Below are 56,289 nucleotides of genomic sequence, written 5' to 3'. Positions count from 1 at the left end.
GGATCAGCGCGGCCAGCGCGTCCGGGGCGGCACCGCCGAACTGGCCGGAGTGGAGGTTGCCCGCGAGGGTGTCGATCCGCACCCGGACCAGGGTCATGCCACGCAGCGTGGTGGTCACCGTCGGCAGGCCGACGCGGAAGTTGCCCGCGTCGCCGATGACGATGGTGTCCGCCTCCAGCAGCTCCGGGTGCTCCTCGGCGTACCGCTCCAGGCCGCCCGTGCCCTGCTCCTCCGAGCCCTCGCAGATCACCTTGACGTTCACCGGGACGCCGCCGTTCGCCTTCAGGGCGCGCAGCGCGAGCAGGTGCATGATCACGCCGCCCTTGCAGTCGGCGGCCCCGCGGCCGTACCAGCGGCCGTCGCGCTCGGTCAGCTCGAACGGCGGGCTGGTCCAGCCGGCCTCGTCCAGCGGCGGCTGGACGTCGTAGTGCGCGTAGAGGAGAACCGTTTTCGCACCCTCCGGGCCCGGCAGGTAGCCGTAGACGGACTGCGTGCCGTCCGGGGTGTCCAGCAGGGCCACGTCGACGAAGCCCTCGGCGCGCAGCGCGTCGGCGATCCAGCTCGCGGCGGCCTCGCTCTCACTCTTCGGGAACTGGTCGAAGTCCGCCACCGACTTGAAGGCGACCAGCTCGGCCAGTTCCGCCTGCGCCTTGGGCAGCAGCGAGGCGACGGTCTGAGCGACCGGATTCGACGACATGGGCACGCTCCTCGTAGGTGCGACGTTGTACGGGGTGTACCCCCGATACTCCCACAGTGGCCTGCGACGACGGCCGCCGTAGGATGCGGGGGACACTACGGCAGCGGCTGGATCGGAGCGGTAGACCATCGTGAGCGGCGAGAACTCTTCGGCGGACGGCGTTCAGCGGGTGTGGGACGTCGTCGTGGTGGGCGCGGGACCCGCGGGGGCCTCGGCCGCCTACGCGGCGGCGGTCGCGGGACGGCGCGTGCTGGTGCTGGAGAAGGCCGAGCTGCCCCGCTACAAGACCTGCGGCGGTGGCATCATCGGCCCCTCGCGCGACGCGCTGCCGCCCGGCTTCGAACTGCCCTTCCGTGACCGGGTGCACGCGGTCACCTTCTCCAGCAACGGCCGCTTCACCCGCACCCGCCGCTCCAAGCAGATGCTGTTCGGGCTGATCAACCGGCCCGAGTTCGACCAGCAGCTGGTCGAACACGCGCAGAAGGCGGGCGCCGAGCTGCGTACGGGCGTCACGGTGCAGCGGGTCGAACAGCACGGCTCGGCCGTCCCCGACCGGCGTACGGTCGCCGTGATCCTGCAGGGCGGCGAGACGGTGCTGGCCCGTGCGGTCGTCGGCGCCGACGGCAGCGCCAGCCGCATAGGAGCCCACGTCGGTGTGAAGCTGGACCAGGTCGACCTCGGTCTGGAGGCGGAGATCCCGGTGCCGGAGCCGGTCGCGGAGGACTGGAAGGGCCGGGTCCTCATCGACTGGGGCCCGCTGCCGGGCAGTTACGGCTGGGTGTTCCCGAAGGGCGACGCCCTGACGGTCGGCGTGATCTCCGCGCGCGGTGAAGGTGCCGCCACCAAGCGGTACTTGGAAGACTTCATCGCGCGGCTCGGCCTCGCGGGCTTCGAGCCGAGCATCTCCTCCGGGCATCTGACCCGCTGCCGCGCCGACGACTCGCCGCTCTCCCGCGGCCGGGTGCTGGTCTGCGGGGACGCGGCGGGCCTGCTGGAGCCGTGGACCCGCGAGGGCATCTCCTTCGCGCTGCGCTCGGGCCGCCTCGCGGGTGAGTGGGCGGTCCGCATCGCCGAGGCGCACGACGCGGTCGACGCCCGGCGCCAGGCCCTGAACTACGCGTTCGCGATCAAGGCCGGGCTCGGCGTCGAGATGAGTGTCGGCAAGCGCCTGCTGACCGTGTTCGAGAAGCGTCCGGGCCTCTTCCACGCGGCCCTCACCGGCTTCCGTCCCGCATGGAAGGCGTTCCGGAACATCACGCAGGGCTCCACCTCGCTGGGCGAGCTCGTCCGCTCCCACCCGATCGCCCAGCGCGCCCTGACCACGCTGGACCGGGGGCAGACGGTCCCGGCCGAGGATCCGGCCGGCTCCTGACCTCCCGCGCCGGGTGGGCACTTGCGGAGGGCCGGGCCGGGGGGACTTGTGCAGGGCCGGGCCGGGGGGACTTGTGCAGGGCCGGGCTGGTTGGGGACTTGCGGAGGACTGGGCTGGGTGGGGGCCTGCGCAGGACCGGGCCGGTGGGGGGACGGTGCCGGTCCTGAACCGGTGCGGCTGCCCGGCGCAGGAACCGGTCAGCTCGTGACCGTGATGTGGAAGACCGGGTGGTCGGGGGCGATGCGGCGCAGGGCCTCGTCCGGGGAGTCGGGGCCCACCCCGTCGAAGAAGACACCGACCTCCGCCTTCCAGCGCTTGAGGTAGGCCCGAAGCAGCGGCACCTTGTCGTCGTCGGCGACCTCGGCGGCGGTGAAGACGTCCACGTTCTTGCCCAGCCGCAGTTCGCCGCCGCCGGCCGCCCGCATGTTGTGGGTCCACTGGACATGGCCGCGCGGCGCGAGCAGGTACTGCCGGCCGTCCACCGTCAGCAGGTTCACCGGGGTGGTGCGCCACTGTCCGCTCTTGCGCCCGCGCACCGCGAGGACCCGGGAACCCCAGATGCTGATGCCCCGCCGGCTCAGCCAGGCCACCGCCCGGTTGAAGACGTTGACGTTGAACCAGCCCGGCTTCTTGACGTGTGTCGACACGACGACCCCCGCGGTGGGGAGAGCGGTGCTCTCGCTTGGCTTCAGTATGGGGCAGCCTGCGGTAGCAACGGGATGGGCGTGGCGGCTCGGGACCGTGCTGGTGGGGGCCGTCGTACTTCCCCGGGAGTACGAGTGGTCACCTCGCTCGACGGACGTCCGCGCCGCCCCGCGGCGTCTACCGTGGCCTGCATGGAAGAAGCAGCGCGCCCCGGGGCAGTGGTGGCGGCACGGCCCGCCGTGGTGGAGCGCCCCGGACGATACGGAGCCGCACCGGGCGCGCCTGCCCTGGCGGTCCACCGCGCTGTTCACCGCGTTCGTGCTGATCGGCAGTGACTTCGCCGCGCAGAGCGAGCACCACCGCGTGCCCCTGAACGGCTACGCGCGCGTGCTGCTCGTCGTCGCCTCCGTCCTGCTGCTTTCTGGCGGCACCGGTACCCGGTGGCCGTGGCCTTCGGCACCGCGGCGGTGACCCTCGGCTACCTGGCCGCGGGCTACCCCTACGGGCCGGTCCTCCTGACCGTCGCCGTCAGCTGTTACAGCGCGGTCGTCGCCGGGCACCGGCGGGCCGCCTGGGCGTCCGTCGGCCTGCTGTGGGCCGGGCACGCCCTGGTCGCCCTCTGGCTCTACCGCCGGCTGCCGCCCTCGGGCGACCGGAGCGGGGGCCTCACCCAGGAGATCGTCATCGCCACCTGGGTGCTGGCCGTCGTCGCCCTGTCCGAACTGGCCCGGGTGCGGCGCGAACAGTGGGCCCGGGAGCGCCGACCGGGCGCAGGCGGCGCGGCGCCGCGCGGACGAGGAACGGCTGCGGATCGCCCGCGAGTTGCACGACGTCCTCGCGCACAGCATCTCCGTCATCAACGTCCAGGCCGGCATGGGTCTCGCGCTGCTCGACAGCGATCCCGAGCAGGCACGGGCCGCGCTCACCACCATCAAGGCCGCCGGCAAGGAGGCGCTCGGCGAGGTGCGCCAGGTCCTCGACACCCTGCGCGCCTCCGGAGACGCACCTCGCGCCCCGGCTCCCGGCCTGGACCGGCTGCCGGAACTCGTGGAGCAGGCGGCCGCGGCGGGACTGGCCGTGGAGATCGAGGGCGAGCCCCCACGGTATCGTGCAGGAAGCCCTGACCAACGTCGTACGGCACTCCGGATCGCGGTACGCGCGTTCGCCGACGACGGCGACGCGCTGCGGCTGCGCGTCGACGACGACGGTCCGGCCGCCGGCGCCGGCGCCGGGGGCAGCGGCAACGGGCTGGCCGGCATGCGGGAGAGGGCCGCCGCGCTCGGTGGCACCATTGAGGCGGGCCCGCGCCCCGACGGCGGCTTCCGGGTGCTCGCCGTACTGCCGTCGCACCCCGGGGAGGACCGGTGATCCGGGTACTGCTCGCCGACGACCAGTCGCTGGTGCGGGCCGGTTTCAGAGCGTTGCTCGACGCGCAGCCGGACATCGAGGTGGCCGGGGAGGCCGCCGACGGCGAGGGGGCGCTGCGCCTGGTACGCGAACTGCGGCCGGATGTCGTCCTGATGGACATCCGCATGCCCCTGCTGGACGGTCTCGCCGCCACCCGGCGCATCACCGGCGACGCGGATCCGGGGGACGTGAAGGTGGTCATGCTGACCACCTTCGAGCTGGACGAGTACGTCTTCGAGGCGATCCGCTCCGGCGCCTCCGGCTTCCTGGTGAAGGACACCGAACCGGACGAACTCCTGCGCGCGGTACGGGCGGTGGTCCAGGGTGACGCGCTGCTGTCGCCGGGCGTCACCCGCCGGCTGATCGCGGAGTTCGCGGCCCGCTCCAAGGAGCCCGCGGCGGCGGACGCCCTGGCCCGGCTCACCGAACGGGAGCGGGAGGTGATGGCGCTGGTCGGCATCGGCCTGTCCAACGAGGAGATCGCCCGCCGGCTGGTGGTCAGCCCGCTCACGGCCAAGACGCATGTGAGCCGCACGATGGTGAAGGGGGCGCGGGACCGCGCCCAACTCGTCGTGCTGGCCTATGAGTCCGGGTTGGTCAGGCCCGGCTGGCTGGGCTGAGCCGCCTGCCGGAAGCGGACCAGCACGCTGACCACCCGGGCCACGAACACGACCGGTGCGACCGCCATGCCGAGCCGCAGCAGGGTCTGGGACAGCAGGTGCGGCAGGTCGAAGAGCAGCGCGGGCCCGGCCACGGCCCCGAACAGCACCGCCGCCGCGAAGGCCGCGCTCACCAGGGCATAGCAGATCTCCACTGTCACCGCGTCCTGTTGGGCTCGGGTACGGCGTCCGCCGTATGCATACATTCCCACAGCCTCACAGACGTGCGCCCGGCGGAGCAACCAGCCCCGCCGGGCGCACGTTTCGGAAGCTTCCCCCTAGTCGCGGACCGGCACGCGGTCCGCTTCCGCCTCCTCCACGGTGGACCTGGCGATCACGAGGGACGGCTGGTTACGGCGGCTGCGCAGACCGGTGAGGGTGATCAGCAGGCCGGCCGCGGCGATGCCCGTCACGACCAGGAAGCCGGGCCGGTAGCTGTCCAGGACGGCCTGCGGGGTGGCGTGTGCAGGAGCGCCCGCGGTCACCACGGCCGTGACCACCGCCAGGAAGATCGCGCCGCCCACCTGCACCGAGGTGTTGAGCAGCCCGGAGACCATGCCCTGCTCGTGGTCCTCGACACCGTTGGTGGCCTGGATGTTGAGCGACGGGAAGACCAGCGCGCAGGCCGCGCCGATCAGCAGCATGGACGGCAGCACCACGGCCGCGTACACCGGGTCGAGGTCGACGCGCAGGAACAGCGCGTAGCCGAGGACCATGAAGGCGAAGCCGGCCGCGATCAGCCGTGGCGTGCCGAACCGGTCGACGATCGCGCCCACCTTCGTGGAGGACACCGCCACCAGTGCGCCCGCCGGCAGGAACGCGAGCGCGGTGTGCAGCGCCGACCAGCCGAGCAGGGACTGCATGTACAGGGTCGTCAGGAACTGGAAGCCCACGTACGAGCCGAAGAAGGCGACCGCGCCGAGCTGGGCGCGGACCTGGCTGCCCGAGCGCAGCACGCCCAGCCGGATCAGCGGGCTCGGCGAACGCCGCTCGACCAGGACGAAGGCGGTCAGCAGGAGCGCCACGGCGAGGAACGACAGCAGGGTGCGGGCCGAGGCCCAGCCGGCCTCGGGAGCCTGGACGACGGTGAAGACCAGCAGCAGCATCGACGCGGTGCCGAGGACGGCGCCCGGGATGTCGTACCCGTCGTGGCTCTCCTCACGGGCGCTGCGCGGCAGCAGCCGCAGGCCGGCGAGCAGCGCGAGGAGCGCGATCGGCGCGGGCAGCAGCATGGTGAGGCGCCAGCTGGTCTCGGTGAGCAGGCCCGAGAGCACCAGGCCCATCGAGAAGCCGGTGGCGGCGCATGTGGTGTAGATGGAGAGGGCGCGGTTGCGCAGCGGGCCCTCGGGGAAGGTGGTGGTGATGATCGACAGGCCGGCCGGTGCCGTGAAGGCCGCGCTGAGGCCCTTGATGAAGCGGCTGGCGATCAGCAGCGGACCGGAGTCCACCAGCCCGCCGAGCAGCGAGGCCAGCGCGAAGACACCGAGGGCGACGAGGAACACCTGCCGCCGGCCGAGCAGGTCGGCGGTCCGGCCGCCGAGGAGGAGCAGGCCGCCGTAGCCCAGGATGTAGCCGCTGACGATCCATTGCAGCGTCGACGTGGACAGATGCAGGTCGGAGCCGATGGAGGGCAGCGCGACGCCGACCATCGACACGTCCAGCGCGTCAAGGAACATCGCCGCGCAGAGCACCAGCAGGGTGCCCCACAGCCGGGGAGTCCAGCGCACCGCGGAGAACGGGGACGCGGGGGTGGTGAGCGGAGAGGTCATGCCGATGACACTACATGCGCATGCATCGAATGCAAACGCATTTAATTCCGATGCAATAATCCTGGTTCCTCTGCTACGGTGCGCTCATGGCGTCGAACGGAGCCGAGCAGGCGCTCGTGGAGCAGTGGCGGGACATCCTCGCGCTGCACGCGCACACCCAGTGCGAGCTGGACCGGGCACTCGGCGGACACGGCCTGTGCGCCAGCGACTTCGAGGTCCTCGACCTGCTGGCCGAGGGCAGGGCGGACGGCGGCTGCGCCTACCGTGTGCAGGAGATCTCCGAGCGTGTCCATCTCAGTCAGAGCGCCCTGTCCCGGCTGATCGGCCGCCTGGAGAAGGACGGCCTGGTCGAGCGCGCCATGTGCGCCGAGGACCGGCGCGGGGTGCGCGTGGCGCTCACGGCGAAGGGGCGCGCGCTGCACGGCGAGGTGCGGCCGGTGCAGCGCGCGGTGCTGGCCCGGATGCTGGGCGACGCCGACTGATCAGGCGTCAGATCCCGCCTTTCTCCCGCCACAGTGCGGCGAGCGACTGATCACCGGACACGGTCGGCACGGGCCCCCGGTTCCACAGGGCCAGGTACAACTCGTCGGCGGGGCCGGACAGTTCGGCCTCGGCTGCCCCGGCCTCCTCCCGCACGGTCGCCGGCGGCTCGTCCGTGAGCCGTACGGTCCACACCCCGTCCGCCCCCGCGCCCAGCGCCCGCACCCGCAGCACGCGTGGCTCCGGCGTGCGCACGCGGCTTTTGGACCGGGCGTGGAAACCGCGCAGCAACTCGTCGATGCCGTCCACCGCGAAGTCCGGCGCGATCGGGGACGCCGTACCGCCACGCGCGGTCTCGGCGTCGTAGCGGTGGATGGTCGTCTCGTGTGCCTGCCGACGCGTCCAGAAGGCCAGCGGTGAGGGATTGGGCGCCGGATGGAAGGTCCAGCACCGCACGTCTGCGGGCGCGGCGGCGAGGGTGTCGACCAGCAGGCGGTGGCTGTCCCGGTACCAGTCCACCAGCTCGGCGCCGTCGAAGTCCGGCGGGTCGCCGAGGGGCCGCGGCTCCGGGTGCCCGTCGGCGACGAACGCCGCGGCCCAGCGGTGCACCGCGCCGGTGTGCCGCAGCAGGTCGCGCACCTGCCACTCCGGGCAGGTCGGCACCTTGGCATCGGTCCCCGCCGCTGCGGCGGCCACCGCGAGCAGCCGGCCCTCCCGGTCCAGGATCTGAAGGAAGTCGGCAGTGTCCATGGAGGTGAGTGTGCCGGATGGAGCGCACTCGGGGAACGGCACTCCGTCTGTCCGTCCTGCGGTTTCCATGCTGACCGTCCGTCCTTCCGCTTCCGCGTCGGTCAGCTGTCCGTCGGCGTCTGCCTCACCGGTCCGACCGCCTCGCGTCACACGGGCGTCCTTCCGCTTCCGCGGCGCCCGTGCATCCCTCCGCTTCCGCGTCAACCGCCCATCGCCCGCCGTGTGGACACCCCGATGACCGCGGCGACGGCGGCCAGCGCCGCGACGCTGGTGAGTGCGGTCGGGAGGGAGAACCAGTCGGCCATGAACCCGATCGCGGGCGGTCCGAGGAGCATGCCGCTGTAGCCCAGTGTCGAGGCGACGGCCACGCCCGACGGACCGGTCAGCGCACCGGCCCGTTCGACGGCGACCGGGAAGAGGTTCGCGAGGCCGAGTCCGGTGACGGCGAAGCCGATCAGCGCCGCCCACACGGACGGTGCGAGCGAGCCGAGCAGCATGCCCACCGTCGCGACGGTGCCGCCGGCGATCACCGTACGGGGGCGGCCGAGACGCTCCAGCAAGGCCGTGCCGGTCGCCCGGCCCACGGTCATGGCCAGCGCGAAACACGCGTACCCGGTGGCCGCCGCGCCGGACGACGCCGCGAGGTCCTGCTGGAGGTGGAGCGCGCCCCAGTCGGCCATGGCGCCCTCGCCGTAGGCGGTGCACAGTGCGACCAGACCGAAGACGACGACCAGGCCCCGGCCACCGGTCCGCCGCGGCGCGGCACGGTCCGGTGCCGTCCCCGGTGAGGGAAGCCGGTGCGCCGGTGCCGGCGGCTCCGGCCGCAGCAGGGTGCGTCCGGCGACGGCCGTGACGAGCAGCCCGATCAGAGTGAGGCCGAGCAGATGCCGGGTGGGGGAGAGCGCACCGGCGACCAGTCCGCCGAGACCGGCGCCGATCATGCCGCCCAGGCTGAACGCGGCGTGGAACGTGGGCATGACCGGCCGCCGCAACGCGGCCACCAGGTCGACGGCGGCGCTGTTGAAGGCGACGTTGACGCCGCCGTACGCGGCGCCGAAGAGGAGGAGTACGGCGCCCAGGGCGGCTGCCGAGTGGGTCAGCGGGGGGAGGCTGACGCTGAGGGAGAGCAGGACGGCGCAGCCGACGGTGACCGGATGGTTGCCGTAGCGGCGGCAGAGCCGCCCGATGAGGGTCATGGTGACGACGGCGCCGGCGGAGACGCCGAGCAGGGCCAGCCCCAGGTCACCGGCGGAGGCGTCGGTCTGCTGCTTGATGGCGGGGATACGGACGACCCAGCCCGCGAAGATGAAGCCGTCGAGGGCGAAGAACGCGGTGAGGGCGACGCGGAGGCGGGTGAGGTCATGGCTGTCACCCGGCACCACACTGTGCGAACGGGTTTTGTTTAGTAGCGGCACAAACTCAGGTTAGGTGGGTGCGCGCGATGAGGCAAGGGGGGTGCGGGGCTGCCCCGGACGCCGCGCCGCGCTGCCCGGGTCCGCACCCGTCTGGAAGGGCCGATGTGGCCTTGAGCTGCGCCTACTTGTGCTTTGCCGTGACGGCGGCGGCGTCAACGCGGCGAGTCCGCAGGCCCGTCCGTGTACTCCCGCGGTCTCCGGGCCCGGCTCGCCGCCGGACACATGTCGGTTAATGCTTGCTCACAAGCTGGTTGCCGACCGGTGAGCGGTCCATGATGGCCCCATGACGTTGGCCTCGCGCGCGCTCGCGCAACTGGCGACCTGGCCCGACCTGAGGCAGGCGGTCCCGAGCTGCGGCCTGGGACAGGCGGTGAGTTCGGCCCAGGGCGAGATCGCCCACTTCCACTCGGACCGCGATGTCGATCTGCGGCTGACCGACCGGGCCGTCCGCCGGTTCGCCAAGGATTTCAGGGGCTCGGGGGCGATCAGGATCGTGCCCGGCTCGCAGTGGGTGACCCTGCGCCTCGACGCCGCGAGCGACGTCGACCTGCTGCTGACCCTGGTGAGCGTGGCGCTCCAGGCCCAGCAGTCCTGGCCCGACCCGGCCGACCGGCCGCTGTTCGGCTGCAACGACCAGCGGGGCGCGGGGTTCGTGAAAGCCGACCTCGGCGCGTTCTGAGGTCGCCGGCCGTCACACCGCCAGGACCCGGACGCCCGCTTCCTCGAAGCGCCGCACCGTCTCCTGCTCCACCGCCGTGTCCGTCACGAGCGTGTCCACCAGTTCCGTCCCGCAGATCCGGGCGAACGCCCGCTGGCCCAGCTTGCTGGAGTCCGCGGCGACCACCACCCGCTCGGCGCGCTCGCACAGCAGCCGGTTGATCGCGGCCTCAGCCTCGTCATGGGCCGCCGCTCCGTGCGTGACGTCGAAGGCGACGACACCCAGCACCGCCACGTCGAGCGTGATCTGCCCGAGCACCCCGTCGGCGAGCGGGCCGATGAGTTCGTACGACTGCGGACGCGCCACCCCGCCCGTCACCACGATCTTGAACTGGGGCCGTACGGCAAGCTCGTTGGCGATGTTGAGCGCATTGGTGACGATGGTCAGCGCGGGGGAGGCGCTGGACAGATCGCCGCGCACGGCCAGGGCGCGGGCCACCTCCGTGGTGGTCGTGCCGCCGGTCAGGCCCACCGCCTCGCCCGGCGCCAGCAGATCGGCCACGGCCTTGGCGATGCGCTGCTTCTCCGAGGCGCGGCGGGCCGTCTTGTAGCGGAGCGGGAGTTCGTACGACACCCCGTGCACCACCGCACCGCCCCGGGTACGCACCAGCATCTGCTGCTCGGCGAGCTGGTCGAAGTCCCGGCGGATCGTCGCCGCCGACACCTCAAGCTCGGCCGCCGCCTCCTCGACCTCCAGCCGGCCGCGTTCGACGAGCAGGTCCAGCAGCGCCTTCCAGCGGGCGTCCCGGGACATCCGCAGCCTCCGTTCTGACGTGTTCCCGGTGACCCTAGCGCACCTCGCTCTGCGGGCGAATGCTTGATTGTGCTCGAAAGCTCGCTATATCTTGCAGGAACAATCAGCAAGGGGGAGGGTATGGGCATGACGCATGTCGAGAACGAGCTGAACAGCCAGCCCGAGTGCTGGGTACGGGCGGCCGAGGCGGCGGGGCGGTACCGGGACGCGCTGCCGGGGCCGGGGGAGCGGATCGCGATCGTGGGGTGCGGGACCTCGTACTTCATGGCGCAGGCGGTGGCCGGCCTGCGGGAAGGTGCCGGCCAGGGCGAGACCGACGCGTTCGCGGCCTCCGAGTTCCCGTACGGGCGGTCGTACGACCGGGTGGTGGCCCTCACCCGCTCCGGCACCACCACCGAAGTGCTGGAACTGCTGAGCGAGTTGAAGGGCAGGACACGCACCACGGGCATCACCGGCGATCCCGACAGCCCGGTCGCGAGCGCCGCCGACGACCTCGTCGTGCTGGACTTCGCCGACGAACGCTCCGTCGTCCAGACCCGGTTCGCCACCACCGCCGTCACCCTCCTGCGCGCCCACCTCGGCCTGCACACCGACTCCGTCGTCGCCGACGCGCGCACGGCCCTCGCCACTCCTCTTCCCGAAGGACTGGTCGCCTGCACGCAGTTCACCTTCCTCGGGCGAGGCTGGACCGTCGGCCTCGCCCACGAGGCCGGGCTGAAGATGCGTGAGGCCTCGCTGTCCTGGACCGAGACGTACCCCGCGATGGAGTACCGGCACGGCCCGATCAGCATCACCACCGAGGGCACCGCCACCTGGATGCTCGGCGAGGCACCCGAGGGACTCGCCGAACAGGTCCGCGCCACCGGCGGGCTGTGGATCGACGGCGGACTCGACCCGCTCGCCGAACTCGTCCGCGTCCAACGGCTCGCGGTCGCCGTCGCCGCCGCCCGCGGCCTCGACCCCGACCAGCCGCGTCATCTCACCCGCTCGGTGATCCTCACCCCCTGAGCCCCGACCCGCGCCCCGGAAGGACACCTCACGTGCCCCTCGCGTCCACCGGCGAGCTGGTCACCGCCGCCGCCGAAAACCGATCCGCCGTCGCCGCGTTCAACATCATCACCCTGGAGCACGTCGAGGCCGTCATCGCCGGCGCCGAGTCGGCCGGTGCGCCCGTCGTCCTCCAGGTCAGCGAGAACGCCGTCAAGTTCCGCTACGGGCGGCTGCTGCCGCTGGCCCGGGCGGCCGTCGCCGCCGCCGAACGCGCCGCTGTCCCCGTGGCGTTGCACCTGGACCACGTACAGAGCGACCATCTGCTGCGCCAGGCGCCCGACGCCGGCTTCAGCTCGGTGATGTACGACGCGGCCCGGCTGCCGTACGCCGACAACCTCACCGCGACCCGGGCCGCCGCCGACTGGGCACACGCCCAAGGGCTGTGGATCGAGGCCGAGTTGGGCCAGGTCGGCGGCAAGGACGGCAGACCGCCGCTGGACGCCCACGCACCGGGCGCCCGCACCGACCCCTACCAGGCGCGCGACTTCGTGGCCTGCACCGGCGTCGACGCGCTCGCCGTCGCCATCGGCAGCGTGCACGCGATGACCACCCGCACCGCCACCCTCGACCACGGCCTGCTCAAACGGCTGTCCGCCGCGCTGTCCGTCCCGCTCGTCCTGCACGGCTCCTCCGGCGTACCGGACGACGGCCTGGTCGCGGCGGTCGCCGGCGGCATCGCCAAGGTCAACGTCGGCACGGCGCTGAACATCGCCATGACCGGCGCGATCCGGGATTTCCTCGCCGCCCATCCGGAGGCCGTGGATTCGCGCAAGTATCTCAGTGTGGGCCGGGATGCGATGGCTTCCGAGGTGCGGCGGATCATCGGGGTCCTCGGGTAGAGGTTCGTCTGCGGCTCAGCCCTTCTTGACAGCCCTCAGCACCACGAACTTCGGATCGCTGGCCACCAGTTCACAGCTGCCGAACAACCGCTTCAGCGTCACGTGGTATCCCAGATGCCGATTCCCGATCACCCACAGCTCACCCCCCGGCCGAAGCGAGCGCAGCGCTCCCGTGAACATGCGCCACGCCGTCGCGTCGCTCGTCGCCTGGTGGGAGTGGAACGGCGGGTTGTTCAGGACCAGGTCCACACTGCCCGGCGCCACCCCGGCCAGCCCGTCCCCGACCCGGAACTCCGCGTGCCCGGGCACGCCGTTCGCCTTGTACGTCGCCTCCGCCGAGGCCACCGCCTGGAACGACTCGTCCACGAACAGCACTTCGGCCCTCGGGTCCGCCAGCGCCATCGCCGTACCGACGACGCCGTTGCCGCACCCGAGGTCCACCACGCGGCCCGCTCCCGGTCCGGGCAGGTGCCGCAGGAAGAACCGGGTGCCGATGTCGAGCCGGTCGGCGCAGAACACGCCCGCGTGGTTGACGACCGTACGCCCGGAGACCACGCCGATCCCGTCCGGGAGCGCATAGCTGTACGGCCACGGGTTCTCGGGCCGGGCCGCCGCCGGGTACGGGGTGCAGAAGATCAGCCGGGCCTTCTGCCGGGCCAGTGAGGTCCGGGTCGGCCCGAGGATCCGCTCGAACAGCTGGAGCGTGGAGGTGTGGATCTCCTTCACCATGCCGGTGCCGACGACCACCGTGTCCGCGTGCACGGCGGGCGCCAGCCGCAGCAGTTGGTCCTCCAGCAGCGCCAGGCTCTTCGGCACCCGCACCAGCAGCACGTCCACCCGCTCCGGCGGCGGATCCTGGGTGGTGAGCAGCCGGACGGCACCGGGCTCGACACCGGCCCGCGCCAGGTTCGCCCGGGTCGCCTCCTGGCTCAGGAAGGAGTCGGTGATCTGCGTCGGCCGGTGCCCCGCGAGCGCCGTGACCAGCGCACCCCAGCGGTCCCCGAGCACCACGACCGAGCCCGTGAGCGGCACCCCCTCCTCGGCCAGGTGCCGCAGCAGGTACGCGTCGGAGGCGTCCCAGGCGCGCAGGCGGTCGCGGGGATCCTCGGGGAAGCGGGACAGCTCGATCTCGCCCCACGGTGTCGTCATACGGTCGCTCATCGTGCCTCCAGGCTAGCCGAGCCGCAGCTCAGGAGTGGTGGGGCGGCCCTGCGGCATGATGGAGCGCGTGGACGCGGAGCTGTTTTCCAGGGAGAGCGCGGAGGTCGCGCCGGGCGCCGTGCACGTCCCGGACTGGCTGGACGCAGGCCGGCAGCGCGAGCTGCTCGCCGCCTGCCGCGCATGGGCGCGGCCACCGGCCGGCCTGCGCACCGTCCGCACACCGGGCGGCGGCACGATGACCGCGCGGCAGGTCTGCCTGGGCCGGCACTGGTACCCGTACGCCTACGCCCGCACGGTCGTCGACGGCGACGGCGCCCCCGTGAAACCGTTCCCGGACTGGCTCGGTGAGCTGGGCCGGCGCGCCGCCGTCGCCGCGCTGGGCCCGCAGGAGCCGTACGTCTACGACATCGCGCTGATCAACTTCTACGACGGCGACGCCCGCATGGGCATGCACCGCGACAGCGACGAGAAGGCGGACGCGCCGGTGGTCTCCCTCAGCCTCGGCGACACCTGCGTCTTCCGCTTCGGCAACACCGGGACGCGCGCGAAGCCGTACACCGACGTGGAACTGCGCAGCGGTGACCTGTTCGTCTTCGGCGGGCCCTCCCGGCTCGCCTACCACGGGGTACCGCGCGTGCACCCGGGCACCGCCCCGGCCGGGCTGGGCCTTGCCGGACGGCTGAACATCACCCTGCGGGTGAGCGGCCTGTAGCCGGCGGCGCCGGCCACCCCGGGTGCGGATCATGGGAGACTCGCCCTCATGAGCGGCAAGGCGGATCCCCGGACAGCGGGGGAGAGGACCACCTCGAAAGCGCGGCTGGACCGGGGGCGTGGTGCACTCGGACCCGCGCTGGAACTGGTGCACACCGGGCGGGCACCGACCCGCGCCGTGCTCACCGCGGAACTCGGGGTCACCCGGGCGACGGCGGGGGCGGTGGCCGCCGAGCTGGAGGCGCTCGGGCTGATCCGGGTGGACGCCCGGCCGGGCGCCGCGGCCGGCTCCCAGGGCCGGCCCTCGCACCGGCTGGAGGTCGCCGAGGACGGCCCGGTGGCCCTCGCCGCGCAGGTCCACGCCGACGGCTTCCGGGCCGCGCTGGTCGGTCTCGGCGGGCGGATCGTGGCGACCGCGCCCGGCTGCGAGACCGTCGACGCAGACCCGGCGAAGGTGCTCGGTTCGGTCGTCGAGGCGGGCGCGGAACTGCTGCGCACCACCGGCCGCCGCTGCGTCGGCGCCGGACTCGCCGTGCCGTCCGCCGTGGCCGAACCGGACGGCCTCGCGCTCAACCCCCTGCACCTGGCCTGGGCCGTCGGCGCACCGGTCCGGCGGATCTTCGCGGAGTGCGTCCGCGCCGCGGGCATCACCGGCCCGGCCTTCGCGGGCAACGACGTCAACCTCGCCGCGCTCGCCGAACACCGGCACGGCGCCGGGCGGGGCGCCCGGGACCTGCTGTGCGTGGCCACCGGTCACCGGGGCGTGGGCGGCGCGCTGGTGCTGGACGGCCGCCTGCACACCGGCAGTTCGGGTCTGGCCCTGGAGGTCGGTCACCTCACCGTCAACCCGGAGGGCAGACCCTGCCACTGCGGCAGCCGCGGCTGTCTGGACGTCGAGGCCGACCCGCTGGCCCTGCTCGTCGAGGCCGGCCGCGAGCCGGGCCCCGAGGTGTCCCTGCTCCAGCAGGCCGACGACCTGCTGCGCACCCAGTACGCCGACCCGGCCGTCCGTACGGCTGCCGAGGCCCTGATCGACCGGCTGGGCCTGGGCCTGGCCGGCCTCGTCAACATCCTCAACCCCGACCGCATCATCCTCGGCGGCCTCCACCGCACCCTCCTGGACGCCGACCCCGGCCGGCTGCGTGCGGTCGTCGCCGACCGCAGCCTGTGGGGACAGAGCGGCGGCGTACCGATCCTGCCCTGCACGCTCGACCACAACAGCCTCGTCGGCGCGGCCGAACTGGCCTGGCAGCCGGTGCTCGACGACCCGCTCGGGGCGCTGCGGTGACCGCTTCGGCCGTGGAGATCCTGCCCGTCCGGCGCATCCGCCTGGTCGAGTCGGCCCTGCCGGAACTGTCGGACCGCCACCGCTCGGCGATGGACCACGCGTGGGAGGCGGCCGTACGCGCCACCCCGGCCCTGTTCGACGGCCCGGTGGCCGCGCTGACCGGGCTCGAACGGGACGGCGCCGACGGGCTGGTGCTGTCCTGGGCGCGGGCCACCTACCGGTACCGGGCGCTGCGCCAGGTGCCCGACGCTCCCGCGTACGCGTCCCTGTTCGTGTCCGTGGCACAGCCGGCCGACGACGGACGCCTGACGGTGGGCCGGATGGCGCGCTCCACCGCGGCTCCGGGCCGCTGGCAGCTGCCCGGCGGCACCGTGGAACCCCCTGACGGTGACAGCGAGTTGGACCTCACGACGCTGCGGGCGCACGCGGCCCGCGAACTGGCCGAGGAGACCGGCTCCGACACCCCGGCCGACGCTCTGAGGCCGTGGCTGACCACCCGCGGCGGTCGCGGCAGCGTCGGCGTCGTGTTCACCGCCCCGCCGCGCCCCGCGGAGGAGTTGTACGACCGGTACACGGAGCTGGTGAAGACGGAGACCGCCCAGGGCCGCGAGCCCGAGTTCGACCGGATCGAACTGCTCGGCTCGACCACCGATCTGGAGTCGCTCGACGGACCGCACGTCGACTATCTGCGGCCGGTACTCGGCGCCTACCCGCCCGCCTGAGCCGTCAGGCTCCACAGGCCGCCACCAGCGGACGGCGCAGATCCGCCCGACGGAGGCCCACGACGTGGCGTACACGGTCGACAACTGCTCCCGCACGGCCCGCCTCGGCGCCTTCCGCTGGGGCCCCGCTTCCAGGCCGCGTACGAGCACATCGCCCTGCATGGCCGCCAACTCCCCACCCCAAAGGGGCGCGGGGAACTGCGTGGCCGGCCATGGACGATCCGCAGCCGCCGAACGACAGAACCACGCGGGGCGCTCAGGCAAGGACGATCACCGCCAGTCGACCGCGAACGCCCGCCCAGGATGCTCGGCAAGCATCCGCTCCACCAGCTCCGCACCCAACTCCACCTCAAGCCGCGGCCGAGCCCTGCGCAGCAGATACGGCATGCCGGGCCCGCCATCGACGGAACGGCCGCCGGCCACCACGGTGTCGCCGCCGAGCAGCAGCCGGTCGCCGAAGCCGGCCTCCGCCAGGGCCCGTACCGCCTCCGGCATCCGCCAGTCGGTGGCGTGATGGGCGTGGGAAGGCCCGTCGAAGGCCAGCCAGCAGCCCGACGCGGCGGCCTGGCGCTGCACCACCGGGTCGGGGGAGCGGTTCAGATGGCCGAGGATCACCCGGTCACCGGGCACGCCTAACTCGCCGCACAGCAGATCGAGTACGTCCAGCGCACCGGTGCCCAGCTCCAGATGCACGGCGATGGGCGCGCCGGTGGCATGGTGCGCCTCGGCCGCCGCCGTCATGGTCCAGCGGGCGTGCGCGTCGAGCGCGTGGAAGCCGCCCGCCACCTTGATCAGACCGGCGCGCACCCCGGTCGTACCGATACCCTCGGTCAGCTCGGACACGAACAGCTCGGCGAGGCCGGAACCGCGCAGCCTGCCGAGCAACTCGGCGTCGTAGTGGGCGGCTTGGTGCAGTCCCGTGGCGCACACCAGCCGCACACCGGTGGTCCGGGACAGCTCCGCAAGCTCCGCCGTCCGCCGTCCCATCCCGTACGGCGTCCACTGGACCACGGCCGCTCCGCCCGCCGCCCGGAACGCGGCCAGTTCGCCTCGCGCCGCCGCCACATCGTCCAGCTCCTGTCCGGGCATCTGCCGGCTGCGCAGGAAGAGATGGTCGTGCGCGTCGCACACACCCAGCTCCTCGGGCGGGATGTCGCCGAGGACCGTGCGGACCTGGCTCACCACTGCCGCCCGCGCGGGAGCCGGTCCCGGCCGGGTGCGGACAGGTGCAGCACCTGGAAGAGGTCACCGTCAGCCTTCGGCGTGTCGTGCTCCCAGAGCGAGAAGTGCACCAGCTCCCAGGCCCGCGTGTCGACCGCGGACGCCGCCAGCACCGCGCCGTCCTCCGCCGCCAGCCGCCCGGTCTCGGCCGCCGCATCCGCCATGAAGGCCGCCAACTCCACGCCCTCCGGCACCGGCTGACGTCGGCGCACGGCGAACGAGGGTGCGGAACCGGTGGCGGAACCCTCCTCGAACGCCAGACCGGTCCACTGCCGTATCGCGGGCCGCCCGAAGTCGTCGACGGGCCCCTGGAAGGCCCCTCCCCACAGGAAGCCGTTCATGCCTTCCATCGTGTTCCAGAGATAGAACGGCCCGTACTGGTTCACCGGCGAGCCATGCACCCCGCGCTCGCGCAGCACATACGTCTTGATGCCGAGGCCGTCCCAGTCGTCCAGCAGATGGGCGACACGGGCGACGCGGGAGCGGATCACGCCCATGTCGTAGTCCGCGGGCAGGGTGAACTCGTACTGCATGGCATGCATGTCGGAACCTCTCAGTTTTCCTGTCCGGGACTGCGGGGCGCGAGCAGGGAGAGCAGGCCCCGGACGCCGGCGTCGAAGGCGGCGGGGGAGCCGGAGGCGCGGGCGAGGACATAGCCGCCCTGCACGGTCGCGAGGACGGCCGCGCCGATCTCCTCTCCGTCCAGCGAGGGTGCGAACTGCCCCTGCCGCTTGCCCTCTTCGACGATCTCGGCGATCCGCTCCCGGATCCACGCGATCGTCTCGTCCACCGGCGCGCGCAGCTCGTCGCTGGCGATGACGTCCGGGTCCATGGTCAGCCGGCCGATGGGGCAGCCGCGCAGCACGTCACGCTCGCGCAGCAGATACGCCTCGATCCGCTCGTACGGCGTGCCCGGCCCGCCGAGGACGCGCTCCGCCGTGGCGCGCAGTTCGTCGGCGGTGCGCCGGATCGCCGCCAGGGCGAGATCCGGCTTGCCCTTGAAGTGGTGGTACATGCTGCCCTGGCCGGCGCCCGCGCGCTCCAGGATCGCCTTGGGGCTCGTGCCCACGTACCCGCGCTCCCACAACAGCTCACGGGTGGACTCGATCAGTCGTTCCGGGGTGCTCATGAAACTAGTGTACATACTAGTAGTTACAGTTTGTCGGTCCGGAGGGAGCAGGCGCACCCCACCGTCGTACTCCCGCGGAGGTACGCACACTGCCGCCAACCGCGCGACGCCCCGGACCCTCTGCCGGAGGGAGTCTCGTGGCATCCCCGGAGACCGGGGAAGACCGAGCCGACAACGGAGATGACCCGAGATGCAGAACCTGGCCGACTGGGGCGGCGGACCCGGCCCGTGGATCCTGTTCTTCCCGCTGATCTGGGCGGCCGTCGTGATCGGCGCCGCCACGATCCTGCGGCGCACCGGCCTGCGCGGCCGCGGCGGCCCCTGGCGTCCGAGGGACGGGGGACGGCCCGCGGGCGACTCGCCGCTCGCGGTGCTCGGCCGCCGTTTCGCCTCCGGCGAGATCGACGAGGACGAGTACTGGCGCCGCCTGTCCGTCCTTGAGGAGCAGTTCGGCCGCGCGGGAAGGGGAGGCGCGGCATGACCACGACGACCGCACCGCAGGCCGCGGCCCGGGTGGTGGTCGCGGTCAAGGTGTACGGCGGCGGTGACACCGCCGTACGCGCCCTGGCAGGCGTCGACGTCTCCTTTCCCGCTGGACGCCTCACCGCGATCATGGGCCCATCGGGCTCCGGCAAGTCCACCCTCACGCGCTGCGCGGCCGGCCTCGACACGCTCACCTCCGGCGCCGCCTGGATCGGCGACACCGAGCTCGGCGGCTCGACGACCGCCGCCTGACGCTGCTGCGCCGCGACCGGGTCGGCTTCGTCCTCCAGGCGTTCACCCTGGAACCGACGCTGACCGTCGCCGGGAACATCACCCTGCCGCTGGACCTGGCCGGGCGGCGCGGCGACCGGGAGTGGACCGACGCGCTCGTCGACGTCATCGGGCTGCGCGACCGGCTGCACCCAACGGCCCGCGGAACTCTCCGGTGGCCGGCAGCAACGCGTGGCCGTCGCACGGGCCTTCACCGGGCTGACGTGGTCTTCGCCGACGAGCCGACCGGCACCCCCGACTCCCGCTCCGGCGAGGAGGTCCTCGGCCTCCTCGGCTCCGCCGTACGCGACATGGACCGTCCCGGCGTGGCCGCCGCCGCCCCGGACATCCAGGGCGCGGGCCAACTCGTCGCCTTCGACGGACAGCCCGTCGGACGCCGGGGACCGCCCACGCCGGCCGGCAACTGAACGGGCCTGTTGCGGGCCGTCGGCCAGGCCCGTGCCCAACTGCGGGCCATGGTCCGCTGGGAGTCGGTCCTGGTCGCCGCGTTCGGCACGGTCGGCGGGCTCGGCCTCGGCGCCTTCCTGGGCTGGGTGCTGGCGAAGGCCTCGGACGGCGCGAGCGACACCGCGTTCGCCTTCGCCCTACCGCCCGCGCGGCCGGCCGAGGTGGCCCTCGGCGGTCTCTCCGCCGGCGCCCTCGCCGGCTGCCTCCGGGCCCGGCGCGCGGCCCGGCTGGACGTGCCGCGGGCCATCGCGACGGAGTGACTGCGTCGCATCCGCCGAGGCGCCTGCTCGTCGGGTCGCTTGAGAGCGTGCGCGAGTGTGGGGCGTGCCTGGCTTTCTGGGGGCAGCGCCTGCTCGTCGGGTCGCTGGAGGCGGTGCGCGGGTGCGGGTCCGCCGCGGCTGGTCGCGCGGTTCCCGGCGCCTCTCGGGGAACTGCAGGGCCGCCGGCGACAGGCGCCTGACCGGCGGGAGGCTATGTCCCGGACAGGCCTGACGCGTGCGCCACCGCGGGAGCGGGAGCCGCGATGCCGACCGGAGTCACGGCGGCACCCTGCGCGACGGCGGCCAACGGTACCGCGGAGCGGACAGGGGTGGCCCTGGCCGTCGGCCGTGGCTCCGTCCTACGGCGCGGCGCACTCGCCGGATGCGGCCGCACGACCGTCGGCGCGGGCAGCGTGAACCAGACGACCTTGCCGTTCTCGCCGTCCGGCCGCGCCCCCCAGCTCTCGCTGACCGCCGCGACCATGGCCAGTCCCCGACCACACGTGGCCAGCGGGCCGGCGTCGGGCGGGTCCATGGCGTCGGCAGGAACCGGAAGCCGTGGATCGTTGTCGCGCACCGAGACGGTGAGCCGGTCCGGCGCCAGTTCCAGCTCGACCGTGCACGACTTGTCGGGCCTCGCATGCCGGTGGACATTGCTCAGCAGCTCCGTCACACCGAGCGCGGCCCGGTCTATCAACGCGTCCATGTGCCAGTAGCGCAACTGCGCAGATACGATTCTGCGGACCTGGCCGATCCGCGACGGCAGAGCCTGGAGCTCCACCGTGCAGTGTCTGCTCGGGTGACTGATCACGGCTGCGACTCCCCGATGTAGAGGTCCGAACGGACCGGAAGAACACGGAGAAGAACGGATCCAGCAGGGTGCTTGCGTCCAAACGTCCGCCTGCTGTCATGGCCGGCGGGCTGGTTCGCAGCGTTATCGCCGGTAAACCCAGAGTGACGTGAGACCAGCGTGACGCAGCGGGTGCCCGCCCGCAACTCGCCGCAACGGACCGCTGCTCGGTGTGCGCCGTACGTTCCTCAGCCGCCGCGTCCCGCGGCGCGGCGCACCGCCTCGATGAACCGCCGTGCCGCGGGCGGCCCCGGCTCGCCCGGAGCCGGGTCATGCTCGCCCAGCGTCAGCAGGTACCGCTTGCCGTTGAGGTCGGCCAGCGCCTTGTCGTCCGGCCCGAACCACGGCTTGGACGCGCGCACCGCCTGCACCGGAGCGCTGTCGATCTCGCTGCCGTAGCTGGTGAGCAACTCCAGCCTGCCGTCGTTGATCCGGACCTGCCCGGCCCGGGTGAGCGAACGCAGCCGCTTGCCGATCCGCACGCCCTTGGCCGTGAACTCAGGCTCCGCCATCCTTCGCCGCCCCCTTGCCCGTGTGCTCTCGCGATCCCGTGTGCGCCCCCGTCAGGGCCTGTCCGAGGGACGATCGTCCCGTCGCGTGCAGTCTGCCTCCGTGCGGCCGGGAGCACCAGTACACGCGGGGCGCCTGTGACAGCCGCCCGGAGCACTCCCGCCAAATGCGCCCCCGGATGCCACCCACGCCTGTGCCCCAGGGCGTCTTTGGGTGGCTCAAAGATGCGTTTATGCAGGTGGGAAGCGGTGTCAAAGATGCCTATGCTCAAGGTGCCGGCCGCGCGAGGCGTCGTCGGAGCCCAGCGTAAGGAGCACCGCCGTGAGCACCACCCACCAGACCCGGACCGGCGCGACCCTCGACGTCGACCGCAGCGACGCCGCCTACCGTGACTGGCTGAAAGAAGCCGTCCGCAAGGTCCAGGCCGACGCCAACCGCTCGGCGGACACCCACCTGCTGCGCTTCCCGCTCCCCGAGCACTGGGGCATCGACCTCTACCTGAAGGACGAGTCGACGCACCCCACCGGCAGCCTCAAGCACCGCCTCGCCCGCTCCCTCTTCCTCTACGGTCTCTGCAATGGCTGGATCCGTCCCGGCCGGCCGGTCATCGAGGCCTCCAGCGGCTCGACCGCCGTCTCCGAGGCCTACTTCGCGAAGCTGATCGGCGTGCCCTTCATCGCGGTCATGCCGCGCACGACCAGCGCCGAGAAGATCCGCCTGATCGAGTTCCATGGCGGCCAGTGCCACTTCGTGGACGACTCCCGCAAGATGTACGAGGAGTCCGCCCGCCTCGCGGTGGAGACCGGCGGCCACTACATGGACCAGTTCACCTACGCCGAGCGGGCCACCGACTGGCGCGGGAACAACAACATCGCCGAATCCATCTTCCGTCAGCTGGAGTTGGAGCGGTTCCCGGAGCCGGCGTGGATCGTCGCCACGGCCGGCACCGGCGGCACCTCCGCGACCCTCGCCCGCTACGTCCACTACATGCAGTACGACACCCGCATCTGCGTCGCCGACCCGGACAACTCCTGCTTCTTCGAGGGCTGGACCACCGGCGATCCGGACGTCACCTGCGACTGCGGCTCCCGGATCGAGGGCATCGGCCGCCCGCGCATGGAGCCGAGCTTCGTGCCCGGCGCGATCGACCGGATGATGAAGGTCCCGGACGCGGCCAGCGTCGCCGCCGTACGTGCCCTGGAGCGGGCCATCGGCCGCAAGGCGGGCGGCTCCACGGGCACCGGGCTGTGGAGCGCGCTGAAGATCGTCTCCGAGATGGTGGCCGAGGGCCGCCGGGGCAGTGTCGTCACCCTGCTGTGCGACCCGGGCGACCGCTACCTCGACAAGTACTACTCCGACGCCTGGCTCGCGGAGCAGGGCCTGGACATCACGCCGTACACGGCGGCGATCGAGACCCTGCTGACGACGGGGGTGTGGCCGGACTGAGCCGGCGGACGGGGGGGTCAGCCGAGGCGCCGGTCCAGCTTCGCGACCGCACCGCGGAAGGCGCGGCCCACCCCCGGGCGGGCGAGAGTCCACAGCAGGCGGAACGCCGCCGTACCGTCGAGCGCGAAGGTCATCTGCACCCGGGTCCCGCTGCCGGCCGGGGCAAGTCGCCACTCCTCGACCCAGGCGCGCGCTCCCGGCATGTTCGTCACGTCGACGCGATAGGCGTAGAGCTCCGGCGCCCTGGCCACGACCACCGACTCCTCGAAGCGGCCGCCGCCGCGCAGCCGCACCTGACGACCGCCACCCGCCGACCGTACGGAAGCCACCCCGGGAAACCATTCCGACCAGCCGGCCGGGTCCTCGGCCAGCGACCGGAAGACCGCTTCCGGGGCTGCGGCGATCTGCCGGGCGAACACCAGGCGAACCGGGGCAGCCTCGACAAAGTCGGCACCGACCGGACGCAGAGCATGAGCCATGGCGCGAAACCCCCTCGTGAAGTCCCTTGAAAAAACGGGGTGTTGCACCGCCAGGCTAACTGGCACGCCGTCAGATGTCGTCGGCGTTCCAGTCGTCCGCGTCCGTCTCGCCCGCCACCAGCAGCCGCGGAAGGTGCTCCGAGATCTCCGCACGGGCCTCGGTCGGCAGCCCCGCGTCGGTGACGAGCGTGTCCACCTGCCCCAGCGTGGCGAAGGAACTCAGGCCCACCGTCCCCCACTTGGTGTGGTCGGCGACCACCACGACCCGGCGCGCCGAGTGCACCAGCCGCCGGTTCGTCTCCGCCTCCGCGAGGTTCGGTGTGGACAGACCGGCCTCCACCGATATGCCGTGCACGCCGAGGAACAGCAGATCGAAGTGGAGGGCCGCGATCGCCTGGTCCGCGACCGGCCCGACCAGCGAGTCCGACGGGGTCCGCACGCCGCCGGTGAGCACCACCGTGGCCGCGCCCTGCCGCTGGCCCGAGGTGCGCTGCGCCGCGTGGAAGACGTCCGCGACCCGCACCGAGTTCGTCACCACGGTCAGATCGGGCACCTCCAGCAGGTGCTGCGCGAGCGCGTACGTCGTCGTACCACCGGACAGGGCGATCGCCGTTCCCGGGGTGACCAGCTTGGCGGCGGCCCGCGCGATGTCCTCCTTGGCGGTCAGCTCCAGACCCGACTTGGCCTCGAAGCCCGGCTCGTGGGTGCTCGCCTCGACCACGGGCACCGCGCCGCCGTGCACCTTCTCCAGCACCCCCTGACGGGCGAGGGCGTCCAGGTCACGGCGCACGGTCATGTCCGACACGCCGAGCTTGCGGGTCAGTTCGTTGACCCGCACACCGCCCCGGCGCCGGACCTCGTCCAGGATCAGGGCGCGGCGCTGCTCCGCGAGGAGGTTCTGATTCTCACTCACGTACGCTCCGGTCCTTTCGCCGCCATCCGTCCGACACGCCCGGCGCACCGCCCCCGACCAGGAGGTTCGATCCGGCCGGAGATGCGCGGGCGTCCCATCCTTTCACGGCTCGGTACGGGTTGCGCCACCTTCTGTCACCACCCACATGTGCCACGTCTGCCACATGTGCCACGGTGGTCCCCGCCGCCGTCACCCGGATCGGGGAGATTCCGTGACGAGTGGTGCACGCCGCCGTCGCAGCCGGGATCCTGAAGCCCGCATCGGCACAGGCCTTCGGGCGCGTCACGGGGGTGCGAGAACAGTGGACCGTGCACAGGAACGCACCAGCGGGCAGCACACGGACGGGGCGGCGACGCCGGAGGCCGAGCTGAAGCTGCTGGTGCACGGGGTGGGCGGGACCACCCCCGAGCAGATGCTCGGCGACCCGCGTACCGTCCGGATCACCGGCGACGACACGGCCGCCGTCTTCCGGCGCGCCGAGGACGCGGCGGCGGGGGGAGGACCCCGGGATGAGCCCGTCCAGGAGGCGTACGTCTGGTGCAACCTCACCTCCGGCGACCGCAGCCGCGCCCTGTGGCTGGTCCTGCTGCCGTTCATGGTGGTCAACCTCGCCCACTGGATGCGCCCCGCCGCAGCCGGCCGGCACCGCACGGTCCGCCTGTACGGCCTCCTGGTGCGGCTGGCCGCCCTCACCCTGACCGTGCTGCTGGTGGCCGCCGTCTGTGAGGTGGCCCTGGACCTGGTGGCCTGGCAGTGCGCCGGCGTCCATGACTGCGTCCGACGCCACTCCTGGCTGACCTTCCTCGCCCCTCATGCGTCCGCGGCCTTCGGCGGACACGCCGGCTGGTGGAGCCTGCCCGGCCGCCGGCTCGCCCTTGCCGCGCTGGTGCCGGCCGCGCTGACCGGCCTGCTCTGGTACCTCTCGCACCGCACCTGGAGCGCGTACGAGTCCCACCAGCCGCTGTCCGACGACCGAGAACCGGACACCGACGCCAGCGCGCTGGCCATGCCCGGCTTCTGGTACGGGCGCCGCCTCGTGGCCCGGCTGCGCGCCGCGCACACCGCGGCGGCTCTGCTGACCGTCGCCGCCGCCCTGGCGACCCCGGCGGCCCGCTTCGACCACCGGCCAGGCGGCCCCGCCGTCCTGGAGGCCGTGAGCCGGCTGCTCACCGCGGCCCTGCTGGCCTGGGCGGCGGTGGTGGTGGGCGTGGTCTGCCGCCGGGGCCGCAGCGAGATGCGCCTCGATCAGCAGGCCGACCGGCACCTCGTACGCCTCCTGCCGCTGGGCGCGCTCACCCTGCTGCTGCTCACGGCCGGCTACGCCGGCTGGGCCCGCCCCGGCTGGCGGTCCACCGGACGGCTGGCGGGCGACCCGGCCTTCGGCGCCCTGATGCTGGTCCAGGGGTTGCTGGTCGTCGCGCTCGCCGTGGTGGCCCGCTGCCTGTACCGGCGCACTCCCGATCCTCGCGCCGGGATGCGCGGCCTCGGCGGACCGGCCGTCGCGCTGCTCGCCTGCGCACTGGGCGGTGTGATGTCCGGCGGGCTCGCGCAGCGCGTCGCGGACTGGCTGGACGGCACCCGCGCCCTGCTCCCCGGCCCGCCCCTCCTGCTGACCTGGCAGGCGTCCACGATCCCGCCGGTGCTCGCGGTCCTTCTGCTCCTCGCCGCCGGGCTGGGGGCGCACACCGCCCGGCTGTCCCGCGCCGAACGCGACCGCATCCGCCACGAGCACCCCGGCGAACCCGAAGACCCGGGCCGTACCCGCGCCATCGCCCATGTCCGCGCGATGGCCACCCTCACCGACCGGGCACCCCTCGTCGTCGCGGTGCTCACCGCCACCACCCTGCTGCTCGGCGGTGTGGCGCTGGCCGGCGCGCTGACCACACGCACGACGCCCGACGGAGCGGCTCGCCGCACCTACGACGCCCTCCAGGCCGGCGCCGAGATCTCGCAGGCGCTGGGCTCCTGGCTGATCGGACTCGGTTTCGTCCTCTTGGTGACCTGGGGAAGGCGCGCCTACAAGGACGCCTCGGCACGGCGCACGATCGGCATCCTGTGGGACGTCGGCACCTTCTGGCCACGGGCCGCGCATCCCTTCGCACCGCCCTGCTACGCCGAGCGCGCGGTGCCGGACCTGACCTGGCGCATGGCGAGCTGGACGCGTCGCACCGGAGGCCGTCTGGTCCTGTCCGGTCACTCCCAGGGCAGCGTCCTGGCCGCGGCCGCCGCCTGGCAGCTGCCCCCGTCCGTGCGCGGCCGGATCGCGCTGCTGACCTACGGCTCCCCGCTGGAGCGCCTGTACGGCCGTTGGTTCCCGGCCCACTTCGGACCGCCCGCGCTCGCCGCCCTGCACCGCGACGTCGCCTGCTGGAGCAACCTCTACCGCCGTACCGACCCCATCGGCGGCCCCGCCCGTGTCCCCGACGACGCGACCCCAGAGGTCGACCACGCCCCTCTGCGGGACCCGCTCGCCTACGGCCGCACGCCCGAGCACCCTCTCCCGGCGCCCATCCTCGGTCACTCCGACTACCAGGCGGACCCGGCCTTCGCCCGCGCACGGGCCCGCCTGCTGAGCCGGCTGCGCCCGGAGCTGCCGGGCCCGCGCCCCGAGCCGCCGGCCCCGCGGTGAGACCCGGCCGGGCCGTGTGCTCGACGTACCCGGTCAGGGCAGCTCCGGCAGGTCCTCCGCGAACAGCAGGGTCAGGTCGTCGGTGCTGGGGTCGTCCAGCTGGGCGACACGGCCCGCGTGCCGTTCCACCATCGCCTCGAAGGTCTGCCGGGCGGTACGGCCGTTGCCGAACGCCGGGCCTTTCGGGATGGCCGTGAAGTACGTCAGCAGCGCCTCGGACGCGCCCGGCGCCAGCCGGTACTCGTGCTCGTCGGCCTGCTGCTCCACGATCCTGAGCAGCTCCTCGGGGCCGTAGTCGCCGAAGGTGATGGTGCGGGAGAAGCGGGAGGCCACTCCGGGGTTGACGGACAGGAAGCGCTGCATCTCCGCCGTGTAGCCGGCGACGATCACCACCACCGCGTCCCGGTGGTCCTCCATCAGCTTCACGAGCGTGTCGATGGCCTCCTTGCCGAAGTCACGTCCCCCGTCCTCCGGGGACAGCGCATACGCCTCGTCGACGAACAGCACACCGCCGCGGGCCTTCTCGAACGCCTCCTGGGTGCGGATCGCCGTGGAGCCGATGTGCTCACCGACCAGGTCCACCCGGGACACCTCGACGAGATGGCCCTTCTCCAGCACGCCGAGCGAGGCCAGGATCTCGCCGTAGAGCCGGGCGACCGTCGTCTTGCCGGTGCCGGGGGAGCCGGTGAAGACCAGATGCCGCTTGACCGAGGCCGCCTTCAGGCCCGCCTGCTGCCGCCGCCGGCCCACCTCGATCATGTCGGTCAGCGCCCGCACCTCCCGCTTGACGCTCTCCAGGCCCACCAGCGCGTCCAGTTCCCCGAGCACGTCCTTCGAGGTCCGCACCGGCTCGTCCGGCGCGGCGGCGATCAGCGGCTCCTGCTCCGTGCTGCGCTGCCCGGGGATCGAACCGAGCAGCCCGGGGGAGTGCGACACCGTCTGTACGACGGTCTCCCGGGCCGGGGACCGCCGCAGACCGCCGCTCTCGTCGCTGGTGCAGTCCTCCACCACCGGACCCGTCCCGGACCCGGCGTCCGGGCCCGCGTCCGCGAACTCGTAGCCACCGCGCGCACAGCGCTCCGTGCGGCACCTGCGCAGCGTCGCACGACAGCCGTCGATCACATGGAAGCCGTAGCCGCCGCTGCCGCTGACCCGGCAGTTCAGAAAGCTTCCGCGACCGCCCGCGGAGATGTAGAACCCCGCCTCGGCGGGGGAGTCGACCGTGCAGCGTTCGATGGTCGGGTCGGCGCCCTTGGTGACGATCACACCGGTCTGGGTGCCGTCCAGGGTGCAGTTGTTCAGCGTGCCGCCGCTGCCGTGGTCGCGGAACCACGCTCCGGTCGCCGCGTCCCTGATCCGGCAGTCGTCCAGCTGCGCGGTGGCCCCGTCGCTCACCGACACCGCGGTGTTGCGCACCTGCGACAGGTCGCTGTCCACGACGTCCGCGCGCGAACCGCGGTCCAGCACGAACAGGGCGTCCGGCACGTCGTGCACCCGGCAGGAGTCGAGGACGGCGGTGGCGCCGTCGCTGACCCACACCGCGGGATAGTCCCCTGTGCTGTCGAAGATCTCGCACTGGTTGGCGTCCACCCGGGTGCCCGGGTCCCACACCGACAGGCCGTTGCGCCCGAACTGACGGACCGTCGTCCGGGTCAGCGTGAGCACCGAGCGGGAGCGCAGGTCGACCGCGTTCTCGGGAATGTCGTGGATGCGGCAGTCGGCGAGCGTGAGCACCGCGTCCGTGTCCAGGGTGACACCGTCGGCGGTGGTGCGGTGCACATCGCAGTCGGTCAGCTGCGCCGTCGCCCGCTGGGTGACCTGGACGCCGGAGCCGCGGACCTCGTAGATCTCGCAACCCACCGCCTCCAGCGACGAGTTCTCGCCCGTCGCGGTCAGCCCGGTCCCGGAGGCATGGTGCACCCGGCAGCGCTCCAGGCGTGGGCGGGCACCGCCCCGCACGGCCACCCCCGCCTGCCCCGCCGCGACGACCTCGCACTCCTCGAACACCCCGCTCGCGCCGTCGAGTACGGCGATGCCGATGCCGGCCGGGTTGTCGATCGTGCAGCGGCGCACGGTCGGGCGGGCGCCGCCGCGCACCTCGATACCCGCCGCGGACCGGGTGACGATCCGCACGTCCAGCAGCTCGGGCATGCCCTCCTCGACCAGCAGCGCGGGCGCCGCCGCGTCCTGCCCTTCCACATGCAGGTCCTGCACCACGGCCGAGGCGCACACGGTGAGCGGCACGCCGTCCGCCGGCGCGATCCGCACCGAGCCGGGGGACCCCTCCGGGCCACGGAGCGTCACGGCCCGCTGGATGACGAGGTTTTCCCGGTAGGTGCCCGGGGCGATGGTGAGGACGTCGCCGTCGGTGGCGGCCTCCAGGGCGGCGGCGAGCGAGGCGTACTCGCCCGTGCGGCGCCGCCACCGCGACGTACCGGTGTGCGTCACCTGGACCGTGCCCTGTGCCATGGCGTTGCTGTGCCCCCACCTCGTCGTACTGACGGCTCGCTGCCGCAGGGGCCGCGCCGTCGGTGCCGGGACCGCGACCGTGCTCAGCCCCTGGGGCTGGTGCGCGTTCGCGCTCCCGAAGGTGCGTGCCTGTGCGGTTCGCTCGTCCGCGGGTTGTCGCCGAAAGGGCTTCGGCCGGTCCACCGTAGCGCGTGCGTGCAGGGTGAGTTGACCAGAGCCGGAAGGCCGTCAGCTGCCGGTGCCCGCCTTGCCCCAGTCCGGGCCGGCCCGGTCCCAGGCCTGGTCCCAGCCTGCGTACCGGCTGCGGACCATGCGCCAGACGGTCAGCCGCCGGGCGGCTTCGACCAGGCCCGTGGCCAGCAGGGCCGCGCCGGTCCCGGCGAGCACCGCGTGTGTCGTCGCGGTGGGGGAGTCCAGCGGGCGGGTCGTTATTCGGCCCTGCGGGTCCGTCCAGAGCCTGAACCGGTCTCCCGTGCGCGGGGACTTGAGGTCCGCCAGCGCCGGGCCGTGCCGGTGGCTGCCGTCCGGTGCGGTCCAGTCCGCCAGAACACGGCGGTGGGTCTCCCGCGCCGGCGAGACGTCGGGGTCGGTCTCCCGCGGGACCTCGCCCAGGTCACGCACCACCGTGGCCGTGACGAGGTGGCGCGTGCGCTGCTGCTCGCGCACGGACCGCTGCAGCGAGTGCTGGGCGGCGGCGCCGACCAGCCATCCGGTCACGGGCGCGGCCACGGCGATCAGCACGAGCGCCATGAGAGCCACCCACGCCTCGGCCAGATCGGTCGTGCGGCACAGCGGATTGTGCCGCCAGCGCCACAGGCCACTGATCGCCCGCATGTCCCCACCCCCTTCCGCTCCGTCATAACCCCCGGCACGGGCACGCATCCACGGCCCGGTGCAAGAGAGAGCGACATCACGTCAGCCGCGGACGGTCCCGCACGCGGCCTCTCAGGAATCTTTCGTGTCCTCCCAACGACGGGGACCCGCCCCCGGTTCCCCGGCGTCGAGCCGAGACGGGTGCTACTCCAGCACCCGGACCGGGTCCCCGACCCTGATCGTGCCGGTCGAGAGGGGCACGAGGTTCTGGCCGAAGACCAGCCGTGCGCCGACCTTGCGATGGCGCGCCAGGGTGCGCAGGGGCTCCCGGCCGCGCACGGCGGTGTCCTGGTCGACGGTGGTGACGACACAGCGTCCGCTCGCCTTCGCGACCCGGAAGACCACGTCGCCGACCGATATCTGCGACCAGCTGTCCTCCGCCCAGGCCTCGGCGCCGGCGACGACGACGTTGGGCCGGAAGCGGTTCATCGGCAGCGGGCCCTCCTGGGCCTGGGCGCCCTCGGCCATCAGGGAGTTCAGGGCGTCGAGGGAGGCGGTCGTGGTGACCAGCAAGGGGTAGCCGTCGGCGAAGCTCACCGTCTCGCCGGGCAGGGCGTACTCGGGATCGACCGGGCGGCGGGTGGCCGGATCGTCCATGTGCACCAGGCGGACGTCCGTCCGCAGATAGGCGCTGCACCAGGTGTGTGCGGCCGAGGCTGCCGGAACCGCCTCGACCTTGGTGCCGAAGACGTTCACCGGCACGGTGCCGGCCGGCTCGGGCACCGACACCGTCAGCGGTGCGCGACCGGGCGCGGACAGACGAACGCCGCCGCCGGGCAGAAGCTCGGCGGCGGCCAGCGCGAGGCGCGGCTGTTCGCGCTGAGTGACGACCTTTCCCCCGTCGTCGATCAGTGTCCAGCGCCGGTCTCCGGTCAGGCCCCAGGGCTCCACCACAGCCTCCCGGGGTGCCTGACCCCGGAACGCCTTGACCGGATGGACGTGAATCGACTGCACCTCGGCGTTTTCCATGACGCCATCGTGCCAGGAGGCACCGACAGCGCCGGTGCGCCGGTCAGTAGCCGCGGTACTGCTGGTTGTTGTACGGGTCCTGGTAGGGGGCCGGCACGGGCCGCGGCGCGGCCGGGCGCATCGCCTCGTATCCCGTGCCCATCCCCACCGGGCGCTGCTGCTGAGGAGCCTGCGGACTGGGGTAGCCCCGTGGAGCGCTCGCCTGCTGCGGGATGTACGCCGTGGGTGCCTGCTGCAGCGGTGCGGGCTGCGGCATCTGCGGATAGCCGTAGGCGGGGGCCTGCGGGGAGGGAGCCGCCGGGAGGGCGGGGAGCGCCGACGGCAGAGCGGGCAGGCTGCTGCCCGTGTCGTAGGCGGCGGGGACCCGGATCGGGGCGATCTGCGGGGTGCCCCGCTCGGCCACGAGCGAGTCGTAGATCGGGGTGTCCGGGAAGGAGGCGGAGTAGTAGCCGCCACCATAAGTGGAGCGGGGGGAGGTCATGGCACATAAGTTAAGCCCACGATGTGCTCGTTGGGGAGACCGATAAGAGGGTTGTTTTCCGTGCCTGCAGTGACCGGGGATCCCCAATCCGAGCGAACTCGGCAAAAATGGACGTCGGCCGACGCTTTAATCGTGTAAAGGGCGAGCTCCTGCGGGGTTACCGCCAGTTGACCAGCGATCTTCCTGTGCCGGTCATGGGCGCCTGCCGTACCCGGGAATAGGTTGTCCGGGTACGGATCACCTGGACGACCCGGGGGTGCCCGGAAGCCGACACGGATGGGGGCGGACATGTCAATGCCGAAAGGGTCGAACACGCCGGTGCCGACCACGGCCCTGCGCGTCGAACTGGGCTGGCGCTCGGGACCCGGGGTGCCCGACGCGGACGCCTCCGCACTCCTGCTCGCCTCCGGAAAGGTCCGCTCCGACGCCGACTTCGTCTTCTACAACCAGCCCGCCCACCCCTCCGGCGCGGTGCGTCACGAGGAGAAGAGGACCACTGGCGCGGGCGTGGCGGACACCCTTTCTGTCGACCTCGCGCGCGTGGAGGGCACGATCGAGCGGATCGTTCTCGCCGCCTCCGCCGACGGCGGGACCTTCGGACAGGTCCCCGGCCTCTACATCGAGGTGACCGAGGCCGTGACCGGGCGGACGGTGGCCCGCTTCGACAGTCCGGGCGCGACCGTCGAGACGGCCTTCGTACTCGGCGAGTTCTACCGCCGCCAGGGCGCGTGGAAGTTCCGCGCCGTCGGCCAGGGCTACAGCAGCGGACTCGAAGGCCTGGCAACGGACTTCGGCATCACCGTGGACGAGCCCCAGCATGCCGCACCGCCCGCCGCGGCGGCCCCGGTCACACCGCCCCCGCCGCCCGCGGCGGCCCCGGCACCCCCGCCCGTGCCGCCGGCGCCCCTGGCCCCTCCCGCGGCTCCTTCGGCCCCCGCGCCCCAGCCGGTGCGCCTGTCCAAGGTCACCCTCACGAAGACAGCGCCGTCCGTCTCGCTCGCCAAGCAGGGCGGCACCTCCGGAGCCATGCGGGTGAACCTCAACTGGCAGATGGGCAAAGAACTTCCGGGCTGGGGCAGGTGGGGAGGCGGGCAGGGAGACATCGACCTCGACCTGTGCGCCCTGTACGAACTGGCCGACGGCCGCAAAGGTGTCGTCCAGGCCCTCGGCAACGCCTTCGGGTCGCTGCACCGGCCGCCGTACATCCACCTGGACGGCGACGACCGCACCGGCGCCGTGGCGAGCGGCGAGAACCTCAGCATCAACCTCGACCACGCCGGGGACTTCCGGCGCATCCTCGTCTTCGTCACCATCTATCAAGGCGCCGGCTCCTTCGCCGACCTGCACGCCACCGTCACCCTCCAGCCGCAGCACGGCGCCCCGATCGACTTCTCGCTCGACGAGTGCACCGTCCCCTCCACGGTGTGCGCGCTCGCCCTGATCACCAACACCGGCGGCGACCTCCTCGTACAGCGCGAGGCGCGGTACCTGGTGCCGGAGCGCGGCGTCAGCCCGCAGCGCACCATGGACCGCGCCTACGGCTGGGGGATGAACTGGACGCCCGGCCGCAAGTGACCGGGCTCAGCCCTCGTCGGGCACGGCGTCGGGACGCGCGTACGTGCGGCCCTTCCAGGCGGCCCCGCGCCCCCGGTAGTGCTGCACGGCCGAGTCGACCGTCATCAGCAGGTACAGCAGCGCGGTGAACGGCAGCAGCGGTGCCAGCCACCTCGGCTGCCGGTAGTAGCGCAGCATCGGCAGATACGTCCCCGCCATCACCGCCCACGCCACAGCGCCGGTGACGGCCGTCGGCGTGGCGCCGGCCGCCGCCCCCACGGCCACCGCGGCGGGCGGTACCAGGTAGACCAGCGCGAGCCCGGCGACCGTACCGAGGAGCAGCAGCGGGTTGTGGCGCAACTGGGCGTAGGCGCTGCGCGAGACCATCCGCCACAGGTCGTGCAGCCGCGGATACGGCCGCACACTGTCCACTCGGTCGGCCAGCCCCAGCCAGACGTGCCCTCCGGCGCCCTTCACCGCACGCGCGAGCGCCACGTCGTCGATGACGGCGTGCCGGATGGCCTCCGGGATGCGCGCCTTCTCCGCCATCCCGGTGCGCAGCAGGACACAGCCGCCCGCCGCCGCGGCCGTACGCGCGCCCTTCCGGCCGATCCACCGGAAGGGGTACAGCTGCGCGAAGAAGTACACGAACGCCGGGACCACCAGCCGCTCCCATACGCTCTCCACCCGCAGCCGCGCCATCTGCGACACGACGTCGAAGCCCCCGGCACGGGCCGCCGCCACCAGCGTGCGCAGGCTGTCCGGAGCGTGCGCGATGTCCGCGTCCGTCAGCAGCAGATACTCGGGGTCACGCGCGCGTGCCAGACCGATACCGTGCCGCACCGCCCACAGCTTGCCCGTCCAGCCCGCCGGTGGTTCGCCCGGCGACCCCACGGTCAGCGGCAGTCCTTCGCACCGCCGGGACAACTCGCGCGCCAGCTCCCCGGTGCCGTCGGTGCTCCCGTCGTCCACCAGGAAGACCTCGGCCCGGCCCGGATAGTCCTGCGTCAGCAGCGACGGCAGGCTCTCGGGCAGTACGGCGGCCTCGTCGCGGGCCGGTACCACCACACAGACGGACGGCCACGCGTCCGGTTCCCGGCGCGGCGGCAGCCGGACGTCCGTGCGCCAGAAGAAGCCCTGGCACAGCAGCAGCCAGCACCAGGCGGCCAGCGACACGGCGGTGATCCACAGCAGGGCGCTCACCCCCGCAGTCTGCCCCACCGGAGAGGGCCGCAAGGCCCGATCGTCTATCGTGGCCGGGTGAAGATCGCGCTCATGGACTCCGGAATCGGCCTGCTTCCCGCCGCCGCCGCGGTACGGCGGCTGCGGCCCGACGCGGATCTCGTGCTCTCCTGGGACCCCGACGGTATGCCCTGGGGACCACGCACTCCGGAGGACATCACACAGCGGGCCCTCGCCGTGGCCGGGGCCGCCGCCGCCCATGAGCCCGATGTCCTGATCGTCGCCTGCAACACCGCGTCCGTGCACTCGCTGCCCCAGATGCGGGCCCGCTTCGAACCGGACCTGCCGATCATCGGCACCGTGCCGGCGATCAAGCCGGCCGCGGCGGGCGGCGGCCATGTCGCGATCTGGGCCACCCCCGCCACCACGGGCAGCGCCTACCAGCGGAACCTGATCGAGCGGTTCGCCACCGGGGCGGCCGTCACCGAGGTGGCCTGCCCCGGCCTCGCGGACGCGGTGCACCACGCGGACGAGGCCGCGATCGAGGCCGCCATCGCTTCGGCCGCCGCGCGCACCCCCGAGGACGTGACCACCGTCGTCCTGGGCTGCACCAACTACGAGCTGGTCGGCGAGCGCATCCGGGCAGCCGTCCAGCGGCCCGGCCGCCCGCCGCTCATACTGCACGGCTCCGCCGGGGCGGTGGCCGCACAGGCCCTGCGCCGGATCGGAGCGGAACCGGACCCGGCCGCCGTCGCCGACACCAGCCTCACGGTGCTGCTCAGCGGACGCGAGGCCATGCTCCCGGACACGGCTCTGGCCTACGAGGAAGGCCGTTTCCTGCAGGCGGTCAGCCCCGTCCGCTGACGGCCGCACGACCGCAGACCCGGCCCGGGGCCGCCCTGGCCCACTCGGGTCAGTCACGCTCCGCCACGGCCTACCCGCGCAGCGAAACCTGAGTAACCTCATAAACATGAGGGACCACGTCCACGCCGACGACAGCCCGAACCCCGATGTGTGGACCGGGCGCGCCACCAACCGAGTCCAGTGGCTGCTGGCGCTGGTCGGCGCGGCCTGCATGGCGCTCGGCATCGAGCTGGCGGTGGACTCGGCATGGACCGCCGGAGTCGCCCCGCTGGTGATGTCCGTCGTGGGCTGCATCGCCGCCGGTCTGCTGGTCCTCTTCGGCACGCTCGCCTTCGTGCACGTCGACCTCAAGCTCGACAAGGAGTCCCTGGAGGTCCGCTGCGGCCACATAGGGCTGCCGCGCCGCCGCATCCCGCTCTCGCACGTGGCCGGTGCCGAGTTCACCGCCCTCGTCACGCCCAGGCACTGGGGGGGCTGGGGCTACCGGTGGCGGCCCGAGAAGGGCACCGCCGTCGTCGTACGCCGGGGCGAGGGCATCGTGCTGCGCCTGTGGGACGGCCACACCTTCACGATCACCGTGGACAACGCGGAGTCGGCGGTACAGGTCATCAGGGCCCGGCTGCGGACCACCGGCTCGGGTCCGGCCCGCTGAGGGCAAGACACCGCTCAGAGCCGGGGCTCCGTGCTGTCGCGCGGCCACGGCCGCGCCGTCGCCCAGCCGGCGAGCAGCCCCGCGCCCACGGTCACCGTGGTGAAGCTCAGCGCGTTGCTCACCGTGGCGCACACGGCCAGCGCCGTCAGCGCGGCGCCGGCGGTGAGAGCCACCGGGGTGGAGCGGGGAGAGCGCCAGAGCGCGTGCAGCACCCAGCAGAACGCGGCGGCGACCAGGAAGACCCCGACGAGCCCCTGTTCCGCCGCCAGCTGCAGCAGGGCGGAGTGCGGTTTGCCGTCGGCGGACGGCGTCTGCGACGCCGTGCCGCCCAGCTCACCGAGCCGTCCCGGACCGACCCCGAGCGCCGGGTTCCGGCCCGCCAGTCGCAGGGTGTCCTGCCACAGTGCCGTCCGGTTCCCGGTCAGCCGGCCCTCGGCCACCCCGGCGAGGCCGCCCGGCAGCACGTCCGAGGCGAGCGCCCAGGTCGCCCCGGCCACCAGCGCCGCCGCCACCGCCAGACCCAGCAGGCACCCCCCACGGCGGGACACCGAGCCCGCGGCGAGCGAACACAGCAGCACGGCCGCACTCGCCACGCAGCCGGCCTCCGACCCCAGCACCGCGCCGGCCGGCACGATCCCGGCGGCCAGCACCCGCAGCGGCAGTCGCAGCCCCGGTACGGATGTCGACCAGGCGGCACAGCACGCGGCTCCGGTGGCCAGCGCAAGCAGGGCGGCCGTGCCGCCGGCGTGTCCGAGCGGTGCGGCGTACCGGGGACCGGCGGAGAGGCCGGGCAGGGCCACGGCCAGCGCGAGTCCGGCCACCGCGCCGGCGCAGGGCGCGGCCACCGGCAGCAGCGCCCCGGAGACCCGGCCGGCGGCGTGACCGGCGGCCACGGCGAGCACCGCGAGCAGGACGCCCTCGGGCCGTCCGTCGTGGGCCGCCGCAGTGATCAGCGACCATGCGGCGCAGGCGCCGAGCAGGATCATCCCCGTGCCGTCAGAAACGTTTCGTCTGTCGTCGGCCGCGTCCCCGTCCACCCCGGCCACGGGCCTCGTCTCCGTCGCCCCCACTGCCGCCCCTCGCCCCCGTCCCCGACCTTGTCTCCGGCCACGGCCGGGCACGGCGCCGGTTCCGGCCGCACTGCCGAGGCTGGGCACACCGTAGCGGCTGACGACCGGTTTGTGGACGAGATGCGACGGAAGGGTTCTTTCCGCTCCGGTGCCCGCCGCCGTACCTCGCTGTCGACGGCACAGCCCCCGCCGTACACTCACCCGGGTGACCGTCACCGCAACCTCCGTGGACCAGCAGGACCAACTCCAGCCGTCCTCCGCCTCCGGCGTACGCGGCGGCCGGCTGCTGCGCCTGGTCCCGGCCGTCGTCTCCGCGCTCTGCGGACTGCTGCTCTACGTCAGCTTCCCGCCGCGACCCCTGTGGTGGCTGGCGCTGCCCGCCTTCGCCGGTTTCGGCTGGGTGCTGCGCGGCCGCGGCTGGAAGGCGGCCCTCGGCCTCGGCTACCTCTTCGGACTCGGCTTCCTGCTGCCGCTGCTGGTGTGGACCGGCGTGGAGGTCGGTCCCGGTCCCTGGCTGGCCCTCGTCGCCATCGAGGCGGCCTTCATCGCGTTGGTCGGTGTCGGTGTCGCCGCCGTCTCCAGGCTGCCCGCCTGGCCGGTGTGGGCGGCCGCCGTCTGGATCGCGGGCGAGGCGGTACGCGCGCGTGCGCCCTTCCGGGGCTTCCCCTGGGGCAAGATCGCGTTCGGGCAGGCGGACGGCGTCTTCCTGCCGCTCGCCGCGGTGGGCGGCACGCCCGTGCTCGGCTTCGCGGTCGTGCTCTGCGGATTCGGCCTGTACGAGGCCGGCCGGCTGATCGCCGGGCGGCGCCGGACGCATGCCGTGCGGCGCGGGGCCGCTGCCGCCGCGCTGCTGAGCGTGGCCGTCCCGGTGGCGGGCGCGGTCGCCGCCCGGCCGCTGGTGAGCGACAAGGCCGAGGACGGCACCAGGACCGTCGCGGTCATCCAGGGCAACGTGCCGCGCTCGGGACTGGAGTTCAGCGCCCAGCGGCGAGCCGTCCTGGACTACCACGTACGCGAGACGCTCAAGCTCGCCGCCGACATCAAGGCGGGGAAGGTCCCGAAGCCCGACTACGTGCTGTGGCCGGAGAACTCCTCCGACATCGATCCCTACACCAATCCCGACGCGGCCGCCGTCATCGAGGGCGCGGCACAGGCGGTCGGAGTGCCCGTCTCGGTCGGCGGCGTCGTCGAGAAGGACGGCAAACAGCTCAACGAGCAGATCCTGTGGGACCCGGTCAAGGGGCCGACGCAGACCTACGACAAGCGGCAGATCCAGCCGTTCGGCGAGTACCTCCCGCTGCGCGGGCTCGTCGGCGCGATCAACAAGAACTGGACCAGCATGGTCCGGAAGGACTTCAACCGGGGCGGCACGCCGGGCGTGTTCGACATCGACGGCGCCAAGGTGGGCCTCGCCACCTGCTACGAGGCCGCGTTCGACTGGGCCGTGCGGGACACCGTGACGCACGGCGCGGAGATGATCTCCGTGCCGAGCAACAACGCGACCTTCGACCGCAGCGAGATGACCTACCAGCAGCTCGCCATGTCCCGGATCCGTGCCGTCGAGCACAGCCGCACGGTGACCGTGCCGGTGACCAGCGGCGTGAGCGCGATCATCATGCCGGACGGCAGGATCACCCAGAAGACCGGCATGTTCGTGCCCGGCCATCTCGTGCAGAAGGTGCCGCTGCGCACGTCGAAGACCCCGGCGACCGAGCTGGGCATCCTTCCGGAGATCGCCCTGGTGCTGGTCGCGGCGGGCGGGATCGGCTGGGCGATCGGGTCGGGGCTGCGCCGTCGGCGTGCGGCTGACGTGTAGCCCTGCGACCGGCACGCGCCGGCGGCATGGGGATGTACGACCGGCATCCGTCCTGCGAAACGGTGCGCAGGCTCCGGCATCCGTCCTGCGAAACGGTGCGCAGGCTCCCTGGACTGCCGGGGGAGCGCGCGCCCGGCCGGTTAGGGTCGGGCCCATGGCTACTCCTGACTTCATCCGCACGCTCCGGGCCTCCGCCGGCCGGCAGCTGCTCTGGCTCCCCGGGATCACCGCCGTCGTCTTCGACGACGAGGGCAGGGTGCTCCTGGGCCGGCGGTCCGACACGCGCAAGTGGTCGTTGATCGGCGGCATCCCGGAGCCGGGCGAGCAGCCCGCGGCCTGTGCCGTGCGGGAGGTCTTCGAGGAGACGGCGGTGCACTGCGTGGCCGAGCGGGTGGTCCTCGTCCAGGCCCTGGATCCGGTCACCTACCCCAACGGCGACCAGTGTCAGTACATGGACATCACCATCCGCTGCCGGGCCGTGGGGGGCGAGGCCCGGGTCAACGACGACGAGTCACTGGACGTGGGCTGGTTCGAGGTGGACGCGCTGCCCGATCTCCAGGAGTTCGGCCGCTTCCGGATCAAGCAGGCCATGTCCGAGGCACCCACATGGTTCGACCCTACGACTGCGGGCTGAACTATGGGTGGCCACCATATGTGGTGACGGATGGGTCCCGCTTAGGGTCGGCACATGACCTCGTCCAGCCCTCCGCCCGGCCTTCGCCCGCAGCCCCTCGCCCTCGACCTCGGCGGCCGCACCGCCCTCGTCACCGGTGCCGCCGGCGGCATCGGCCGGGCCTGTGCCCTGCGGCTCGCCGCCGCCGGTGCGCAGGTGCGGGCCGTCGACCGGGACGAGACCGGCCTGGCCGAGCTCGCCCAGCAGGCGGAACGGACCGGTGACCTCGCGGGGACCGTCGTACCGCATGTCGTGGACCTCACCGACCTCGACGCCGCCGAACGCGCCGCCGCCGGCACCGACGTGCTGGTCAACAACGCCGGGCTGCAACTGGTGCGCCCGCTCGAGGAGTTCCCGCCCGAGGTCTTCCACACCGTGCTGACCGTGATGCTGGAGGCGCCGTTCCGCCTCATCCGCGGTGCCCTGCCGCACATGTACGCACAGGGCTGGGGCCGGATCGTCAATGTGTCCTCCGTCCATGGGCTGCGCGCCTCCGCTTTCAAGTCCGCCTATGTGGCCGCCAAACACGGTCTTGAGGGCCTGTCGAAGACGGCCGCCCTGGAAGGCGCCGCCCATGGGGTGACATCGAACTGTGTGAACCCTGCCTATGTGCGCACACCCCTGGTGGAGAAGCAGATCGCCGACCAGGCGCAGGCGCACGGCATCCCCGAGGAGCGGGTGCTGTCCGAGGTCCTGCTGAAGGACAGTGCGGTACGGCGGCTCATCGAACCGGAGGAGGTCGCCGAGGCGGTGGCCTACCTGTGCAGCCCGCAGGCGTCCTTCGTCACCGGCACCTCGCTGGTGCTCGACGGCGGATGGACGGCCCACTGAAGGGCCCGGCGGCGCCCGGCCGGGGAGTTTTCCACAGGCCCGACGGGCCGGGCGGCGGATGCGGAATCCTGTGACCATGTCCCGCGATCACGTTCAGTCGGCACCCAGCGGCAGCGCCGAGGCCGCGTACCTCGCGCTGCTGGCCCGCGACGCCTCCCCGGAGGCCTACGAGCAGCCGGTGCTGCTCGCCCGTGCCGAGGGCAGACCGGCCGACCGGATCGCCGAGCTGGAACAGGCCAAGCGGCTCGCCCTGCGCGTGCGGGCCGAGCTGGAGGGACGCCGACGGCGCGAGGCGGAGCTGTCCGCGCTGTTCGAGACCGCCCACGACCTCGCGGGCCTGCGCGATCTGGACGCCGTCCTGCAGGCCATCGTGCAGCGCGCCCGCTCCCTGCTCGGCACGGACGTCGCCTACCTCACCCTGAACGACCCGGCGCGCGGCGACACCTACATGCGGGTCACGGAGGGCTCCGTCTCCGCCCGCTTCCAGCAGCTGCGCCTCGGCATGGGCGAGGGGCTCGGCGGACTGGTCGCCCAGACCACCCGGCCGTACGTCACGGACGACTACTTCAAGGACGCCCGCTTCCAGCACACCCTCACCATCGACGCCGGCGTCCGCGACGAGGGCCTGGTCGCCATCCTCGGCGTCCCCCTCATGCCCGGCCCGCACGTCATCGGCGTCCTCTTCGCCGCCGACCGCAGGGAACGCGTCTTCGAACGCGCCCAGATCGCCCTGCTCGGCTCCTTCGCCGCGCTCGCCGCAGCCGCGATCGACACCGCCCATCTGCTCACCGAGACCCGCGCGGCCCTGGCCGGCCTGGAGCGCGCCAACGAGATCATCCGGGACCGCAGCGCGGTCATCGAGCGGGCCTCCGACGTGCACGACCGGCTCGCCGAACTCGTCCTGCGCGGCGGCGGGGTGCACGACGTGGCCGCCGCCGTCTCCCAAGTCCTCGACAGCACCGTCGAGTTCACCGAGGCCGCCGCGGCACCGGCGAAGGCACTGGAGGCGTCCTGTGCCGAGGGGCACGCCGTACGACACGGCAGCGACTGGATCGCCGCCGTCGCCGCAGGCGGCGAACTCCTCGGCGCGCTGGCCCTGCGCGGGCACCCCGGCCTCGACCCCGTCGACCAGCGCACCCTTGAGCGCGCGGCGATGGTCACCTCGCTGCTTCTGCTCGCCCGCCGTTCGGCGGCCGAGGCCGAACAGCGCGTGCGCGGCGAGCTGCTGGACGACCTGCTGGAGGCGCGCGACCGGGATCCGCGCCTGCTGCGTGAACGCGCCGCCCGGCTGGACGCAGACCTGGACGCCACCCATGTCGTGCTCGCCGCCCGCCTCGACGGCCCGGCGGCCGACGCCGACGAGGAGGCCGCGGCCCGCCGTCGCCTGTGGTCGGCCGCCTCCCACCTCGCCGCGACCCGGCAGGGCCTGGCCGCGGCACGCGACGGCGGCACCGTCCTGCTGCTGCCGCTCACCGCCGGCGTCACCGCCACGGAGCTGGCCCGCCGCACGGCCGGGCAACTGGGCACGGCGGTCCACCAACCCGTCACGGTCGGCGCCTCGGCCCCGGTCACCGACCTCACCGCCCGCCCCGAGACCGTCGCCGCCGCCTACGCCGAGGGCCGTCGCTGTCTGGAGGCACTGCACCTGCTGGGCCGGGCCGGGGACGGTGCGGCGGCCGAGGACTTCGGCTTCCTCGGTCTGCTCCTGGCAGGCGACCGGGACGTCTCCGGCTTCGTCGACCGCACCGTCGGCCCGGTCGTGTCCTACGACGAGCGCCGGGGTACGGAACTGCTGCGCACCCTGGACGCGTACTTCGCCTGCGGGATGAGCCCGGCCCGCACCAAGGACGCCTTGCACGTCCATGTGAACACGGTCGCCCAGCGGCTGGAGCGGGTGGGCCGGCTGCTGGGGGAGGACTGGCAGACCCCGGCCCGCGCCCTTGAGATCCAACTGGCCCTGAGGCTGCACCGGTTGGCGGCTCCGGACAGACGCTGACCCCCCGTACGGACCTGCCGTACGGGGGCCCGGGGTGCGAAATCCCCGGTCAGGCCGTCCGTGCCTCGGCGGCGGGACCGGCACCGGCGGACTCGCCGTCCTCGGCCTCGACACGGGCGAGATCCCGGTGCCGCGTCTCCCGGGCCACGCCCACGGCGACCAGGGTCAGCACCGCGGCGGCGATCACATACAGGGCGATCGGGGTGGGGCTGCCGTAGTCGTCGAGCAGCGCGGTGGCGATGAGCGGGGCCGGTGCGCCCGCCGCCACGGAGGCGAACTGGGCGCCGATGGACGCGCCCGAGTACCGCGTCCGGGTGGCGAACATCTCCGCGAAGAAGGCGGCCTGGGGCGCGTACATGGCGCCGTGCAGTACGAGCCCGACGGTCACGGCCAGGATCAGGTACCCGAACGAACCGGTGTCCGTGAGCGAGAAGAACGGGAACATCCACAGCCCCACTCCGGCCGCGCCGAACAGATACACCGGCCGCCGACCGATCCGGTCGGACAGTGCGCCCCAGCCCGGGATGACGGCGAAGTGCACGGCGGAGCCGATGAGCACGGCGTTGAGCGCCGTCTGCTTGGAGACGTCGGCCGATGTGGTGGCATAGACCAGGATGAAGGCGGTGATGACGTAGTAGCTGATGTTCTCGGCCATGCGTGCGCCCATCGCCACCAGCACGTCCCGCCAGTGATCCCGCAGCACGGAGACGAGCGGCAGCTTCTCCGGCTCGCCCGCGCGCCGGGTCTCAGCCCTTGCCAACGCCTCCTTGAACACGGGCGATTCGTCGACGGACAGCCGAATCCACAGACCGATGAGCACGAGCACGCCAGAAAACAGGAACGGGATCCGCCAGCCCCATGCCCCGAAGGCACCGTCGGAGAGCACGGCGGTCAGCAGCGAGAGCACACCGGTCGCGAGCAACTGCCCCGCCGGCGCGCCGGTCTGCGGCCACGAGGCCCAGAAGCCGCGCCGCCGCGCATCCCCGTGCTCCGACACCAACAGAACGGCACCGCCCCACTCACCGCCGAGTGCGAACCCCTGGATGAGCCGCAGCACGGTGAGGAGCACGGGCGCGGCGGATCCGACCGTGGCGTGCGTGGGCAACAGCCCGATGGCGAACGTCGCCCCGCCCATCATCACCAGGCTCAGCACCAGCAGCTTCTTGCGCCCCAGCCGGTCACCGTAGTGCCCGAACACGAGCGCCCCCAACGGGCGGGCCGCGAACCCGACGGCATACGTCAGGAACGACAGCAGCGTCCCGACGAGCGGATCCGAGTCCGGAAAGAACAGCTTGTTGAACACCAGCGCGGCGGCCGAGCCGTAGAGGAAGAAGTCGTACCACTCGATGGTGGTGCCGATGAGACTGGCGGCGACGATTCTGGGGAGGCTGGCGGGGGGTGGGGGAGCGGTTGTTCCGGAGGCCATGTGCGCCACTTCCTCGTGTGCGGTGGGGACGGGTAGGTGTCGGCACACGGTAGGAAGATGCAGGTCAGAGGCCCATGTGGTGGGGCAACATAGTTCGAGTATTGGCTATGCGTGCCGCCACCATGCCGGCTCACGGAAGGGCGGTTCAGGGGCTCGAAGGTGGTCGAAACGAGTACTGTCCGGGACGCGCAGTTCGGGGTGATTTGACGGTGCGGTGCTGACTCCCGTGCTGGTTTGGTGCTGACTAAAAGCCCACGTCATCACCCGTCCTCACCCCTCCCGTGCTGACTTGGTGCTGACTACGCTCCGTAGAACTCGGACATCTCGGGGCTGATCGGCTCAGGGTCGTGCGCGGTAGGTGGCCGGACTGAGAGGCCGACCCGGCTTCGCCGCTCCGCAAACGTTGGGCCCGGGTATGGTCCGGAACTTAGGAGGGGGACGCGACCGGCGGTCTCCGTTGCTCGGTTGTTCCGAGGCAGGGCCGTGAGAGGTGCGGGATTGCGGTTTGGTCCGGTGGTGGTGGCGGTGGTGGTGAACGTGGACGGGGGCCGATCTGCCTTCGCGTGCATGAGGGGCACCGGCTGTGCGTGCGTGTGGCGCGGTCCTGCTTGTCGGTGACGTGCTCGAGCCAGGTGGTCTCGGGCCGGTTGGCGTCGGGGTCGGTGCCGACAAGTGCAAGGGCCGGTCGCGGGGGCAGCAGGGCCGATCGGCCCTGCTGTCCTGCAGGGCGGGTGGAGCAGGCTCGCAGTGAGGCCGAGAAGCGGTCTCGCGCCACCCGGCGCCCCCGCTGCGGCGACGCCTTTCCGGACCTGGCGCCCCATCGCCCCGGTCCATCCTCCGAGGGAGCGAAACATGGCCGCCTTGATCGTGGTCCTGGTGGTGGTGGCCGTTCTGGTCCTGATCGGGCTGGCGATGGCGATCCGGATCGTCCGGCAGTTCGAGAACGGTGTCCTGTTCCGGTTCGGCCGGCTGGTCGGGACACGCGGGCCCGGGTTGCGGTTCATCATCCCGTTCGTCGACGTCCTGCACCGCATCTCGCTGCGTATCGTCACCATGCCGATCCAGTCGCAGGGCATCATCACCCAGGACAATGTCAGCGTTGACGTCTCGGCCGTGGCTTACTTCCGTGTGGTCGACGCGGTCAAGTCGGTCATCGCGATCGAGAACGTGAACTCCGCGATCGACCAGATCGCCCAGACCACCCTGCGTAAGGTCGTGGGCCAGCACACCCTGGACGAGACCCTGTCCGAGACGGACCGCATCAACCTGGACATCCGTCAGATCCTCGACGTCACCACCACAGAATGGGGTGTCGAGGTCACCCTGGTCGAGCTCAAGGACATTCAGCTGCCTGAGTCCATGAAGCGCGCGATGGCCCGGCAGGCCGAGGCCGAGCGGGAGAAGCGATCCAAGATCATCAACGCCGAGGGTGAATCCCTGGCCGCTGCCGCTCTGGGCGACGCTTCCGACACGATGATGGCTCACCCGCTCGCTCTGCAACTGCGCAACCTGCAGAGCCTGGTCGAGATCGGCGTGGACAAGAACACCACCGTCGTCTTCCCGGCACCGCTGATGAGCACCATCGGAGACCTCGGCGCGTTCCTGGCCCGCGAGGCGAACGCGGCCGCCGCCACGGCGCCGCCGTCTTCTCCCACGCCCGTACCGGCCCTCGATCTGACCAACTCCGCTCGGGTGCCGGCGCCGAACGGGACGACCGAGACCAAGTGAGGCCCCCTGTAGTCACAGCATGGTGATGCGCTTGCCGTCGTCGCCCTACCCCACGCCAGTTGACGGTCTCTATCACGGTGGGCCGTCGACCGGCGTGGGCTGGGGCGCGGCGGTGCTGAAGCGGCCGGCGCGGCGTCGCAGGTGGCGGCGGCCGGCGTAGTGCCCGGGAACCGGGGGTGCGGGGGCTGCCGCTCCGTAGAACAGCCGTTTGCCGATCTCGATGAGAGCCAGGTAGGCGAGGATCATGCCGACCAATGTGGCGAAGAACGCCCCGGGAAGTGGCTGGAAGCCCAGGGTGTGGGCGAGCGGGGTGGTCGGCAGCACCGCGCCGACGGTGACGACGCCGAGCGCGGCGAGGGTCAGCGGCAGGCTGGGGTGGCTGCGGAAGAACGGGATGCGCCGGGTGCGGATGGCGAAGATCACCAGGGTCTGGGTGGCCAGCGATTCGACGAACCAGCCGGAGCGGAACTGGGCCGGGCCGGAGTGGAAGACCCAGAGCATGACGCCGAAGGTGACGAAGTCGAACACCGAGCTGAGGGGCCCGAAGGAGATCATGAAGCGGCGGATGAAGGCGATGTCCCAGTGCGAGGGCTTGCGCAGCTGTTCCTCGTCGACGTTGTCCGTCGGGATGGCCAGCTGACTGCTGTCGTAGAGGAGGTTGTTCAGCAGGATCTGCGAGGGGAGCATCGGCAGGAAGGACAGGAACAGCGAGGCGCCCGCGGCGGAGGCCATGTTGCCGAAGTTGCTGGAGGTGCCCATCAATACGTACTTGATGGTGTTGGCGAAGATCCTGCGGCCCTCGGCCACACCGTCTGCGAGGACGTTGAGGTCCTTCTCCAGCAGGATGACGTCGGCTGAGTCCTTGGCGACGTCGGTGGCCGAGTCGACGGAGATGCCCACGTCGGCCGCGTGCAGGGCCAGTGCGTCGTTGACTCCGTCGCCCAGGAACGCCACGCCGCCGCGGCTGCGCCGTTGCGCGTGCACGATACGGGCCTTGGTCTCAGGACTCACTCGTGCGAAGACGGTGGTCCTGGTGATCGCTTCGGCCAGTTGTGCGTCGTCCAGGGCGTCGATTTCGCTGCCGGTCATCGTGCCCGCGTCGGTGAGCCCCAGGTCGCGGCAGACCTTGGCGGCGACTGCGGCGTTGTCGCCGGTGACGACCTTCACCGCGATACCGAGGCCGGTGAGTCTGGACAGAGCGGTGGCGGCGTCGGGTTTGGGTGGGTCGAGGAACACCAGCAGTCCGGCCAGGCTCAGCTCCCGCTCGTCCTCGGGGCCGACGGCCTGCGTTCCGGCGGCGACGGGCCGGGTGGCGACGGCGATCACCCGGTTTCCTGCGGCGAACTCCGCCGCCAGCGCGTCACGTGCCGTCGGCGGGACGTCGACGCAGCGGTCCAGGACGGTCTCCGGAGCCCCCTTGGTGACCAGGCTCGAACGGCCGTCCCTGTCCCGAACCAGGACCGAGATCATGCGGCGTTCGTGATTGAAGGGCAGCACCGCGAGCTGTGTGTACCCGTCAAGGGCGGACCGCTCGCCCGTAGCGGCCGGAGACCGCCACAGGGCCTGGTCCAGCGGGTTCCCGCCCACGTCCTGTGCGTCCCGCGCCGAGTTCTCGGCGCTGAGCAGCCCCCACTTCACGACCGCCTCGGAGCTGTGGCCGCCGACGGGAACGGCGCGCATGTACTCGATGCGGCCCATGGTGAGGGTGCCGGTCTTGTCGGTGAACAGGACATCGACGTCGCCCAGGTCCTCGATACAGACCAGCCGCTTGACCAGCACCTTGCGCCGGCTCATCCGGCGTGAGCCGGCAGCCAGGCTGGTCGAGACGACGGCGGGCAGCAACTGCGGCGTGATACCGACCGCGATGGCCAGCGAGAACAGCAGCGCGTCGATGATCGGCTTGTGCAGGGCCACGTTGATTACGAAGATCGATGTCGTCAACGCGCCCGCGACGTAGACCAGCAGCAGAGAAAAGCGCCGCAGGCCGACTTGGAACTCAGTGTCCAGCGGATGAGTGTCGAGCCCGGCGGCGATCTTGCCGAACTCGGCATGCGCCCCGGTGGCCACCACCACCCCGCGGGCAGCGCCTGTCCGGACAACCGTCCCCATGAGAGCGCACCCGGACAATTCGGCCAGCGGGGTCCCGGCCGCGACCGCGGCGAGGTTCTTGCCCACGGGCAGCGACTCGCCGGTCAGCACCGACTCGTCGCACTCCAGACCGGTGACCTCCAGCAGCCGCAAGTCGGCGGGAACGATGTCACCCAGACGGAGTTCCACCACATCACCAGGCACCAATGCCGTGACATCCACCAGGGTCGCCCGGCCGTCGCGCAGCACCACCGTCTGGTGGTGGATCTGGGAGTGCAGCGCCTCGGCCGCCTTCTCGGCCCGGTACTCGTTGACGAATCCCAGCCCGACGGACGCAGTCACGATCACCCCGATGATCACCGCATCGCTGCGCTCTCCCACTAGGAAAGACGCGACGGCGGCTGCCACCAGCAGTCCGAGCAGCGGCGAGCGCAGCTGATGCCACAACACGGGGAACACTCGGGCACGGTGCGTAGCGACCGCGTTGGGGCCGAACTGCGCCTGCCGTCGCGCGGCCTCCTCGACTCCCAGGCCCTCCCCGGCGACGACACTGAGCTGACGAAGTACATCGTCCCCCGACACGGCCGCTGCCGGCACAATCCCGGGCGCGAGCACGGGCGGCTGCGCCGGAGCAAAGGCGCTCACCCGGCCCCGCCTCCGGAGGAGGGGGGACCATTCATTGGTGCGGGGTACTGGCTGGTCTCACAAGCCCGGCACTGCTGCTTGGTCATCGCATCGCCGCCCTGGGCTGTCACGCCCGGTGAGGACGAGGAGTCCAAAAACCGGGGCGCACTCCGGGGATCCAGCATTGCACGCACCAGTTCCTCCCACACCCCCATAACCCGACAGAGCTGCCCCCCATGAAAGAGAGACGACCCAGCACCTCATCTCTGCCGATCGGAGCCTCAACAGCAAAAACGCAGCTGACCGGCCCAGAAAGAACGGATGCGACAGGCCAGGCAGGCCCAGCGGATGCCGATCATCCCTCTCGCCAGAGGCCGCCGAAGGACCTGCGTCCCCACCCTCGGCTGCGTTGGCGTTCCCACAGACGGCGCCATGGATGTCGCGGATGAGGTGTTGCTGTGCCTCTGTAAGGCCGCAGGGCATGGCGTCTCCGGAGCCAGGCTCAATACGGTCGCCGCCGATAGTCAGGTCCCCGAGTAACCGGTCCGGGCTTCCCAGCGCGTAACGTTGTACCCGAGTAGTGCATGGGCGCATCGGAGCGTTCCGCGCTCGACGGATCAACTCTCCGGCAGCACGAGCGTGCACGTCTCCCCGGGCGCGATGGTCACGGCGCGGTCGGCCAGTACCACGCGGATCGGGGACTGCTCCGAGTCGGGCACACAGATCTCCAGCTGTCCGCTGCGACGCCGTATCCCGACACCCCAGTGACCGCGGTAGCGCAGCGAGAACCCGTACTCGGAAAGTGCCGGAAGAGGCACGGGGTTCAGCCACAAGGCGTCCTCGCGTGGCTCCAGTCCCGTCAGGCCGCGCTGGACGAGGTCGAGGGTCCCGGCCATGGCGCCGAGATGGATGCCCTCGCCGGTCGTGCCGCCCTGGATGTCGGCGATGTCCGCCTCCATGGCCTCGTGGACGTACCGCCATGCCTCGGCCCGTCTGGCTCTGGCGAGGACGAAGCCGTGAACGAGTTCGCTGAGCGTGGAGCCGTGGCTGGTGCGCTGGAGGTAGTGGTCGACGGTGCTGCGCCAGATGTCGTCGTCCAGCTCGTACCCGAGACGCCGGAAGAGTTCTCGCAGCTCGGTCGGAGAGAACAGGTAGCCGAGCATGAGGACGTCGGCCTGCTTGGACGCCTTGTAGCGGTTGGCCGTGTCACCCTCCGCCTCGAGGATCCGGTCCAGCCGCCGGATGGTGCCGTACCGCGTGCGGTAGGCGTCCCAGTCGAGTTCGGCGAGGTCGTCGTAGCCCTCGAACTGGCTTATGACGCCCTGGTGGTACGGCACCCGCAACCGCCGTGAGACCTCCTCCCACTCCGGCAGCTCGTCGCCGTGCAGCCGGACGCGATCGAACAGTTCCTCACGGCGCCATGCGGGAGGTGCCGCAGGAGGGTCAGGGCCCGGGCGATGACCCAGGCAGCCATGACGTTGGTGTACGCGTTGTCGTCCAGCCCTGGCAGGGCGGCACCCGGATAGGCGTCGTGGTATTCGTCGGGGCCGACGACGCCGCGGATGCGGTAACGGCCCGTCTCGGCGTCGAAGGCCGCGAGACTTGCCCAGAAGCGGGCGATCTGCAGCAGCATCTCCGCGCCCTTGCGGGGTCGCCAGCGGGCGGGCGTCGCCACCGTTCAGCCAGCGCACCAACGACGTCTCCTCGCTGGAGACGTAGTGGTGGGGCAGTTGGTGGACCTGGAGCGGTACCGGGTCGAGGCCCATCCTCTGGCGTTCCTCGACGGCTTCCCGGATGATGTGTGCCTGGCGCTGCCTGGTCCGCGGGAGACACAGGTGTGCCACGTCGGCCCCCACCGCGGCGGCGGCCAGGGCGGCGCCGTCCAGCACCAGGTGCGGGGCGAGGTCCAGCAGTGTCTCGTCCTTGCGGCTGGCCGGTTCGCTCTCCATGCCGTTGGCGACCACCACGGCGGTGCCCCTGCCGCCGGCGACGGCGCGCAGCTTGCGGCCGGTGGGGAAGGCGGCGCCGCCCCTGCCGGTGAGCCCCGCGTCCTCCACCGCGCGCACCAGCCGGGCGGTATCGTCCGCCGAGCGGGGGAACGGCGGCGTGCCGTACCGGTGGAGTGCTCGTCCAAGGTGGCCGGGGCGCCGGTGGCGTACCAGCCGTGGAGCAGACGGGAGCCGTACGGGCCCGTCATGCCGTCACGCCCGGTGGTGGTCAGCAGGGTTGCGTGTCCGTCGGTCACTCGGACCCTCCCTCGTCGTCATCGGTCGGCGTGGGCGCAGGGTGTACGGCGACCTTGGCTGCGGGCGCGGCACCGCCCGCGCGGTGCGCCCAACCCGGCTGCAGCGGCCCGGAGCTCAGGAATGCCGTGAGCACCACGGGCACCACCGCGGCGGTGGCCCCTGCGCAGAGCCGCACCGCCACCCGGCCCGGGCCCGCCCGGTTCAAGCGCCACCAGACGGCGGCGACCAGCAGGGCGAGACACCCGGCGTACAAGGCGAGTTGCAGGGTCAGCCGGGTGTCGGTGCCGGTCCCGGCGGCATGGAACAGCGCGATGGGCCATGACGCGTAGGCCAGCCAGTGCACGGCCTTCCACCGCCGCTGCCCCATGCGCAGCCGCACGGCGCTGGTGGCCGCGACCGCGAGCAGCAGGTCGAACGCGACCGTGCCCAGCCCCAGCCACAACGGGCGGTAGGAGGCGGTGAACGGCACCACCGTCACCAGCCAGCCCAGGTGGACGAAGGTGTCGAGGATCGCGGTGACGATGTGCAGGGCCAGGAAGGCCAGTGTCAGCACCGACAGGTTGCGGTGCAGCGCGCTCACCTCGAAGCGGGCGAGCCGCCGTGGCGTGTACCGGCCTCCGACGGCGATGCCGAGCGCGACGGTCGCGGTGAGCAGCACCAGGGCGACGGTGCCGCCGGCCCGAGTCGCGTACCACAGGGGACTGGGGCCGGCGGCGAGGGGGACGAGTCCGGTCACCGGGCACCCCCCGGGGTGTCCTCGGGCCAGCCGCAGACCCGCTCGACGGTGCCGTCCACGCGTACCAGCCGTGCGGGCAGTCCCGCCCGGCGAAGCCGGTCCGGGGCACGTTCCCCCAGGACGATTGCCTCGGTGCTGGCGGTGTTGGCGTCCACGCAGCTGGCGGCGGCGACGCTGACGGTCCGCCAGACGGTGGCGGGTAGGTCGCCGGTGGCGGGATCGACGATGTGATGCAGTCGGCGGCCGCCGCGGCGCCAGGTGCGCACCGTGGTGCCGGAAGTGGCGAGTCCTCCCTCCGTGATGCTGACCGTGGGCCGGTCCGCGGTGTCGTGCGTCGCGTGGCCGTCGGCTATGGCGATCCGCCAGCCTCCCGGCGGGGCCTGGCCCGCGACGGAGAGGTCCCCGCCGAGATTGACCAGGACCCCGCAGCCCGCCGCCTCGGCAGCGCGACGGGCGGCCTGGTCCGCGGCGAGGGCCTTCGCGGTCGCGCCGAGGTCGAGTGCGACGCCCGGGAGCAGCCGCAGCCGCCGGGCCACCCGGTCCCACTCCACCGCCCGTCGGCCCGCGACGGGTCCCGCGAGGCGTACGGGGCGTACGTCCTGCGGGCGCAGCGCGGCGAACGTGACGTCGTAGCCGAGCGCGGTCACGGCGGTTCCGACGGTGGGATCCACGACTCCCTCGGTCACCTCAGCCGCGTGCAGCGCCACGTCCAGTGCCTCGGCGAACAGGGCACTGACGTGGACGGCGGCGCCTGCCGCCGCATTGGCACGGGACAGTTCCGAGTCGGGCCGGAAGCGGCTGCACGCCGCGTCGATGGCGGCGAGTTCGGCGTCGAGGACCTGACGGGCCGCGTCCAGCGCGCCCGGGCCGGCGACGAGAAGCGAGGCAGTGGTGCCCAGCGCGGGGAAGGAGACCGCCGCCGGACGTGCGGCGGTGGCGGTCATGACGCACCCGAGGTGGTGTGCGACGGATGCGGAGTCGGTGCCGGGGGCTTCGCGGCGGTGGGTGCGGGTGCGGCCGGGTGTGTGGCGGGCGGCACGACGGGAGTCGTCCGTTGCTCCGACGCGGTCGCGTGCGGTGCCGGGCGGACGGTCGGGGCCAAGGTCCTGGTCGGGGCCGCCGAGTGCGACGGAGTCCTCGTGGCGGCGGGTGCGCTCGGCGTCGGGGCCGGCGTGGGAGTCGACGGCTGGGTGGTGTTACCGGGCGTGGTTGAGGACTTCCCGGGCAGGGCGTAGGCGTATCCGGCTGCGAGTGCCACGCAGCCGGCCGCAGCCGCGGCGGCCACCCAGCGGGTCGTGCTTCCGACCCGGCGCAGGCCGCGCTCCCGTCGACGCACGGCACCGGCCGACGCGGGCTGGTCGGGGTGGGACATGGTTCCTCCTCGGCCGTCGGTGTGCCCTCGTGAAGCACTCGGCAGCTTGCGGCCACACCTGTGGGTATCCATCCACCAGCCTGCGCAGGCGTCTGTCGGGATCCGGTTCAGGAATCCTTCAGAACCCGCAAAGAAGGACAAACACGCGGGTCAGGGCCGTTGAAAAGAGGTTTCCGGTTGAGGCCGGCGGGCGGTCGGACGGGCCGCGAGCGGTAACGGGCTCAGGCGTCGCGCGTCCGCGTACCGCCGGACTCGGACTCCCTGCTGCGTTCGCTGCCCGCGTCGGGACGCGGGCAGCGACAGTGCCACGGTGAGACCGCCTCCGGGCGAGTCCAGCAGCTCGGCGGTGCCCCCGTTGGCGGTGACCAGTCGATGGACGATGGCCAGGCCCAGTCCGGTGCCGCTCGCCTCGGGGTTGCCGAACCTGCGGAACGCGCTGTCCCGCGCGGCCTGGGACATCCCGGGGCCGTTGTCGACGATCCGCAGCTGCACCGTTCCGCCCTGCCGCTTGCCGCTGATCAGCACGCGACCGCCCTCCTGCACCGCGTCAAGGGCGTTGGCGATCAAGTTGTCGAGTACCTGCTCCAGATCGCCCTCGCCGAGGAAGGCGGCGAGCCCGGGGCGGCAGTCGGCGGTGAGCCTGACATGTCCTGCGGTCGCGACGGGCTCCCAGGCGGCGACCCTTTCGGCCACGACGCGGTCCACCCGGACCGGCACTGGCCGAGGCACCGCGTTCTCGGCGCGGGCCACCGCCAGCAGGCCGTCCACCAGCCGGGACAAGCGGGCGATCTCGCCCTGCGCGTCGGTCAGTTCGGCCGCCGTGTCCCCTTCGGCCTCGGCGGCGAGCAGGTCGAGCCGCAGCCGGAGCGCCGCGAGCGGGGTGCGCAACTGGTGCGAGACATCGGCGACCACGGCACGGTGCCCGTGCACCAGGGCCTCGGTGCGCCCGGCCATCGTGTTGAACGTCGCCGCGAGGCGGCGCACCTCCGGCGGTCCTGCCCCGGCCGGCGCCCGCACGTCCAGCGCCCCCTCGCCCAGCCGCTGCGCCGCCTCGTCCAGCACCCGGAGCGGAGGACCGACCCAGCGGGCCAGCAGCACCGACATCAGCACGGCCGCGCCGAGGCCACCGACGCCGATCAACGCGAGCCAGCCCCACATCGCCAGGACCCGGTCGTGCAGGGGATCGGTGGACCGGCTCAGGACGGCGACCCCGACGGCGTCCGACGCGTCACCGATCGGCACGGCGGTGGTCAGCCACTGATCGTCCTGGCGCACGCGAGTGCCGGGACGGGCGAGGACGGAGGTGGCCAATCGCGCGGAGTCATCCCCGGACACATCGGAACACGGGGTCGAGAGCAGCACACGGCCCGTCCTGTCGTAGACGGTCGCGCAGTCGCCTCGCTCGTGGGCCTCCGCGACGAGGCTTCGGGCCGGTGCGTCCGGCTGTGGTCGGACAGGTACTCCTCGGCCGCCGAGGCAAGGGATCTGGTCTTCGCGGCCGCTTCGTCCCGGAATGAGGTCTGCTCGCGCTGCGTCATGATCAGTCCGAGCGGCACCACCGCCAGCACCAGGACCGCGGTGATCAAGGCGAGAACGCTGAGCGCGATGCGGCGGGTCACAGCGCGTCAGCCGACTTCACCCAGGCGGAAGCCACGCCCGTAGACCGTCTCCACCAGGCCCGGCACACCCAGCTTGCGACGCAACGCGGCCATATGAACGTCCAGCACTTTGGTGGGGCCGTACCAGTGGGCGTCCCAGGCGCGCTCCAGGATCTCCTGACGCGTCACGACCCGGCCCGGATCGGTGGCGAGGCACTGGAGGATGTCGAACTCCTTCGGATTGAGGGAGATTTCCTCCCCGCCGACCGTCACCTTACGGGTGCGTGGACGACGACGAGCGGGCCGTGGGCCAGCAGCTCCGGCCCGGCCGGGCGTATGCGGCGCAGCACGGCCCTGATGCGCGCCAGTAGCTCCGCCAGCCCGAAGGGCTTGACCAGGTAGTCGTCGGCGCCTTCGTCCAGGGCGGCGACCCGGTCGCCCTCCTCGCCGCGAGCGGTCACCACGATGATCGCCAGGTCCGACTGGCGCCGCAGCATGCGGCAGATCTCGATGCCGTCCACGTCCGGCAGGCCCAGGTCGAGCAGGACGACGTCGGGTGTCGGTACGCGGGTGAGCGCATCGAGGCCGGTGCCGACGCTGGTCGCCCGGTACCCGGCTCGATCCAGGCCGCGTACCAGTGACCCGGCGAGCCCCGGGCCGTCCTCGACAACCAGCACGGTGAGCGCGTCGGGATCAGCCCGAGGGTCGGTTTCCTCTTCCACGGCACCAAGCGTAGGCCGACCGACTCGTACGGCTTTCCGGACCGGCGGTGGACAGGACAGGCACGCCATCAACTGGCGCTTTCGCCGGCCTTTGCCGCATCTGAAGCTTTCCTGAACGGCCTTCCGACGCCGCGCGATGCAGGCTGAGCACATGGCGTCCGCGGGCTGGCCCGATCGCCTCGCGGTACCGCCATCCCCTGAAGGAGGTCCGCCCATGCCCGGCCCCACAGGAGACCCCGACCCGGTACGGCGGCGCGAACGCGGACTTCGGCGGGTGGGCATCGCGACACGTCGGTCTGCCACCGCCGCGACGGCCGCAGCCTTTCTACTCGGAGCGGGCTACACCCACGTGCTGCCGAGGTCTCCGAACCGGCAACCGGCACAGTCGAGCACCCCTCCCGCACCCACCCGCAGGCCCCGGTCAACGCTCCGGCCCCTACCACGCAGCCGGCGCAGACGACGACCGGAGCGTCCTGACCTCTGATCCACATCGTTGCGTGTCACAGCGCGGAAACCCCTCCGCCGGGGGCACCCTCCGCTCCCTGGCACGCGGCTTGCTTCGCCAGACGAAACAACGGTGTGCGGCCACGGCCACGTTCTTTCAGCCGTCCATTGCCTGGCGAAGACATTCCGCGCGGACCTCGCCGACCAGCGATCGGGGCCACGCCCGGCCTGCCACGGCATCGGCGCCGACCATCGCGAGGGGGGCACGGGGAGGCGTCACGCGCGATGACGGAGACGCACTGCCAGGGCCGGGCACTGGTTGACGACGCGGCGGGCGTCGTGCTGCTGCCAGGGGGCGACCGGGATGGTGGTGGAGGTGGGGTAGCCGTGCGGGCCGAGCCGAATGAGGTCGGGGGCCAGCACGGCGCACAGACCGTGGCCGGTGCAGCGGGACCAGTCCACCTCCAGCCGGGCACCCTTCGCAGGCGGGAGGGGCAGTACGCCGCGCACGGGACGGCCGCAGCCGGGGCCGGACAGGTGCGCGTCGACGTCCCCGGAGAAGACGTCCAGCGCGGTGAGCAGGAAGCGGGCCGTGCCGTCCGGGTGGGAGCAGGCGCCACCGGCCTGGGCCGCGCCGAGGCTCCGCCGGGCGTCCTCCAGCACCGCGGGGTCGGCGGCACCGGCGGCCAGCAGGGCCAAGGCCTCGGCGGCAGCGGGCAGGCCGCTCTTGCACGGTCCGCACTGGCCGGCGGATTCGGCCGCCAGCCAGGCCGCGACCTGC

Annotated in this window: 50 protein-coding genes and 5 pseudogenes (2 of these 55 running past the window's edge); 24 read left to right on the top strand and 31 right to left on the bottom strand. The window is 72.6% G+C overall.

Annotated elements, in window-relative coordinates; genetic code table 11:
- Window positions 1-697, bottom strand: partial view of a dipeptidase gene (locus ABZ624_RS28460; RefSeq protein WP_360094822.1) — the 5' portion only. Its footprint begins 659 nt before the window's first position; the window shows 697 of its 1,356 coding nt (coding positions 1-697); it begins with the start codon at window positions 695-697; its stop codon lies beyond the left edge, outside the window.
- A gap of 130 nt (window positions 698-827) precedes the next feature.
- On the opposite strand from ABZ624_RS28460, the gene ABZ624_RS28455 reads away from it, so the two are divergent.
- Window positions 828-2,069 (top strand): geranylgeranyl reductase family protein, encoded by a 1,242-nt coding sequence (locus ABZ624_RS28455; RefSeq protein ID WP_360094819.1) that lies wholly within the window; start codon window positions 828-830, stop codon window positions 2,067-2,069.
- A 197-nt stretch (window positions 2,070-2,266) separates the two neighbouring features.
- On the opposite strand, the gene ABZ624_RS28450 is transcribed toward ABZ624_RS28455, so the two are convergent.
- A complete protein-coding gene (locus tag ABZ624_RS28450) occupies window positions 2,267-2,716 on the bottom strand; it encodes a nitroreductase family deazaflavin-dependent oxidoreductase (protein ID WP_360094816.1) in 450 nt (149 codons plus the stop codon).
- A 280-nt stretch (window positions 2,717-2,996) separates the two neighbouring features.
- Here ABZ624_RS28450 and ABZ624_RS28445 point away from each other — a divergent pair.
- Together ABZ624_RS28445 and ABZ624_RS28440 are read left to right on the top strand one after the other, a co-directional pair.
- A pseudogene (locus ABZ624_RS28445) lies at window positions 2,997-4,082 on the top strand (histidine kinase).
- Window positions 4,079-4,741 carry a response regulator transcription factor gene (locus ABZ624_RS28440; protein ID WP_360094813.1) on the top strand — a complete coding sequence of 221 codons (663 nt, stop codon included), beginning with the start codon at window positions 4,079-4,081 and terminating at the stop codon, window positions 4,739-4,741. Before ABZ624_RS28445 ends, ABZ624_RS28440 begins: the two are co-directional and overlap by 4 nt.
- On the opposite strand, the gene ABZ624_RS28435 is transcribed toward ABZ624_RS28440, so the two are convergent.
- The gene (locus ABZ624_RS28435) at window positions 4,702-4,986 is read right to left on the bottom strand and encodes a DUF6332 family protein (RefSeq protein WP_360094810.1); all 285 of its coding nucleotides are present in this window, start codon (window positions 4,984-4,986) and stop codon (window positions 4,702-4,704) included. The two genes, ABZ624_RS28440 and ABZ624_RS28435, sit on opposite strands and share 40 nt — an antisense overlap.
- A gap of 72 nt (window positions 4,987-5,058) precedes the next feature.
- Window positions 5,059-6,549: an MFS transporter gene (locus ABZ624_RS28430; RefSeq protein ID WP_360094807.1), complete on the bottom strand. Its 1,491-nt coding sequence runs from the start codon at window positions 6,547-6,549 to the stop codon at window positions 5,059-5,061.
- Window positions 6,550-6,635: 86 nt separating this feature from the next.
- Here ABZ624_RS28430 and ABZ624_RS28425 point away from each other — a divergent pair, with 86 nt between their 5' ends.
- A complete protein-coding gene (locus ABZ624_RS28425) occupies window positions 6,636-7,031 on the top strand; it encodes a MarR family transcriptional regulator (RefSeq protein ID WP_360094804.1) in 396 nt (131 codons plus the stop codon).
- 7 nt (window positions 7,032-7,038) lie between these two features.
- On the opposite strand, the gene ABZ624_RS28420 is transcribed toward ABZ624_RS28425, so the two are convergent.
- Both ABZ624_RS28420 and ABZ624_RS28415 read right to left on the bottom strand, forming a co-directional pair.
- Window positions 7,039-7,779 carry a maleylpyruvate isomerase family mycothiol-dependent enzyme gene (locus tag ABZ624_RS28420; protein ID WP_360094801.1) on the bottom strand — a complete coding sequence of 247 codons (741 nt, stop codon included), beginning with the start codon at window positions 7,777-7,779 and terminating at the stop codon, window positions 7,039-7,041.
- Window positions 7,780-7,979: 200 nt separating this feature from the next.
- The gene (locus ABZ624_RS28415; protein WP_360094915.1) at window positions 7,980-9,158 is read right to left on the bottom strand and encodes an MFS transporter; all 1,179 of its coding nucleotides are present in this window, start codon (window positions 9,156-9,158) and stop codon (window positions 7,980-7,982) included.
- Between the two features lie 319 nt (window positions 9,159-9,477).
- Between ABZ624_RS28415 and ABZ624_RS28410 the strand changes: the two genes are divergently transcribed.
- The gene (locus ABZ624_RS28410; protein WP_360094798.1) at window positions 9,478-9,873 is read left to right on the top strand and encodes a luciferase family protein; all 396 of its coding nucleotides are present in this window, start codon (window positions 9,478-9,480) and stop codon (window positions 9,871-9,873) included.
- A 12-nt stretch (window positions 9,874-9,885) separates the two neighbouring features.
- On the opposite strand, the gene ABZ624_RS28405 is transcribed toward ABZ624_RS28410, so the two are convergent.
- Window positions 9,886-10,665, bottom strand: coding sequence for a DeoR/GlpR family DNA-binding transcription regulator (locus tag ABZ624_RS28405; RefSeq protein ID WP_360094795.1), 780 nt, complete (start codon window positions 10,663-10,665; stop codon window positions 9,886-9,888).
- A 126-nt stretch (window positions 10,666-10,791) separates the two neighbouring features.
- Here ABZ624_RS28405 and ABZ624_RS28400 point away from each other — a divergent pair, with 126 nt between their 5' ends.
- Both ABZ624_RS28400 and ABZ624_RS28395 read left to right on the top strand, forming a co-directional pair.
- Window positions 10,792-11,673 (top strand): SIS domain-containing protein, encoded by an 882-nt coding sequence (locus ABZ624_RS28400; protein ID WP_360094792.1) that lies wholly within the window; start codon window positions 10,792-10,794, stop codon window positions 11,671-11,673.
- 32 nt (window positions 11,674-11,705) lie between these two features.
- On the top strand, window positions 11,706-12,554 hold the full coding sequence (locus tag ABZ624_RS28395; protein ID WP_360094789.1) for a class II fructose-bisphosphate aldolase: 849 nt from the start codon (window positions 11,706-11,708) through the stop codon (window positions 12,552-12,554).
- 15 nt (window positions 12,555-12,569) lie between these two features.
- Here ABZ624_RS28395 and ABZ624_RS28390 read toward each other — a convergent pair whose 3' ends face one another.
- Window positions 12,570-13,703 (bottom strand): methyltransferase, encoded by a 1,134-nt coding sequence (locus ABZ624_RS28390; RefSeq protein WP_360094912.1) that lies wholly within the window; start codon window positions 13,701-13,703, stop codon window positions 12,570-12,572.
- A gap of 79 nt (window positions 13,704-13,782) precedes the next feature.
- Between ABZ624_RS28390 and ABZ624_RS28385 the strand changes: the two genes are divergently transcribed.
- The 3 genes from ABZ624_RS28385 to ABZ624_RS28375 are packed head-to-tail and all read left to right on the top strand — an operon-like array spanning window position 13,783 to window position 16,436.
- The gene (locus tag ABZ624_RS28385; RefSeq protein WP_360094786.1) at window positions 13,783-14,427 is read left to right on the top strand and encodes an alpha-ketoglutarate-dependent dioxygenase AlkB; all 645 of its coding nucleotides are present in this window, start codon (window positions 13,783-13,785) and stop codon (window positions 14,425-14,427) included.
- Window positions 14,428-14,475: 48 nt separating this feature from the next.
- Window positions 14,476-15,714, top strand: a complete 1,239-nt coding sequence (locus ABZ624_RS28380) for an ROK family protein (protein ID WP_360094783.1) — start codon at window positions 14,476-14,478, stop codon at window positions 15,712-15,714.
- Window positions 15,711-16,436 carry an NUDIX hydrolase gene (locus ABZ624_RS28375; RefSeq protein WP_360094780.1) on the top strand — a complete coding sequence of 242 codons (726 nt, stop codon included), beginning with the start codon at window positions 15,711-15,713 and terminating at the stop codon, window positions 16,434-16,436. Before ABZ624_RS28380 ends, ABZ624_RS28375 begins: the two co-directional genes overlap by 4 nt.
- Before the next feature lie 270 nt (window positions 16,437-16,706).
- On the opposite strand, the gene ABZ624_RS28370 is transcribed toward ABZ624_RS28375, so the two are convergent.
- From ABZ624_RS28370 to ABZ624_RS28360, 3 genes are read right to left on the bottom strand one after another with little or no spacing between them, the layout of a single operon-like run.
- Complete coding sequence (locus ABZ624_RS28370; RefSeq protein ID WP_360094778.1) at window positions 16,707-17,618, bottom strand: phosphotriesterase; 912 nt, start codon at window positions 17,616-17,618, stop codon at window positions 16,707-16,709.
- The gene (locus ABZ624_RS28365; protein WP_360094775.1) at window positions 17,615-18,199 is read right to left on the bottom strand and encodes a DUF4865 family protein; all 585 of its coding nucleotides are present in this window, start codon (window positions 18,197-18,199) and stop codon (window positions 17,615-17,617) included. The genes ABZ624_RS28370 and ABZ624_RS28365 overlap by 4 nt, the downstream gene beginning before the upstream one ends.
- An 11-nt stretch (window positions 18,200-18,210) precedes the next feature.
- The gene (locus ABZ624_RS28360; protein ID WP_360094772.1) at window positions 18,211-18,801 is read right to left on the bottom strand and encodes a TetR/AcrR family transcriptional regulator; all 591 of its coding nucleotides are present in this window, start codon (window positions 18,799-18,801) and stop codon (window positions 18,211-18,213) included.
- A gap of 175 nt (window positions 18,802-18,976) precedes the next feature.
- Here ABZ624_RS28360 and ABZ624_RS28355 point away from each other — a divergent pair, with 175 nt between their 5' ends.
- The 3 genes and pseudogenes from ABZ624_RS28355 to ABZ624_RS28345 all read left to right on the top strand — a co-directional run.
- Entirely contained in the window at window positions 18,977-19,267 is a 291-nt protein-coding gene (locus ABZ624_RS28355) for an SHOCT domain-containing protein (protein ID WP_360094768.1), read from the top strand.
- Window positions 19,264-19,847, top strand: a pseudogene (locus tag ABZ624_RS28350) (ATP-binding cassette domain-containing protein); the annotation flags it as partial. The gene ABZ624_RS28355 and the pseudogene ABZ624_RS28350, both read left to right, overlap by 4 nt.
- Window positions 19,848-19,970: 123 nt before the next feature.
- Window positions 19,971-20,267: pseudogene (locus ABZ624_RS28345) on the top strand (ABC transporter permease); the annotation flags it as partial.
- A gap of 211 nt (window positions 20,268-20,478) precedes the next feature.
- Here ABZ624_RS28345 and ABZ624_RS28340 read toward each other — a convergent pair.
- Complete coding sequence (locus ABZ624_RS28340) at window positions 20,479-21,078, bottom strand: ATP-binding protein (protein WP_360094765.1); 600 nt, start codon at window positions 21,076-21,078, stop codon at window positions 20,479-20,481.
- Window positions 21,079-21,305: 227 nt separating this feature from the next.
- Window positions 21,306-21,629, bottom strand: a complete 324-nt coding sequence (locus ABZ624_RS28335; RefSeq protein ID WP_360094762.1) for a hypothetical protein — start codon at window positions 21,627-21,629, stop codon at window positions 21,306-21,308.
- Between the two features lie 319 nt (window positions 21,630-21,948).
- Between ABZ624_RS28335 and ABZ624_RS28330 the strand changes: the two genes are divergently transcribed.
- On the top strand, window positions 21,949-23,073 hold the full coding sequence (locus ABZ624_RS28330) for a PLP-dependent cysteine synthase family protein (RefSeq protein ID WP_360094759.1): 1,125 nt from the start codon (window positions 21,949-21,951) through the stop codon (window positions 23,071-23,073).
- Window positions 23,074-23,090: 17 nt separating this feature from the next.
- Here the strand turns inward: ABZ624_RS28330 and ABZ624_RS28325 are convergent, their stop codons facing one another.
- Window positions 23,091-23,552 carry an SRPBCC family protein gene (locus ABZ624_RS28325; RefSeq protein WP_360094756.1) on the bottom strand — a complete coding sequence of 154 codons (462 nt, stop codon included), beginning with the start codon at window positions 23,550-23,552 and terminating at the stop codon, window positions 23,091-23,093.
- A gap of 70 nt (window positions 23,553-23,622) precedes the next feature.
- Window positions 23,623-24,465: a DeoR/GlpR family DNA-binding transcription regulator gene (locus ABZ624_RS28320; protein WP_360094753.1), complete on the bottom strand. Its 843-nt coding sequence runs from the start codon at window positions 24,463-24,465 to the stop codon at window positions 23,623-23,625.
- Window positions 24,466-24,832: 367 nt separating this feature from the next.
- Here ABZ624_RS28320 and ABZ624_RS28315 point away from each other — a divergent pair, with 367 nt between their 5' ends.
- On the top strand, window positions 24,833-27,094 hold the full coding sequence (locus ABZ624_RS28315; RefSeq protein WP_360094909.1) for a hypothetical protein: 2,262 nt from the start codon (window positions 24,833-24,835) through the stop codon (window positions 27,092-27,094).
- A 33-nt stretch (window positions 27,095-27,127) separates the two neighbouring features.
- On the opposite strand, the gene ABZ624_RS28310 is transcribed toward ABZ624_RS28315, so the two are convergent.
- The 4 genes from ABZ624_RS28310 to ABZ624_RS28295 form a co-directional block, all read right to left on the bottom strand.
- Window positions 27,128-29,563, bottom strand: a complete 2,436-nt coding sequence (locus tag ABZ624_RS28310; protein ID WP_360094750.1) for a right-handed parallel beta-helix repeat-containing protein — start codon at window positions 29,561-29,563, stop codon at window positions 27,128-27,130.
- 228 nt (window positions 29,564-29,791) lie between these two features.
- A complete protein-coding gene (locus ABZ624_RS28305) occupies window positions 29,792-30,397 on the bottom strand; it encodes a hypothetical protein (protein WP_360094747.1) in 606 nt (201 codons plus the stop codon).
- Between the two features lie 183 nt (window positions 30,398-30,580).
- Window positions 30,581-31,405, bottom strand: coding sequence for an MOSC N-terminal beta barrel domain-containing protein (locus ABZ624_RS28300; RefSeq protein WP_360094744.1), 825 nt, complete (start codon window positions 31,403-31,405; stop codon window positions 30,581-30,583).
- A gap of 43 nt (window positions 31,406-31,448) precedes the next feature.
- Window positions 31,449-31,886 (bottom strand): DUF6643 family protein, encoded by a 438-nt coding sequence (locus tag ABZ624_RS28295; RefSeq protein WP_360094741.1) that lies wholly within the window; start codon window positions 31,884-31,886, stop codon window positions 31,449-31,451.
- A 276-nt stretch (window positions 31,887-32,162) separates the two neighbouring features.
- Between ABZ624_RS28295 and ABZ624_RS28290 the strand changes: the two genes are divergently transcribed.
- Window positions 32,163-33,461: a TerD family protein gene (locus ABZ624_RS28290; protein WP_360094738.1), complete on the top strand. Its 1,299-nt coding sequence runs from the start codon at window positions 32,163-32,165 to the stop codon at window positions 33,459-33,461.
- A 6-nt stretch (window positions 33,462-33,467) separates the two neighbouring features.
- Here ABZ624_RS28290 and ABZ624_RS28285 read toward each other — a convergent pair whose 3' ends face one another.
- The gene (locus ABZ624_RS28285) at window positions 33,468-34,661 is read right to left on the bottom strand and encodes a glycosyltransferase (protein ID WP_360094735.1); all 1,194 of its coding nucleotides are present in this window, start codon (window positions 34,659-34,661) and stop codon (window positions 33,468-33,470) included.
- Window positions 34,662-34,700: 39 nt separating this feature from the next.
- On the opposite strand from ABZ624_RS28285, the gene ABZ624_RS28280 reads away from it, so the two are divergent.
- Window positions 34,701-35,486 (top strand): aspartate/glutamate racemase family protein, encoded by a 786-nt coding sequence (locus tag ABZ624_RS28280; protein WP_360094732.1) that lies wholly within the window; start codon window positions 34,701-34,703, stop codon window positions 35,484-35,486.
- Window positions 35,487-35,592: 106 nt separating this feature from the next.
- Window positions 35,593-36,138, top strand: a complete 546-nt coding sequence (locus ABZ624_RS28275) for a hypothetical protein (protein ID WP_360094729.1) — start codon at window positions 35,593-35,595, stop codon at window positions 36,136-36,138.
- 14 nt (window positions 36,139-36,152) lie between these two features.
- Here the strand turns inward: ABZ624_RS28275 and ABZ624_RS28270 are convergent, their stop codons facing one another.
- Window positions 36,153-37,124: an O-antigen ligase family protein gene (locus tag ABZ624_RS28270; RefSeq protein ID WP_360094906.1), complete on the bottom strand. Its 972-nt coding sequence runs from the start codon at window positions 37,122-37,124 to the stop codon at window positions 36,153-36,155.
- A 289-nt stretch (window positions 37,125-37,413) separates the two neighbouring features.
- Here ABZ624_RS28270 and lnt point away from each other — a divergent pair, with 289 nt between their 5' ends.
- The 4 genes from lnt to ABZ624_RS28250 all read left to right on the top strand — a co-directional run bounded on the left by lnt (window position 37,414) and on the right by ABZ624_RS28250 (window position 42,524).
- Window positions 37,414-39,024, top strand: coding sequence for an apolipoprotein N-acyltransferase (gene lnt, locus ABZ624_RS28265; RefSeq protein ID WP_360094726.1), 1,611 nt, complete (start codon window positions 37,414-37,416; stop codon window positions 39,022-39,024).
- Between the two features lie 154 nt (window positions 39,025-39,178).
- The gene (locus ABZ624_RS28260; RefSeq protein WP_360094723.1) at window positions 39,179-39,658 is read left to right on the top strand and encodes an NUDIX domain-containing protein; all 480 of its coding nucleotides are present in this window, start codon (window positions 39,179-39,181) and stop codon (window positions 39,656-39,658) included.
- A gap of 54 nt (window positions 39,659-39,712) precedes the next feature.
- Complete coding sequence (locus tag ABZ624_RS28255; RefSeq protein ID WP_360094720.1) at window positions 39,713-40,528, top strand: 3-hydroxybutyrate dehydrogenase; 816 nt, start codon at window positions 39,713-39,715, stop codon at window positions 40,526-40,528.
- 76 nt (window positions 40,529-40,604) lie between these two features.
- Window positions 40,605-42,524, top strand: coding sequence for a helix-turn-helix domain-containing protein (locus ABZ624_RS28250; RefSeq protein ID WP_360094717.1), 1,920 nt, complete (start codon window positions 40,605-40,607; stop codon window positions 42,522-42,524).
- A 49-nt stretch (window positions 42,525-42,573) separates the two neighbouring features.
- On the opposite strand, the gene ABZ624_RS28245 is transcribed toward ABZ624_RS28250, so the two are convergent.
- A complete protein-coding gene (locus ABZ624_RS28245; protein ID WP_360094715.1) occupies window positions 42,574-43,950 on the bottom strand; it encodes an MFS transporter in 1,377 nt (458 codons plus the stop codon).
- Window positions 43,951-44,802: 852 nt separating this feature from the next.
- Between ABZ624_RS28245 and ABZ624_RS28240 the strand changes: the two genes are divergently transcribed.
- Window positions 44,803-45,678, top strand: coding sequence for a slipin family protein (locus ABZ624_RS28240; RefSeq protein WP_360094712.1), 876 nt, complete (start codon window positions 44,803-44,805; stop codon window positions 45,676-45,678).
- A 72-nt stretch (window positions 45,679-45,750) separates the two neighbouring features.
- On the opposite strand, the gene mgtA is transcribed toward ABZ624_RS28240, so the two are convergent.
- From mgtA to ABZ624_RS28215, 5 genes and pseudogenes are all read right to left on the bottom strand, one after another.
- Window positions 45,751-48,363, bottom strand: a complete 2,613-nt coding sequence (gene mgtA / locus ABZ624_RS28235) for a magnesium-translocating P-type ATPase (protein WP_360094903.1) — start codon at window positions 48,361-48,363, stop codon at window positions 45,751-45,753.
- A gap of 644 nt (window positions 48,364-49,007) precedes the next feature.
- Window positions 49,008-50,035: pseudogene (locus ABZ624_RS28230) on the bottom strand (glycosyl hydrolase family 65 protein); the annotation flags it as partial.
- Window positions 50,036-50,060: 25 nt separating this feature from the next.
- A pseudogene (locus ABZ624_RS28225) lies at window positions 50,061-50,447 on the bottom strand (hypothetical protein); the annotation flags it as partial.
- A gap of 184 nt (window positions 50,448-50,631) precedes the next feature.
- Window positions 50,632-51,372: a ferric reductase-like transmembrane domain-containing protein gene (locus tag ABZ624_RS28220; protein ID WP_360094709.1), complete on the bottom strand. Its 741-nt coding sequence runs from the start codon at window positions 51,370-51,372 to the stop codon at window positions 50,632-50,634.
- The gene (locus ABZ624_RS28215) at window positions 51,369-52,316 is read right to left on the bottom strand and encodes an FAD:protein FMN transferase (protein ID WP_360094706.1); all 948 of its coding nucleotides are present in this window, start codon (window positions 52,314-52,316) and stop codon (window positions 51,369-51,371) included. Before ABZ624_RS28215 ends, ABZ624_RS28220 begins: the two co-directional genes overlap by 4 nt.
- 12 nt (window positions 52,317-52,328) lie before the next feature.
- Here ABZ624_RS28215 and ABZ624_RS28210 point away from each other — a divergent pair, with 12 nt between their 5' ends.
- Window positions 52,329-52,607, top strand: a complete 279-nt coding sequence (locus tag ABZ624_RS28210) for a hypothetical protein (protein WP_360094703.1) — start codon at window positions 52,329-52,331, stop codon at window positions 52,605-52,607.
- A 287-nt stretch (window positions 52,608-52,894) separates the two neighbouring features.
- Here ABZ624_RS28210 and ABZ624_RS28205 read toward each other — a convergent pair whose 3' ends face one another.
- From ABZ624_RS28205 to ABZ624_RS28190, 4 genes are all read right to left on the bottom strand, one after another.
- Window positions 52,895-54,055, bottom strand: coding sequence for a HAMP domain-containing sensor histidine kinase (locus tag ABZ624_RS28205; RefSeq protein WP_360094700.1), 1,161 nt, complete (start codon window positions 54,053-54,055; stop codon window positions 52,895-52,897).
- A 314-nt stretch (window positions 54,056-54,369) separates the two neighbouring features.
- Entirely contained in the window at window positions 54,370-54,615 is a 246-nt protein-coding gene (locus tag ABZ624_RS28200) for a winged helix-turn-helix domain-containing protein (RefSeq protein WP_360094697.1), read from the bottom strand.
- The gene (locus ABZ624_RS28195) at window positions 54,612-55,064 is read right to left on the bottom strand and encodes a response regulator transcription factor (RefSeq protein WP_360094694.1); all 453 of its coding nucleotides are present in this window, start codon (window positions 55,062-55,064) and stop codon (window positions 54,612-54,614) included. Before ABZ624_RS28195 ends, ABZ624_RS28200 begins: the two co-directional genes overlap by 4 nt.
- A gap of 720 nt (window positions 55,065-55,784) precedes the next feature.
- Window positions 55,785-56,289: the end of an NADH-ubiquinone oxidoreductase-F iron-sulfur binding region domain-containing protein gene (locus tag ABZ624_RS28190; protein WP_360094691.1), read on the bottom strand. It continues 977 nt past the right edge of the window; 505 of the gene's 1,482 nt are visible here — the last part of the coding sequence; its start codon lies beyond the right edge, outside the window; the stop codon is at window positions 55,785-55,787.

Source organism: Streptomyces sp. NPDC007205, from assembly GCF_040634095.1.
Taxonomy (GTDB): domain Bacteria; phylum Actinomycetota; class Actinomycetes; order Streptomycetales; family Streptomycetaceae; genus Streptomyces.
Note: the sequence above shows the minus strand (reverse complement) of the source record. Positions and strands in the feature narration are given on the sequence as shown.

Excerpts from the sequence above, each read along its gene's own strand:
- ABZ624_RS28435 (WP_360094810.1), bottom strand. The coding sequence starts at position 4,986 with ATGTATGCATACGGCGGACGCCGTACCCGAGCCCAACAGGACGCGGTG.
- ABZ624_RS28430 (WP_360094807.1), bottom strand. The coding sequence starts at position 6,549 with ATGACCTCTCCGCTCACCACCCCCGCGTCCCCGTTCTCCGCGGTGCGC.
- ABZ624_RS28425 (WP_360094804.1), top strand. The coding sequence starts at position 6,636 with ATGGCGTCGAACGGAGCCGAGCAGGCGCTCGTGGAGCAGTGGCGGGAC.
- ABZ624_RS28420 (WP_360094801.1), bottom strand. The coding sequence starts at position 7,779 with ATGGACACTGCCGACTTCCTTCAGATCCTGGACCGGGAGGGCCGGCTG.
- ABZ624_RS28410 (WP_360094798.1), top strand. The coding sequence starts at position 9,478 with ATGACGTTGGCCTCGCGCGCGCTCGCGCAACTGGCGACCTGGCCCGAC.
- ABZ624_RS28405 (WP_360094795.1), bottom strand. The coding sequence starts at position 10,665 with ATGTCCCGGGACGCCCGCTGGAAGGCGCTGCTGGACCTGCTCGTCGAA.
- ABZ624_RS28400 (WP_360094792.1), top strand. The coding sequence starts at position 10,792 with ATGACGCATGTCGAGAACGAGCTGAACAGCCAGCCCGAGTGCTGGGTA.
- ABZ624_RS28390 (WP_360094912.1), bottom strand. The coding sequence starts at position 13,703 with ATGACGACACCGTGGGGCGAGATCGAGCTGTCCCGCTTCCCCGAGGAT.
- ABZ624_RS28380 (WP_360094783.1), top strand. The coding sequence starts at position 14,476 with ATGAGCGGCAAGGCGGATCCCCGGACAGCGGGGGAGAGGACCACCTCG.
- ABZ624_RS28365 (WP_360094775.1), bottom strand. The coding sequence starts at position 18,199 with ATGCATGCCATGCAGTACGAGTTCACCCTGCCCGCGGACTACGACATG.
- ABZ624_RS28360 (WP_360094772.1), bottom strand. The coding sequence starts at position 18,801 with ATGTACACTAGTTTCATGAGCACCCCGGAACGACTGATCGAGTCCACC.
- ABZ624_RS28355 (WP_360094768.1), top strand. The coding sequence starts at position 18,977 with ATGCAGAACCTGGCCGACTGGGGCGGCGGACCCGGCCCGTGGATCCTG.
- ABZ624_RS28335 (WP_360094762.1), bottom strand. The coding sequence starts at position 21,629 with ATGGCGGAGCCTGAGTTCACGGCCAAGGGCGTGCGGATCGGCAAGCGG.
- ABZ624_RS28325 (WP_360094756.1), bottom strand. The coding sequence starts at position 23,552 with ATGGCTCATGCTCTGCGTCCGGTCGGTGCCGACTTTGTCGAGGCTGCC.
- ABZ624_RS28310 (WP_360094750.1), bottom strand. The coding sequence starts at position 29,563 with ATGGCACAGGGCACGGTCCAGGTGACGCACACCGGTACGTCGCGGTGG.
- ABZ624_RS28305 (WP_360094747.1), bottom strand. The coding sequence starts at position 30,397 with ATGCGGGCGATCAGTGGCCTGTGGCGCTGGCGGCACAATCCGCTGTGC.
- ABZ624_RS28300 (WP_360094744.1), bottom strand. The coding sequence starts at position 31,405 with ATGGAAAACGCCGAGGTGCAGTCGATTCACGTCCATCCGGTCAAGGCG.
- ABZ624_RS28295 (WP_360094741.1), bottom strand. The coding sequence starts at position 31,886 with ATGACCTCCCCCCGCTCCACTTATGGTGGCGGCTACTACTCCGCCTCC.
- ABZ624_RS28290 (WP_360094738.1), top strand. The coding sequence starts at position 32,163 with ATGGGGGCGGACATGTCAATGCCGAAAGGGTCGAACACGCCGGTGCCG.
- ABZ624_RS28275 (WP_360094729.1), top strand. The coding sequence starts at position 35,593 with ATGAGGGACCACGTCCACGCCGACGACAGCCCGAACCCCGATGTGTGG.
- ABZ624_RS28270 (WP_360094906.1), bottom strand. The coding sequence starts at position 37,124 with ATGATCCTGCTCGGCGCCTGCGCCGCATGGTCGCTGATCACTGCGGCG.
- ABZ624_RS28260 (WP_360094723.1), top strand. The coding sequence starts at position 39,179 with ATGGCTACTCCTGACTTCATCCGCACGCTCCGGGCCTCCGCCGGCCGG.
- ABZ624_RS28255 (WP_360094720.1), top strand. The coding sequence starts at position 39,713 with ATGACCTCGTCCAGCCCTCCGCCCGGCCTTCGCCCGCAGCCCCTCGCC.
- ABZ624_RS28250 (WP_360094717.1), top strand. The coding sequence starts at position 40,605 with ATGTCCCGCGATCACGTTCAGTCGGCACCCAGCGGCAGCGCCGAGGCC.
- ABZ624_RS28245 (WP_360094715.1), bottom strand. The coding sequence starts at position 43,950 with ATGGCCTCCGGAACAACCGCTCCCCCACCCCCCGCCAGCCTCCCCAGA.
- ABZ624_RS28240 (WP_360094712.1), top strand. The coding sequence starts at position 44,803 with ATGGCCGCCTTGATCGTGGTCCTGGTGGTGGTGGCCGTTCTGGTCCTG.
- ABZ624_RS28215 (WP_360094706.1), bottom strand. The coding sequence starts at position 52,316 with ATGACCGCCACCGCCGCACGTCCGGCGGCGGTCTCCTTCCCCGCGCTG.